The organism is Gemmatimonadota bacterium (assembly GCA_009841265.1).
GTDB lineage: Bacteria > JAAXHH01 > JAAXHH01 > JAAXHH01 > JAAXHH01 > JAAXHH01.
Map to the genome: position 1 here is coordinate 403700 of VXMB01000007.1, position 57671 is coordinate 461370.

Below are 57671 nucleotides of genomic sequence, written 5' to 3' on the forward strand. Positions count from 1 at the left end.
ACTACGCTGTGGCCCATCACCATGCCAACGACCCGGGGTACCAGGAATGGCGCGGCGAGGCCGAGCGCCTGGCCGAGGACAACGCGGAACTGCGTGCGAAGCTGGACGAGCTGGACCGACAGGTCGCCACGCTGGAAGGCACGCCGAGAGATCCCGAATACCTGCCGCCCGGCGTCACCCCGGCGATCGCCCTGGCCGCCGAAGTCGTGGCCACCGCCGATCCGAACCAACCCCGCATTACGGTGAATACGGGGGTGGCGAATGGCAATTACCATCGATTCGGCCAGATCCTGCAGACGCACCTGCCTGATTTCGACGTGATGCTCGAGACGACGGCGGGTTCGGAGGAGAACCTGAACAACCTGGTCCAGAACCAGGTCGACGCGATCCTCGTGCAGAGCGACATCCTGAACTCCTACCTGCGCAGGAACCCTGACGCGGAAGACCAACTGGTCGGGCTGCAGTCGACCCTGTACACCGAGTACGTGCAACTGATCGTCAACGAGGACGGCGGCATCGCGAGCGTCTCCGACCTCGAGCCGAACACCCATATCGTGTACGTCGGCCCCCGGGGTTCGGGGACGCACAGGGCCTGGGAGGGCTTCGTCCTGCAGGATCCGAGGTACGGGGAGTTCAATACGCGGTTCGCCAGCTACGAGGAAGCGTTGAGCCAGGTGGCGGGAGATGCCAATTCGGTCATGCTGTTCGTCGCCGGCCTCAACTCGGAGCTGCTCAAGGAGGCGGACCGCCAGTACGGACTGCAGTTGAGCATGGTCGCCGTGGACGAGCACTATTTCAGCACGGCCGTGGACCAGTTCGGAAACACGATCTACGAGGTGGCGACGATCCCCCACGAGACCTATCCCGAGCTGCAGGAAGGCTGGCTCTTCGGCTATTTCGACAGCAGCGTCGAGACGCTCACGGTGGACGCCATCCTGATCCTGTCCAAGCAGTGGGTGGATACCTACGGCAGCAAGCCGATGACCCTCTTCGAGGACGCCCTGTGGCGGTCCATCGACGACATCAAGCCCATCGTGGGCGAGGAGTAGCGCTAAGGCCCGATGAGCTTTCACATCATTCGTTCCGTAGCGAAGAAGCAGGCGAAAGAGGCGGCTGGTTTTTTTCGGAAGAAACCCGAGCGGGTCGACCAGGACCTGCCCCTGGGCGTCGCCATCGACCGGTTGGTCGACATTGATGCTGTCGCGTCGTCCACCTTTACCGGTCTCGTCCATTTCAACTTTCCCTCCTTTCCCATGGCCATCGAGGCGATCGGAAAGATCGACCTCGGCGAAGGGGCCATGGCCTACCGGTGCTATCTCCAGGATACCTCGGCGTTTCTCCAGGTGGTGTCGGACCACGGGGAGCCCGTGGAATGCCGCCTGTACGTGCTCGACCGGGATCTGTATCCCCATTCCGAGGAAGTCTGGGAACAGTGGCTGAACAGCACGGACGGCATCATAGGATCCCCGGAAGTGCTGCACGGCGACGGGGAGGAAAGAAGCTACCAGCGGGAATGGATGGACGGCGACGGGCAGTCTGCCCCGGTACAGGTCGACGAGCGGATCATCCGCGACGCGTACGGAGAGCAGGTCTTCGAGGAAACCCAGCAGGCCATGTCCTACTTCCGGGTGGCGAGCGGGGATCCCCACAACCCGGAAGATCCCGAGCGCGTGGACGAATTCCTGTTGATCAGCGCGGGCGACGGCGTTATAGAACTGTATCTGGGCGTGGCATTGATGCTCGAGGAAGTCACGGTTATTTAAACGCGAAAGGATGAAAAAATGATCTGGAAGTTTCTCTCCCGCGTCGGCAAGAAACAGGCCGGCAACGCCCTGGAGTCCTTCACCCAGGCCGTGGTGGCCTTCGACCCGGAAACCGCCTCCGAGGCGCAGATCTCCCTCATGGAAGAGGAACTCGATAAGCTCGGGAAGCGGGTCGGCAAGGCCGAGATGGACGTGAAGAAGGACCATGAAGAGACGCAGGCGCTGTTGACGCAGTACGACCGGTACCTGGCCGCCGCCGAACGGATCGAAGGCCAGCTCGAAGGGGCGGACGAGGCCCAGCGGCCCAAGCTGGAGGAGAGCCTGGAGAAGCTGGTCGCGGAACTGGAGCGTCTGAACCCGGAGATCGAACGGGAGCGCCAGGAGGACCAGGAAGCGGAGGCCTTCGCGACCGAGCTGCGCCAGGCCTACGATGTGGCAGCGGAGAAGCTCAAGAAGGCGCAGGTCCAGCTGAAACAGGCCCAGCGCCGCATGGAGCAGGCCCGTATGAAGAAGGAGCGGTCCCTCGAACGTGCCGAGGGCGTACGGCAGGCCGCGGGACTGAGCAGTTCAATGGGCGGTCTCGACACGGCCCTCAACGCCATGGACAAGGAGACGGAGAAGGCGGAGACGACCTCCCGTGCCGCGGAGCTGAAGATCGGCGCCTTCGGCCAGACCGAAATCAGCGATGATCCAAACATCGCGGCGGCCCTTGAAGCGGCCGACAAACCCGCGCTACCCGCTTCGTCGACGCGGGACCGGCTGGCGGCCCTGCGTTCCAGGAAGTCCTGAGACCGTCGCAGGATCTGAAATCAAAGGCTCACCCGATGCGAAAAGCGGACGGTGGGCCTTTCTCTTTAAATATGCCTTAGATAAGCCCACCGAACTCTCCCAGGAGGCAAACCATGCCGGGAATCCTGTCCTCCCTCCTTGCGGCCGTACACCGTTTCGGTCCCTACGTACTGGCCGTCAACATGATCCTCTATTTTATCGAGTTGCAGTATACCCAGACGCGCAGCAGCCTGGACGCCGGCGCCTGGGCGGGGTTCATCTGGATCGAACGGGTCATCGCCGGGTTCTTCACCCTGGAATACGTGCTGCGCATCAAGCTGGCGCCGCACAAGGGGAAGTACCTGCGCAGCGGGCTCGGGTTGATCGACCTGGTCAGCATCCTGCCCTTCTGGATCGGATTCTATCCCGGCCTGACCCAGGAGCAGCTCGGCCTGGTGCGCGGCGCGCGGACGCTCCGGCTGCTCAAGATGTTCCGGTACAGCCCCAAGCTGGCGGAGTTCGCCCGGTCCATGTATACCAATCGCGTCCGGGTCATTCCCATCTTCCTCATCACCATCATGTACCTGATGATCAGCTCTACCGTGATCTACGAGGTGGAACGCCGCGCCCAGCCGGAGGTATTCAATGTCTACGGCGACAGCATCTGGTGGGCCGTGGTGACCTCCACCACGGTGGGGTACGGGGACAAGTACCCGGTCACGCCCCTGGGACAGGGGGCCACCGTCCTGATGATGATGGTGGGCATCGGTATCGTGGGCATGATCTTCGGGTTTTTCGCGGACAGCTTCCACGACTCCCGGCAACCGCTGGAACCTACGTTAATGGAGGCGTACTGCCGGGGTGTTCACGAGGAGGGGAAGGAGGGCCGCACGGTGCAGGCCCTGCGGCAGACTCACCGCAGCAACCCGCAATTCCTGATCTTCGCCGATACGGTGGACCGGTATATCGGTTAGGCGGAAGGAGCAAACCAGGCGGAAGGCGCGAGTTAGGCGAAATGCGCGAACTAGAGGGATGATGTCTATTCCGACCCGGTCTCTGGATCCGTCTCTGGATCGGGTTCGGGATCGGGCTCGAACGTCCCGATGGATTCCTTGAGGGAAATCAGCCTCCGGAGCCGTCTCCGGTCCTTGGGCGTGAAACGATCCGTGTAGGCGTCGTAGATGGGTTGCTCGGGCGCGCCGTCGATGCGCGTGACGATCACGTACAGAAAGAGGTTGTCCACGTCCTCCGGGGCGTTCTTCCAGACGGGCGACAGCAGGGCGAAGTTCCAGACGGCCCGCTCGTCCGGCCCCAGGTCCTTGCCCTCCGTGTGCCGGATGTTGTAGTTGAAATCGTCGTCCAGGATCCACTTCCGGGGTTCCCTTCTCATGAGCGAACCGCGGAAGTACACCTTGGAGATCCGGTGTTCCGTCCGGTTGTGTATGGAGAGTTTCACGACGGACCGGCCGCGCTGCACGTAGTACTCGACCCCACGCACCCTCACGTCCTTGAGACTTTCCATGGCGGAATCCGTGTTCTCCTGCTTCTCCTCGAGGGCCTCGATGGCCTTGTTCACCCGCTCGTTCCACTCCGCGAAGATGTCCGTCGCGTCCATGCCGTCCAGCCGGCCGCGGATCCGGTTCTGTATGGCGTCTGACGCGTTCAGCGAGCTGATTACGTTGTCGCTGTAGAGGTACTCGAACGCATCCAGCACGTCGTCTAGTCTTTCCTGGTCGTCCTCGGCCAGGGTGGCCTTGACCTCGGCGATGGATGCGTCGAAGGTATCGACGTCCGTGCCATCTATGGTAGGACCGGACTTGCAGGCCATCGCGACCAGCGCGAGACCCGCGGTAAACAGACTCAGGCGCGTCATTGTTCGTCTCCTGCCGAACACGCTTCCGTAAGCTCTTGCGTTCATGTAAATACTATCCGGTTTTTGCTGAATGTACAAGATTAAACGTTCTCGGCCGCACGCAGTTCCTCTGCAGGTTTGCGCGCCACGAAATCGTGCAGTTCGCGCCTGGAGAGGACGGACGTGGCCGGTTTCTGCACGATGACGGCCGCCGCGTCGTTGGCGAGCACCCCCGCCTTTTCGAGGGGTAGCCCCAGCGCCGCGCCGATGGCCAGTCCCGCCCGTACCGTGTCTCCGCAGCCGACCTTGTCTACGGGTTGTACCCGATGCCCGGGCACGTGGAAGAACCCGCCCGATCCCACGCCGCAGAGTCCGTGCGCGCCGAGGGTGACTACCGTGTTCCGGCAGCCCAGCGCGTCGTGCAGTCGCCGGCAGTCGGTTTCCAGCCGGTCCATGGAGAACCCGCCGATGAGTTCGGTGGCCTCGGCGGCGTTCGGCGCGATGATGTCCACGCCGGAGAAGGCCTCCCGGTTTCCCGGTTTGAAATCGACCACGACCGGGATTTCATGGAGGCGGCATTCACGGATAATCTGGCCCGCGTTCTCCGTGGTAAAGACGCCCTTGTCGTAGTCGCTCAGGACCACCACGTCGGTTTCCGGCAGCGCGCGAAGCACTTCCTTCACCAGCGCGGCCGAGATCCTTTCGCCCACCCGGTCGGTGCTCTCGGAATCGCGGCGCAGCAGGTAGTCGTCGTCCAGGTACAGCCGGACCTTGGTCGTGGTGGCCCGGCCGCCGTCCCGGATCAGGCCGTGGCGGATGGACAAACCGTCGGCGAGCTCCCGGATCTTGAAGTAATGTTCGTCGTCGCCCGTCACGCCCGCGAGGGTGGTGCGCACGTCCAGGGAAGCCAGGTTGGCGGCCACGTTGCCCGCGCCGCCCAGCACCTTGATCGTCTCCTGTGCCTGGTAGGCCCGCTTTCCTGGCTTCTCCGAATCGATGGGCTTGCTGTCGCCGGTCCGGCAGAACTCGTAGACGTCGAGCATGACGTCCCCGACGACGAGGGCGCGCAGTTCCGGGAGACGATCGATGACCTCGAGCGCACTGCCGGGGTTGTAGTCCGGGTTCCGGTTCATGGGCTTTCCATTCCGACGCCCTTCATCGATGCGATGCGGGCGATGAGGCCGGCCTGGTCGAGGATGGCGAAACCTGCGCGTCGCGCCAGCGCGTGGTCGTCCGGTCCGATGTACCCCCAGGAAGCCAGCATCAGTTCGAGCTGGGGCTCACCGGCGTTACCGGGCTTACCGGCGTTGAAATGGGCGTCGAGTTCCACCAGGTTGCCTATGGAGTCGTCGACGAACCCGTACCGCTCCCGGCCGAACCGCGCCTTGATCGCCTCCAGGTTCTCGATCTTGGTGGCCCCGTGATCGCCCGCGTACACGTTTTCCGGCCGGACGGCCAGGCCGAAGTGGTGGCACAGGGTCACGGTGGCCTCCCGGTTCTTGTTGGTCAGGATCACGATCCCTTCGGCGTCCACCCCTTTCAATTCGTCCCAGACCGGCTGGTAGACCGTGTTGAGCGACGGCCACTGGACGGGATCGTGGACGACGAACCGCTTCCGGGCCGCGAAGAACCGGACCGTGCGTTCCTTCAGGGGAACGTCCGACGATTCGCGGATCGCCCGGTATTCCGCCGGATCCAGCCGGTGGTCGACGGGCAGGCCGGCGTTCTCGACACACCAGGCCATCAGGTTGATCGCGTCGCCGGCTGGCTGGACGTGGAACCGGTTGGTCACGAAGAGCGCCGCCGCGTTGCCGGGCAGATCGTCCGGAGAAGTGGCCAGTCCGCCCGTGACCGCATTGTAGGCCGTGATCGACATCTCCACGACGGAATTCAGCAGGACGCCGTCGAAATCGAAAATGAGCATGGACCCGTTGTCGGGGGCCTGCTGTAGACGCGTCACGGCCGCTGCACCCCCTGGGCTTCGACGTAGAGGGCGTACAGCGACTGACTGGCGGCCATGAACAGCCGGTTCTTCTTCACGCCGCCGAAGCACAGGTTGGCGCAGGGCTCCGGCAGGTGGATCATCCCAAGCCGGTCGCCTTCCGGGGAGAAGCAGACCACGCCGTTCGTGTCCGGTCCGCCCCAGCCGGAGGCGGCCCACAGATTGCCGTCCACGTCGGTCCGGACGCCGTCGGAGGAAGCTGGTTTCATGTCGGTGAATATGCGGGAGCTTGTGGCGCGGGTACCCGAAATGTCCAGTACCCGGATATGGGCGGGTCCGTCGGGGTCGTGGGAAGCGCCTGTATCTACAACGTATAGACGTGATTCGTCGGGCGAGAAGCAGAGCCCGTTGGGACGCATGAAGTCATCGGCGATGACGGTCGCGCCGCCCGTGAACGGGTCCAGTCGATACACGCGGGTGGGCTGTTCGAATTCGGCCTTGTGCCCTTCGTAGTTCATCAGGATGCCGTACCCCGGGTCGGTGAACCAGACCGAGCCGTCGGAGTGCACCGCCACGTCGTTCGGCGCGTTGAGCCGCTTGCCGTCGAACCGGTCGATCAGCACGGTGATCGTCCCGTCGTGATCCGTGCGCGTCACCCGCCGGGTGTCGTGCTCGCAGGAGATCAGCCGCCCCTCGCGGTCCCGCGTGTTGCCGTTGGTGTTGTTGGACGGCTTGCGGAAGACGGACACCGCGCCGGTCTCTTCGTCCCAGCGCAGCAAGCGGTTGTTGGGGATGTCGCTCCATACCAGGCATCGGGCGTCGCCGATCCATACGGGGCCTTCCGACCACCGCGTCCCGGTGAACAACCGCTCGATCCCCGCCGTGTGCAGCACGTAGGGTTTGAACCGGTCGTCGATGATCTCGACATCGGGATCGGGATAGCTCACGAGACCCCGGTCCCAATCCCTGCCATGGTCGTTCATATCCGCTCCGTGATGAGGCGTGTCGTATCCATCCGGTCGGCATCAATGCAACGGCTCAAGATATGGTGCAGACAGCCCGCGGACAAGCGAGAAATAGGCTGGCGTCCATGTCGCGGACGGCCCGTGGACAAGCGGGAAACAGGCTGGCGTCAGGTCCCGCGGGTGTCCCCGTAGAGGTCGATATGAACCCGCGGGCAGTACCGGAAGCCGCGGGATTTGCAGGCCTCGGCGACCCACGCGCCGCGGCTGCTCAACTCCCCGGCCGTCCGCCCCTGGGGCATGAGGAGCACCCGGTTCCGGTCCACGTCGTCCAGGTCCGCGAGTAGTGATTCGACTTCGTCCAGGTCTTCCTGGCGGTCGACCACGAACTTCAACTGATAGGGGTAGGCCGCCATGAACCGACCGAGGACGGGCAGGTTGATCCGCAGTTTTACGTGGTTCGGGGCATACTTCCCATCTTCTTCGATCCAGGGCGTTGAATTGGACAGCTTGGGGCTGAGGGAGGCCAGGTCGCAGCGCAGGTCGGCGTACACGGTGCCGGCCGTCTCGATGGTGACGTGATATCCCTCGTCGCAAAGTCTCTCGGTCAGTTCGGGCAGATCCTTCATGAGAAGCGGTTCGCCGCCCGTGATCACCGCGTGACGGGAGGGAAAACCGGCGATATCCACCATGATCTCGTCCACGGACCGCTCCACGCCTTCGGGCGACCACGACGTGTACGGCGTGTCGCACCAGCGGCACCGCAGGTTGCATCCCGAAGTACGGATGAAGACGGAGGGGACGCCGGTCAGCAGGCCCTCGCCCTGAATGGAATGAAAGATCTCGGAAATGTACATGGTCTGTATGCCGCGTCCTAACGCCGCCCCGTGCCTGTACGTCGCCCCGTGCTTGACACCCCTTTCTATCGGGAATATATAAAGCGTGGACCGGTTTTCAAAGTGCCGCGAAGGACCCGCGGCCGACTCGCGACGACACCGCGACGGGCGCATTGAAAGATCCGCGGTAGCCCGCGACGGGACTGAGACGGTCCGCGACGGGCGCCATGCCCAAGTAAAGTATCGTACAAAGTAATAGTGACAGGAGTCAGCCGATGGAAGGCCCGAGGGGATTGAAGGCGACGGAGTTCGATTCGCTCTGCACCCTGATCAATACCGTCTTCCGCGGCGACGGCGTGGGACGCATGGAGGCGCAGTATCCGTTGCTTTTTACGCCGGAGAACTACGATGAACTATTCGTCATAGTCGACGAGGGCGTTGTGGTCTCCCATGTGGGCGCGTTGACGCGGGACATCTCTGTGCTCGGATGCCGGATGTCCACGATGAGCATCGGCGCGGTGGCGACCTATGAATCCCATCGGGGACGGGGACTGGCGACGCAGTTGATGGAGGAGGCGGTCCGGAAGGCCGTCGCACAGGACGCCGTGCTCATGCCCATATCGGGAGGCAGGGGGCTTTATACGCGCCTCGGTGCGAAGCGCATCGGGCAGTACGCCCTTTATACCGTTCCCCGGGACACGCTGCCCATCGGCGATGGCCCGGGTGATGGCCCGGGCGCGGGCGAAACGGGCGCGGATGAAACGGCCGTGGGCGAAACGGACATCCAACGAGCGGGCCCCGAGGACCTGCACGAAATGACCCGGTTGTACGCGGAAGAGCCCAGCCGATACGTGCGATCGACGGCCGATCTGCGGATGGCGGTCGACGCCGCATGGATCTGCGACCGCGACGGGGAGACCGTGGCGATCCGCGAGGAAGGGCGTCTGATGGCCTACGCGGGCATCCAGAAACGCCGGCCCGACCGGGAAGACGAAGCCCGCAGGGCCAGGCTGGCCGAGATCGCGGGCTCGCGGTCCGCACTGTTGCGCGCGCTGCCTTGCCTGTACGACCGCTACGATGTGGATTACCTCGAAATCGTGACCACGGCGTCAGACATCGAACTGGCCTTCCTGCTCCGGCCCCACGGCGTGATCGCGGTGCCCCAGGGATTCACGGGTACGGTGCTTGTCCTTCAACCGGAACGGCTGCTGCAGGTATTCGAGGATTACATCGCGGATGTGCTGGGCCCGGACGTATTGACGTGGGACGCCGTAGCGGACTCGGTGGTATTTCGATGCGGAGGCAAGTACCATGCCGTCGCCACAAGCGACCTTGGCGCCCTCGTCTTCGGCGTGTTACCGCCCGATGAGGATCCCATCGAGACGATTCCGCCTGGCCTGCTCAGGACCGCGCTGGAGAGTGTATTCCCCGTCCAGCTACCATGGTACGGCTTCAATTTCGTCTGACGGGGCGCGCAGTACGGTGCGCGCTTATCTACTGCCCGCGTCGGGTGGTGCTCGACCATCGCCGGACCGCTTTTTCCGCGCCGCCCTCACCGCCGCCCTCACCGCCGCCCTCACCGCCAGCCCGGGGACCCATCACTCCAGCAGCTTCATCTTCAGGTGGGTAGGCGCGCTCCGAGAGAAGTACACCCGGTGCGTGGCCGTCTGGTAGTCCTCTTCTTTTGCTTCGTAGATACTCGGTACCCAGGTCTGGGGATTGCGGTCCACCATGGGGAACCAGCTGCTCTGCACCTGCACCATCATGCGGTGCCCCGCCTTGAAGGTGTGGGCGACGTCCTGCATGTCGAATACGATACGCGTGACGCTGCCCGGCCGCATGGGCTCGGGATGGGTGAAACTGTTTCGGTACCGGCCCCGCATGACCTCGCCCCGCACCATGAGCTGGAAACCTCCCATCTTCACATTCATGGGGTTCTCGCCCACGTAGCTCGCCGTATCGGGATATACGTCGATCAGCTTGACGACGAAATCCGCGTCCTCCCCCGTCGTGGTCACGTACAGGTTGGCGAACAGATCGCCCGTCACGGTGACGTCCTCCTCCAGCACATCGGACTCGAAGACCAGCACGTCGGTCCGTGTTGCGGCGAACCGCTGGTCCTGGATGAGGTACCGGTCGTCGCGGTTGATGACGACCTGGGAGGTGTGGGGCACGGGTTTCGCGGGATCGCTGACGTATTCGGCGTGGTCGTCCGCGCCCATCGGCCGGTCGAAGGACAGGCCGCCGCCGGGCGCCAGGTAGAGGTTCGCTTCGCGTGCCTCCCGGGGCGGCCAGCGGTCGAAGGCGTGCCACTCGTTCGAACCCGTGACGAAGATGCTGGCTTCAGGCAGCTGCGGATCGAGACCGTCCTTCAGATAGTGGTTGAAGATGGGCAGTTCGATGGCTTCCCGGTAGTGCGCCGCCGTGGGCTGTTCGAAATAGATGTCCTGGTACCGCAGGCCGCTGCCCCGCGCCCACCCGCCGTGCCACCACGGACCCATGACGAGGTGGTTCACGAGGCCCGGGTTGTTGTTTTCCACGGCGGCGTACGTCTTCAGCGGGCCGTACAGGTCCTGGGCGTCGAAGAACCCGCCCACCACGAGCACCGCCGGCTTCACGTCTTTCAGGTGGGGCAGCGGCGTGCGGGCCTGCCAGAATTCGTCGTAGTCCGGATGCTCCATCATGGCGTTCCAGATCTTGTTCTCCCCGTGCAGGTATTTCTCGTTTATGTTGGACAGGGGCCCGAGATCCAGGTACCACTGGTAGCCGTCCGGCGTGCCGTAATCGCGGAACCCCGTGGCCCGCCGGGTCGTGGGCGCGGGACGCGGCTGGCCGTAGAAGGACAGGAAACTGAAGCTGGCCTGCAGCTGGAACGCGCCGTTGTGGTGGCGGTCGTCGCCGATCCACCAGTCGGTCACCGGCGCCTGGGGCGAAACGATCTTCACGGCGGGATGGGCGTCGATCAGGGCGTGGGTGGCGTAGAAACCCGGCGCCGATATGCCCCAAACGCCCACGCGGCCGTTGTGATTGGGCACGTTTTCAAGCAGCCAGGAGACCGTATCGTAGGTATCGGTGCTCTCGTCGATGTCGGCGTCCGACGTCTTGTCCGGGTTATGAGGGCGCACGGCCTCGAATTCCCCTTCCGACATCATGCGGCCGCGCACGTCCTGGTAGACGATGATGTACCCGTCGCGTGCGAACAGCATGGACGGGCCGATCTGCGTCCTGTACGCCGCCCCGTAGGGCGCCACGCTGTAGGGCGTGCGCTGCAGCAGGATGGGATAGGTCCGTGCATCGTCCTTCGGCACGTAGATGGAAGTGAACAGCCTCGCCCCGTCGCGCATAGGCACGTAGCGCTCCATCTTGTCATAGTGCTCCACGATGTACCGTGCGTCGGCGTTGGACTGGCCGAGGACCGTTGCGGGCAGAAGGAGAAGGATCAGCATCCCGAAGAGTAAGACGGGACAGGGTACGGTTTTCATGAGGAAAACTCCTGCAGAAATCATGAAATCAGTTAAACTGGGACACCGGGAATATGGACGGTTTCGGCGGGAAGATCAAGGACGGCCCTTGTCCGTCAGCCGCTCGTAGGCGTCCACGACCTCGATGAAGGCGTCGTGGTCGCCGCCGTGGTCGGGGTGGTGGACCTGGGCCAGTTCCCGGTACCGCCGCTTGATGTCCTGGAAAGTCGCGTAGGGCGGCAAGCCGAGGAGGGACAGCAGTCCCGGGTCGTAGGCGTCGGCCATGGAAAGGCCGTGTTCCTTGAAATACTGGAAGTAAACGCGGTAGAAGAAGCCCTCGTAGACCTTCTTGATCTCCTCGTGATCCATATTCGCCAGCCGGTTCAGGGAATAGGCTACCCGGCCATCGTCCGCGGTCCGCGTGGAGAAGAATGCATCCCAGACCAGCGCCTGGTGTTCCTCCCGCGGGCGGGTCCTGAACCGGATGCGGCACTCGGTCTGCTTGAGCTGACGCAGCTTGCGTTTCAGCTGGGGAATGGTCATGGCGTGGTCCGGGAATGAACGCTGCGACAGGCGCGAAAGGGGTCAGGTGTGTGTTAATTCAACATGGACGGCAGGCTTTCGATCGACTCCGCCCGGGGCAGGGGATGATCCCAGGGCCATGCCACTTCCTGCCGCAGATACCAGGCCGCCTGGATCGCCGTCATACCGGCGGCTGCCGCGCCGCGCAGTTCGTCAAAGCCACCATCTCCGACGAAATATGCATCGGACGGCCGGACACCCATGCGCGCGCAGGCGAGATCGTAGATCTTCCTGTCCGGTTTCATCATTCCGACTTCACAGGAGAAAACGACTTCGTCCACGTGATCCCGAAGCGGACAGGCGTTCCATGCCAGCGCTTCCCAGGGCATGGCGTTGCTGATGATTCCGATGCCGAGCCCGCGGGCCCTGACGTTGTCCAGCATCTCCAACACTCCGGGATCCACTTCGGATATGACCCGGCTCTTCCACTGTTCGTACTCCCGGGCGATTTCGCCAAGTCTCCGGTCCGAGACCGGCGAGCCGACTTCATCCCGCATGTGCAGGAACTTGGCGAGGCAGTTCGAAAACTCGCCGGTCATCACACGCTCGCCGAAATCCTCCCACCACTGCACCACCCGGTCCCGCGAGGTGCGCAGTTTCACGTAGTTCGGGGATCTCGACTGGAAAGCGCTTTTTGTCTTCTCGGTGATCAGCGTTTCGAATAAATCGAAGAAAACGACTTTCATCGCACCTCGTTTTCAGGTGATCTATCAGGTGATCCCGAACTCCTGTATGGACTGGATGGCGGACATGTCGTGCACGCCGCTGTCGTCGAGGGACACGTTGGACTGCAGTTCCAGGACGGCGTCCCGGTGCAGCGCCTCGATGGTGGCGCATCCCGCCGTGGCCATGCCCGACTTGAGCATCTGTATGACGATGGGCAGTTTGTCGTAGACCGACCCCGCGTGGGGCACCTGGCCCACGATGCCTTCCTCGAAAAAGGTGCTGGCGAGCTGCGCGTAGCGCCGGTTGTTGAAGGCTTTCCGGCTGCCTTCCATCCAGTATTCCTTGACCAGGTCCCCGGCCGCGTTGCGGACCAGTTCGCCGTGGCTCTCGGTGAACCGCGCCAGGAGATTGCCCATCATGAGCGTGTCGGCGCCCAGCGACAGCGCGACGAGCATGTCCGCGGGACCCTGGATGCTGCCGTCCGCCACGAGGGGCAGATAGTCGCCCGAGTTCTCTGCCCACGCGTCGCGGGCCGCGGCGACTTCCTGTATGGAGGTGGCCTGGCCGCGGCCGGTGGCCTTCACCATCTGCGTCGTGCAGCCCGATGCGATGCCCATGCCGATCTTGACGGCGTCCGCGCCGCTGGCGGCCAGGTAGTCGAACCCCTCCCGCGTCACCACGTTCCCGGCGATCACCGGGATGTCGTAGTGGGACTTGATCCATTTCAAAGTCTCGCCCTGGTACTCGGTATGGCCGTCGGAGGCGTCGATGACGATCACGTCGGCCTGGTGCTCGACCAGTGCCTCCACCCGTTCCCTGTCCTCGGGATGGGTCGATACGGCGGCGCCGACCACGAGGCGCTTCTGGGCGTCTTCCGTGGAATGGGGATGGCGGATATGCTTGTCGAGGTCCCGCTTGAACACCACCGACACCAGCGTCCCTTCGGAGGAAACCATGGGCAGAAACCCGCGGCCGTACTCGATCATCCGCGTGTTCGCCGTCTTCAGGTCGTCCTCCTCGGCGCCGGTCTGCACGTCGGTCTTCATGCGGTCGCCCACCCGGAGACCATGATCGTACCGCTCGTCGAAGTCCTTGTCCGTGATCACGCCCACCAGCTTGCCGTGGAAGACGCCGGTATCCGTCACCGGGAAGGTGTGGTAGCCGGTATCGTTCATGATGCCGATCACCTCGCCGATGGACTGTTCCGGCGACAGCGTGACGATATCGGTCTGAAACCCGGCCTTGAACCGCTTCACCGCGTCGATCTTTCCGCACTGTTCCTCGATGGTCTGGCTCACGGCGAACACGCCCATGCCGCCCAGCTGGGCCATGGCGATGGCCATCTCCACGCTGGTGACCGCCTGCATGGCCGCGCTGAGGAAAGGCGTGCGCAGCGCCAGGTAGCCGTCCCCCTGCCGGCAGAGGCGCGTCTCCAGGGACGCGAGCTGGGCGTTCGCGTCGGCCTGCGTCAGGCGTGGCAGAAGGCGGTATTCCTTGAGACTGTGAGAAACGGTAGAGGCTATCTGCGCCATTTATGCCCTCCGAGGGAAACCGTTTGAGGATCCATTTCCCCGTTCGGAATCCCGGTACGGTGATCCGAGGTTGTGCTGATCCGTTTTCGCGTCAATCGACGGCTCGAGATTCGAGTCTATCAATATACATCATCCCGCCGATTTTGCCTTGACATAATACCGGCTCAGATATATTAGTCAAATTAATAATTTAAATACGCGCTATTACGTGGACAAATAAATGAACCTGTCCTACGATCAAGCCGTCGCCTTTCATGCCGTGGCACGTCACGGAAGCTTTTCTCTGGCGGCAAAAGCCCTCTTCCGGTCCCAGTCCGCCGTGAGCATCCAGGTGGCCAAGCTCGAGGGCGAAATCGGCCAGCCGCTCTTCCACCGGACGACCCGGCATCTCGCCCTCACCGAGGCCGGCAAGGTGCTGCTCAAGTACGTGAGCGAGATGGAAGGGCTGATGAAAGAGGCCGTGCAGGAACTGGAAGACCTGGACAGGCTCGAGGCCGGCCGTCTCGTGCTCTGCACGTCCGACACCACGGGTTGCTACCGCCTGCCGGCCATCCTCAAATCCTTCCAGGACCGCTATCCCGGCATCGACATTGTCGTGAAGAACGCCACGTCGCTGCGGACCATCCAGGCCGTGGTGGACGGCGAGGTGGATCTCGGCGTGGTCACGCTGGCCTACCTGCCCCGGGAGATCGAGACGATCCCGCTGTTCTCCCGCCACGACGTGCTGATCACGCCGCCGGACCATCCCCTGGCGAAGCGTCGGACGGTGCATCTCAAGGACATGGAGCAGTATCCGCTGATCCTGCTCGACCAGCACTGCGCCTCGCGGCGGCTGATCGACGATCTGTGCGAGAAATCGCGGGTACAGCTCGACGTCGCCATGGAGCTCAGTTCGATCGAGGTCATCAAGCACTTCGTGCGGATTGAAGCGGGCCTGTCCATCGTTCCCTCCATAGCCATCCAGGAGGAACTGGAAAACGGCACGCTCGCGCAGGTCACGATCGGGGATTTCCGAAACCGTCCCCGCCAGAAAATGGGGGCGATCTACCTCAAGGGGCGGTACCTTTCCAAGGCGGCCCGCAGCTTCCTGGAGGCCCTGCAGTCATACTTCAGGCCGGGACGCAGGAAGATCGAGGAGGGCCGGGGCAAGCCGGCGGCCTGATCGGGCGGACAGTTTCGGTGGCTCATCGGTAGCCCGATCGGGGTCGAAACCGGAAACTTCCCGTGCCCCACAGCGTCTAACCAATGTGAGTGCTCAGAAGCTAGAATTTAACGTACAGTATCTGCCACGCTTTGAAATTAACGAGGATGACAAGCGGTCGTACTGCGGGAAGGTCGGCTGATTTTGATCCAGACGGTTACGAACGATCTGTTGTTGTTGATTCAGCCACACCTGGCCCCTCTACTCGCCATTTGCGGAATCCTGATAATCTGCTACGGGCTTTTTCGATTGGCACGCTCCCCACGCCGTGGCGGCGGCAGCGCGACCATTTTCTTCGTGGGTACGACCGACGCACTACGGAACATGGACCAGCGCACGGCGGCCGAGATCATCGTACGCCAACAGACCGGAGACCGTTTGAAGGAAGTAGAACGAGGCGGGGCGTGCAAGTAGATAGGACCTGGAGGCGGCGGAAGGAAACTCGCCCCAATCATCCGATTCACCTGGTGGGGTATTGAGGATAAGAGTAAATTCGATATAGGTTTACAAGAAGTCACATTCTGGAGGTGCAACATGTCTCATCCCGGCACCCAACGTATCACCGTCTTTGCAGTCATGGCGACCTTCGTTCTGCTTACCGTAGTCGGATGCGCCGCCCGCAAGCCAGCCCTGGTGGAATCCAAGGATCTGGTCGCGGTGACGGTCATGCCGGCCGGCCCCAACAACTGGCGGTACACCATCGAGACGAAAAACGCCGAGTACCTTACGAGCGTGGAGTTCATCTCCCCGGACCTGGAGAGCTGCAAGGTGCTCGCACTGCCCGAGGAAATCAAAATCACACAGCAGACCACGCCCGATGGCATCAAAGTAAACCTGTGGGGAAGCATCTATGGCGAACGGTACACCCAGTTCCGCAGCCTGCAGCTGGTTCTGACCAGCGATCAGCCTAGAAGTCGGGGTGAGATAGACATCCGCGTTACCGATTTTCGAGGAAACACCACGACGATTGAATCTATTGCGGGGCCGGTCGCCGCCAGGATAGGCACGCCACGATACGCATGGCAACGTGCCTGGCGGTCTTACGAGGTTATGCCCCAGCATTTCGGCCGGTTTCCGGATAACCTCGGGGGCATCAGTTTTATAGGGAATTGATGCTTGCTGTCGGTGACGGGAGTATCAACCCACTTCCAGTACACTAACCCCTGGCAGCACCTTGCCTTCCAGCAGTTCAAGCGAAGCACCGCCACCGGTTGATACGTGGCTCATGCGCCCGGCTAGACCGAGGGCGTTGACGGCCGCGGCCGTATCACCGCCGCCGATGATGGACACGGCTCCCCGGCCGGTTGCCTCCGCGATTGCTTGGGCGACCTCTTGTGTGCCCTCCGCGAACGCCTCGATCTCGAAGACGCCCATGGGGCCGTTCCACAGTATGGTACCCGCTTCGCCAATGGTCTCGACAAATTGACGTCGGGTTACCGGCCCGATATCGAGGCCCATCGAACCGTCGGGGACCTGGTCGACATGAAGCGCAGTCTCACCGGAGTCGATTGAGTCGGCGACAACATGGTCCACGGGCAGCAGGATCGGTTTGCCCAGGTCGGCGGATCGGTCCAGGATCTCCGACGCGAAACCCAGTCGATCATCCTCCAGCAGGCTCCTTCCAATGGCCTCGCCCCGGCTGGCGAGAAAGGTATAGGCCATGCCGCCCCCGATGATCAGGGCGTCGGCGATCTCGATGAACCGGCGTGTCGCCCCGATCTTGTCCGACACCTTGGCCCCGCCGAGCATAACAACCAGCTTCCCTTTCGGGTTTTCGATCGCTCCGGAGAGGTAGTCCAGTTCCTTCTGCATGAGGAATCCGGCCGCGCGTTCGGGCAGCAGTCGCGCAACGCCTTCGGTGGATGCGTGGGCGCGGTGGGCCGTTCCGAAGGCGTCGTTCACGTAGGCGTCCCCCAGCGCAGCCAGTTCGCGGGCGAAGTCCGGATCGTTCCGGGTCTCCCCGTCGTTAAACCGGACGTTCTCCAGCAGGAGGCATTCGCCGTTCGCCAGGTCTGCTGCGGCACGTTCCGCGACCGGTCCAACCGTCTCTCGCACGTAGCCTATCGGTTGGCTCAGGAGTCCGGACAACCGGTCCGCCACCAGCCGTAACCGCAGGTTCTCCGTAATCCCATTTGGCCGTCCCAGATGGGTCATCAGGATGGCCCGGCCACCATGGTCCAGGATATGCCGCAGCGTGGGGAGCGACGCCCGGATGCGCGTGTCGTCGGTGATGCTGCCCACTTCGTCGAGCGGCACGTTGTAATCCACGCGCACGAGTACGCGCTGGCCGCGCAGTTCGAGATCGGTGAGGGAGCGGACGCTCATGGACAGGACCCATCAAAGGCCTTGCTGGGCGGGCAATAGCGTGAGATCGTGGAGTGTATGTTCACGGTCATTTTCTCGGTGGAACGGTGCATTTTCTACTTTACTTAGTTGATCGCACAGGTTATATACAGGGTTTCAACCGGAATTTGGTACAAGTGCGAATAACGGACTATCCTCTCTTTTTCCTCCTTCAAGAAACCGTGTCTGTTATTGCGAATCAACGGTATTCCAGTACTCCGGTTTGAATTGAGAAACTGGAAATCGCGTTCCCGTATTCGATTTTCGCAACCGAAAGGATGCGGAAAAGGGGCGATCTTTATATGAAAAAACCCCGGGGTCTCTACGATCCGGCCTATGAGCACGACGCGTGCGGTGTGGGTGTCGTGGCGAATCTGAGCGGCGAGAAGTCGTACGCCATCATTCGTAACGCCATCCGTGTGCTGGTCAACCTGGAGCATCGGGGCGCCTGCGGATGCGATCCCCACACCGGTGACGGCGCGGGACTGCTATTCCAGCTTCCCCATGACTTCTTCAAGCGGCAATGCAGGCTCTCCGGAATTTCATTGCCGGAAGCCGGCCAGTACGCCGTGGGCATGGTGTTCCTGCCCAGAGGCGCCGAACACCGCCGGTGGTGCGAGCGGGCGATCGAGAAGACCGTCTGGGAGGAAGACCAGGTGTTCCTGGGGTGGCGCGACGTGCCGGTGGATTTCAGCCAGGCCGGGGAACTGGCGACCCAGGTGTCCCCGCTGATCCGGCAGTTCTTCATCGGAAGCGGCGACCAGGTGTCCGATCAGGACCGCTTCGAGCGCAAGCTGTACGTCATCCGCAAGGTCATCGAAAACGCCGTCGACGCGAAGCTTCCAGAGGACAACCGCGACGACTTCTATATCGCCAGCCTTTCGAGCAAGACCATCGTCTACAAGGGACTGCTTCGGGCCGATCAGCTGGATTCCTTCTACCGCGACCTGTCCGACGAGTCCATCGTCACGTCCCTGGCCCTGGTTCATTCCAGGTATAGCACGAACACGCTGGGGTCGTGGCGTCTTGCCCATCCCTACCGGCTGCTCTGCCACAACGGCGAAATCAACACGATCCGCGGGAACCAGAACTGGATGCGCGCCCGGGAGGCGCTCTTCGCGTCTCCGCTGTTCGGCGACGACATGGCCAAGCTGAGCCCGATCATCCGCGAAGGCGCCAGCGATACGGCGGGGTTCGACAACGCGCTGGAACTGCTGGTCTCCACGGGACGGTCGCTGCCCCACGCCCTCATGATGATGATCCCGGAAGCCTGGGAAAACCATGAGTCGATGTCGGACGAGAAGAAGGCCTTCTACGAATACCACGCCTGCCTCATGGAACCGTGGGACGGTCCGGCCCTCATCGCGGCGTGCGACGGGGACCGCATCTGCACGACCCTGGACCGCAACGGACTGCGGCCCTTCCGGTACGTGGTGACGAAGGATGATTTCGTCGTCGGCGCGTCGGAAGCCGGGGTGCTGGATATCCCGCCCGAACGGATCCTTACGCGCGGACGGCTGCAGCCCGGACGCCTGTTCCTTATCGACACGATCCGCGGCCGCATCGTCACCGACAACGAGATCAAGCACGAGATCAGTTCGCGCAAGCCCTATCGCGCCTGGCTGGACGAGCACATGGAGAACCTGGACGACCTGCCGGAGCCGGACGACGTACCCGCGCTCGACCTGGCGACGCTGGAAGAACGGCAGCGGGCCTTCGGATACACCAGCGAGGAACTGAAGATCCTCATCGGCCCCATGGCGGCCCATGGGTACGAACCCGTGGGGTCCATGGGCAACGACGCGCCGATCGCCGTCCTGTCCAACAAGCCGCAACTGCTGTTCCACTACTTCAAGCAGCTGTTCGCCCAGGTCACTAATCCTCCCCTGGACGCCATCCGCGAAGAGCTGGTCACGTCCGTGGATACTTCGATCGGGCCCGAGCAGGACCTCTTCGCCGAAACGCCCGATCACTGCCGGCAACTCCGGATTCCCCGCCCCGTGCTGTCCAACGGGGAACTCGCCCGCATCCGGGAACTCGACTTTCCCGGGCTGAAATCGGAGACGCTTCCTGCGGTGTTCCGGCGGTCGACCGGCACTCTTGAGGAAGCCGTGGACGAGCTCTGCCACGAGGCGGGCCGGGCCATCCGGGAACGGGGCGCGACGCTGCTCATCCTTTCGGACCGGAAAGTCGGACCGGACTGGATCCAGATCCCAAGCCTGATCGCCACCGCCGCCGTGCATCATTATCTCATACGGGAAGGACTGCGGACCAGCGCGGCCATCGTCGTGGAATCGGGCGAGCCGCGGGAGGTCATGCACTTCTGCCTGCTCATCGGTTATGGGGCCAATGCCATTAATCCCTACCTGACCCTCGAAACGGTCGAGTGGATGAGCATCGACGGCCTGATCGAACCGCCAGCCGGCGCGGCCAGCCCGCTCGGCGCGGCCGGCTCGGTCAGCCCGGCAGGTGCGGCCGGCGCGGACAAGGCGCGGGAGAACCTGATCAACGCCCTGTGCAAGGGCGTCCTGAAGACCATGTCCAAGATGGGCATCTCCACCATCAAGTCCTACCACGGCGCGCAGATCTTCGAGGCCATCGGCCTGAAGCAGTCGGTCATCGACAAGTACTTCACGTGGACCGCGTCCCGCATCGAGGGCATAGGGCTGCCCGAGATCGAAGCGGAGTACCGCCAGCATCACCACCACGGCTATCCCGAACGTCCTGTGGCGAACGGACATACGCTGGACGTGGGGGGCTACTACCAGTGGCGGAGCGACGGCGAGCACCATCTCTTCAACCCCCAGACCATCGCGCTTCTGCAGACGTCGACGCGCACCGGCGACTATGAACTCTTCCGCCAGTACACGGACCAGATCGACGACCAGACGCGTCTGCTGGGGACGCTGCGCGGCCTGTTCGACTACAAGCAGGCGCAGCCTCCGGTGCCCATCGAGGAGGTGGAGCCGGCATCGGAGATCGTCAAGCGCTTCTCCACCGGTGCCATGTCCTACGGCTCCATCAGCAAGGAGGCCCACGAGACGCTGGCCATCGCCATGAACCGCATCGGCGGCCGGAGCAATTCGGGCGAGGGCGGCGAGGACCCGGAACGCTACTATCCCGACGAGAACGGCGACTGGCGGAACAGCGCCATCAAGCAAGTGGCCTCGGGCCGGTTCGGGGTGACGAGCAACTACCTGGTCAACGCCACGGACCTGCAGATCAAGATGGCCCAGGGCGCGAAGCCCGGGGAAGGCGGTCAGCTGCCGGGCCACAAGGTCTTCGAAGAGATCGCGCGCGTGCGGAAGTCGACCCCCGGCGTGGGGCTCATCTCGCCGCCGCCCCATCACGACATCTACTCCATTGAGGACCTGGCCCAGCTGATCCACGACCTGAAGAGCGCCAACGACCGGGCCCGCATCCACGTCAAACTCGTGGCCGAGGTGGGCGTGGGCACCGTGGCGGCCGGCGTGTCCAAGGGCAAGGCCGACGTGGTCCTCATCAGCGGGTACGACGGCGGCACGGGCGCCTCGCCGGAATCCTCCATGAAGCACGCGGGCGTGCCCTGGGAACTGGGCGTGGCCGAGACCCAGCAGGTCCTGGTCCAGAACGACCTTCGGGGCCGCATTGTCGTACAGACCGACGGCCAGCTCAAGACGGGCCGCGACGTGGTCATCGCCTGCATGCTGGGCGCCGAGGAGTTCGGTTTCGCCACGGCCGCCCTGGTGGTGAGCGGCTGCATCATGCTCCGCAAGTGCCACCTGAACACCTGCTCCGTGGGCGTGGCGACGCAGGACGAGGAGCTGCGCAAGCGCTTCACGGGCAAGCCCGAGCACGTCATCAACTTCATGATGTTCATCGCCGAGCAGATGCGCGAGCAGATGGCCCAGTTGGGCTTCCGGACGGTGAACGAGATGGTGGGACGCACCGACTGCCTCGATACGCGCAAGGCCATCGACCACTGGAAGGCGAAGGGCCTGGACTTCACCCGCATGCTCGCGCCCGTGGAGGCGCCCGACCGCGTGGCCCGCTACTGCTGCCAGAGCCAGGACCACGGCCTGGAGAAGAAGCTCGACCAGCGGCTCATCGAACTGTCGACCGAGGCCCTGGAGGACCGCCAGCCTGTCGCGCTGCGGCACGCGATCCACAACATCGACCGGACGGCGGGCGCCATGCTCAGCGCGGAAGTGTCCCGCAGGCACGGCGAGGAAGGCCTTCCGGAGAACACGATCCGGGCCAGGCTGCACGGGTCGGCCGGCCAGAGTTTCGGCGCTTTCCTTGCGCCGGGCATCACCTTCCTCCTGGAAGGCGAATCCAACGACTACACGGGCAAGGGACTGTCCGGCGGCATCATGGCCGTTTTCCCGCCCGAGAACGCGAGCTTCGTGCCCACCGAGAACGTGATCATCGGCAACGTGGCCCTCTATGGCGCCACCGGAGGGCAGGCCTACTTCCGCGGCCGGGCCGGGGAACGGTTCGCCGTGCGGAACAGCGGCGCCGAGACCGTGGTCGAAGGCGTCGGCGACCACGGATGCGAATACATGACCGGCGGCCGCGTGGTCGTCATCGGTCCGGTGGGTCGCAACTTCGCCGCGGGCATGAGCGGCGGCGTAGCCTACGTCCTTGATGAAAAGGGCGTCTTCCCCGGACTGTGCAACCAGGAGATGGTGGATCTGGAACCGCTGATCGAGGAAGAGGACGTCGCCGAGGTGCGGCGGCTGATCGAGGCCCACGTTCGGTATACCGGCAGCGACCGGGGCGAGGACGTGCTGGCCCGGTGGTCCGAACTCCGGGACGCCTTCGTCAAGGTCATGCCCGTCGACTACCGCCGCGCACTCAAGGAAATGGCGGAACGGGCTGCGCAGGAAGCCGAGACCAACGGACATCCTGCCGAGACAGTGCCTGAAGCCGTCCCCGTAGGCGTGAACGGCGGCAAGGGATAACTTTCAACAGACGGATTTATGGGTAAAACAACCGGCTTCATGGAGTACGAGCGGGGGACGGCAGGTTATCGTGACCCCCTCAAACGCGTCGGCGACTGGGAAGAGTTCATCCTGCCCATGGCAGAAGATTCGCTGCGGGAGCAGGGCGCCCGCTGCATGGACTGCGGCATTCCCTTCTGCCACACCGGGGTTCCGATGGGCAAGGGACCCGGCGCGTCGGGCTGCCCCCTGAACAACCTCATTCCCGACTGGAACGACCTGGTCTACCGGAACCACTGGAAGGAAGCCCTCCAGCAGTTGCACAAGACCAACAATTTCCCCGAGTTCACCGGGCGGGTCTGCCCCGCGCCCTGCGAGGGCTCCTGCGTACTCGGTATCAACGCCGATCCGGTGACCATCAAGAGCATCGAGTGCGCCATCGTCGACCGCGGTTTCGAGGAAGGCTGGATCCAGCCCGATCCGCCGCCGAAGCGGACCGGCAAGAAGGTGGCCGTCATCGGATCCGGGCCCGCCGGCCTGGCCTGCGCCGCCCAGCTCAACCGCGCCGGCCACCACGTGACGGTCTACGAACGGGCCGACCGACCGGGCGGACTACTCATGTACGGCATCCCGAACATGAAGCTCGACAAGGAGAAGGTCGTCCAGCGCCGCCTCAACCAGATGACGGCCGAGGGCGTCGAGTTCGTGACCGGCGTCGAGATCGGCAGGGACGTGCCCGCGGCGGACCTGGGCAGCGAAAACGACGCCGTGGTGATCTGCACCGGCGCCACCAAACCCAACGACTTCGTGCGCAACGCGCCGGGCCGCGGCCTGGACGGCGTCCATTTCGCCATGGACTTCCTCCACGCGAACACGAAGAGCCTGCTGGACTCGGGTCACAAGGACGGGAACTACATCTCGGCCAAGGACAAGCACGTGATCGTATTGGGCGGCGGCGATACAGGCACCGACTGTGTGGGTACGGCAATCCGCCACGGCTGCAGGACGATGAACCAGTTCGACGTGATCCCCAAACCGCCTCCCGAACGCGCGCCGGGCAACCCCTGGCCCCAGTGGCCGGTGGTCTACAAGCTCGACTACGGCCAGGAAGAAGGCAAGGCCCTCTTCGGCGCCGATCCCCGGCGCTACGACACCAGCACCGTGGAGTTCATCGACGACGGCCAGGGCCGGGTCAAGGCCCTGCGCACCATCGACCTCGACTGGTCGGTCCCCAGCAACGGAGCGCCCTTCAGCCCGAAGAAGGGCACGGAGCAGGAGTGGCCCGCCGACCTCGTCCTTCTGGCGATGGGCTTCTCCGGTCCCGAGGATCCGGTGATCGAGCAGCTCGAAGTGGAACGGGACGCCCGGTCAAACGCCCAGGCCGAATACGGGAAGTACGCCACGAGCGTAGAGAACGTCTTCGCGGCCGGGGACGCCCGCCGCGGCCAAAGCCTGGTGGTCTGGGCTATCCACGAAGGCCGGGGCGCCGCCCGGGAAGTGGACCGCTACCTCATGGGGAGCACGGACCTGCCTTAGGCGGACCTGCCGTAGGACCCATTGTCACGCCGACTTCCTCGACCTCTCCTGCAGATCGTAAAGCGACGCGACCTCGTCTTCATAGCGCGGAATGGGGAAATCCGCCATGGTGAAGCGGGCCTGTGAAGCCCGTTCGCCGCGGACCAGCCGGCTGTGCGCCTCGACCTTGTCCGACATGACCCCGCAGTGGATGGGGAAGGCGTCGGCCGCGCGGTAGCTGAGGATGAGCGTCTTACGCGGCCGGTCCGACGAGTTGATGGCCGAAGCGTGAGGCGTCATGGCGCTCATGAAGATCGCCGTGCCCCCGGTGCCTTCCGGCAGCACGGCCTCGGAATCGTCCACTTCCTCCGTGACCTTGCCCCGGAAGAACCCCTCGGTGCTGTGGCTCATCAACGATTTCGTGTGGCGCCGGGGAATGACCTTCAGGCAGCCGTTCTCCTCGGAGGTGTCGTCGAGGTAGAAGAGGATGGACACCGAATCGCGGTTGGTCAGGGGGTAGTAGGACAGGTCCTGGTGCCACTCCACGATGGACCCGATGTTCTGGGGTTTCATGTTGATCTTACTGTAGTGGAAGAGCAGGTTCGGGCCGAACAGCTGTTCGACGCAGTCCAGCAGGGCGGTCGATTCCGAGAAATCCCGGAAGGGCTGATAGTAAGTGCACGGTTCGTAGATACGCCGCACCAGCATACCGTCCGGTTCCTGGTTCGGTTCCATCTCCATGCGCGCGGCGTCGTGATTCGCCTTCGTGTTACTTTCCGATACCCGGTCTATTTCCGACTTCAAGGCTGCGAGGTCCTCACCTGATATGAAATCCGGGTAGACGACGTATCCCTCGCGGTTGTAATGATCGATTTGATCCGGGGTGAACATGCTTAGCCTCCGGGGCGCTTCGTGAGGTTCTGGCTGGTCGATTATGGGGAGGAAGGTAGGCGGATAGGGGAGGAGCGTCAAGGCCGAAACGGCTCACGGCACCAGCCACCCCGGCATATTCGGGATGCCCGCAATTCGGCGCACCATCTGCCGGCGCGAGATGACCAAGGTCGCGCGGGAGCGCTCCTCGGTAACCGACGTATCAATCTCCCTGGCGGCCCGCAGACCCGACTCGAGGGCGCCCTGCATCCAACCCCTACTCCCCGAGGCGTGCTCGCCGGCGAAGTGAATGGGGCCCTCGGGCGATGCCAGTTCAGGGTGCTCCGAGAACGGAGGATTGTAATTGGCGAAGGCCGCCCCGATCCAGGGCTGATGCTCCCATGCGAAGTGGGTTCCGTGTTCCGCAACCTCGCGCGTGCCGGGGAACAGGTTATTGAAGCGACCGATGAAACCGGGCACGATGGCGCCGGGTGAGGTCGCCGCGATCCTGCGTGCCAGTTCTCCGAACATGTAGGACATCAGAACACCCCGAGGCCCCTCCTGGTTCCAGGTGGGATGCCAGAACTCCGAATACCCCTCCGCGAAAGTCAACCCCCATCCGTTCAAGCCGTCGTCCTCCCAGATTCGCTGCGCATACTGGACGTAAACCCGGGTGACGTCCTGGTAGGAGGTGGCTTCGAAGGCCGCTTGCTTCGATGCCGAGAGGACGGGGTCGAACTCGATCTTGTCGATGACCGGGAGGGGGACCGTGCAGATGAGTTTGCGACCCCGCAGTTCCTTCGCGGCGGGTCCGTAGGTGGCCGCCACCCCGCTCTCGTCCCGGACTACTTTCGTCACCGGCAAGCCGGTCCGCACGCGGTCTCCGAGCGCTTCGGCGAAGGCCATCGGCAAGGCATCGATCCCGGCCGGAATCTTGAGCCACGCGTCCCGACCCCCACTGAGGAACACGGCCGGTGTCTGCCGCTGGCGGACCCCCTGATCGGAAACGACGAGGTACTCACCCTCCTGGGTATAGAAGGGCGATGTCTCGATGCCGAAATGGTCGATGTAACCGAGCGTCAGATCGTGTGAGGGCGGGATGCGGGCCGGACCGGTCTCGGCGATGAGCCCGTCGTCGAAGGGCTCGCGTAGCGTCTGTGCACGGCCCCCGACTATGTTTGATGCTTCCAGGACCTGGACATCGTGCCCCGCCCGGACCAACTCGTACGCGGCGACCAGCCCGGACAAGCCGGCGCCCACCACGATCACGTCGACGCTGTCTTCAGGTGGTGGCGTCGGCGTCGGTTCGGGCGGCGCCTCGGTCGGGTCACTGTCATCCGGACCCGTGACGTTGTCCGAGCAGCCGGAGCCCAGGAACAAAGGGACTAGGGCGGTGCTGCTTCGGGCGATAAAGTTACGGCGGCTGAGCGTTGTCTTTTTCTTGTTGGCCGTCATCTTGTCGTCAGTCATCGGTATTTGGTCACCATTTGGCGAAGATTCATGATAGATGATCAGCCGTCGGCGGACAGTAGGTGTTAAGTCCGCGCGGCACGGATTGGCCCGGTCGTGCGTTGGCTTTTAACGCTGGTTTTGGGCATCATCCATACCAATGCGCTGTGAAAGCGCTGTGAAAGCTGACTGTGGAGTTTAAACGATTGATTCGGTATACTTCAATATTAAAAGTAAAATCTCCACAATAAAGTCTCGGCCGAGGATGCCTGCACAGCGGGTCTTGGACAGCGTGGTGATGTAATGCGTGGCGTCAAGCGTATCAAGTTTAGTTCAGCAGGTGAAAGGCGGTATGAGACCGGCATGAAAGTGTTCGAAGTGGTCGATGAATCGCTAACCTGATGACAATTTATGACAAATATCGTACATTCCAATGAGAAACAACCGATGAGAAAATTGGATAACTTGAGCCGATTTCACAAATCCAGGATGAGTTAAAAGAAGAGACAAGACAGGATGCAGTCCGCTTTTGCAAAATACGATCGAAAAGAAGATATTCGTAATTGCCGGACCGAATGGGGCGGGGAAGACCACGTTTGCCACCGAATTCTTGCCCAATGAGGCTGATTGCCCGATCTTCGTTAATGCCGATTTCATCGCACTGGGTCTGAACTCCATTCGTCCTGATCGAACAACCTTTCAAGCTGGCCGGTTGATGTTGACGCTGATCAATGAATATGCTCAAAAAGGTGAGAGTTTTGCTTTTGAGACTACACTGAGCGGACGTAATTATGCCCGAAGGATTCCTCGCTGGCGGCAACAAGGATATCTGGTAAAGCTGTTCTTCTTGGGCCTACCCGACCCTGAAACCGCAATCGCGCGCGTTGCGCAACGGGTGTCCGAAGGCGGGCATGGCGTACCCGAGGTCGATATCCGCCGACGGTTCGACTCCGGCTGGAGCAACTTCGTGCACATTTATAGGGATCTTGTTGATGAGTGGGCTTTATATGACAATTCAGGCGAGGTGCCGAAACTGTTGGAAGAGGTGAGTCAGAGGTGAATTCAGACAGTCGACTGGCAAACAGCAGACCACGTGATCCGGACTTTGTCGGTGCCGAGGCCGCCATACACAGGGCCGCCAAACGCGCACGCGAACGAGCCGAGGCCTTCGCCAGGACCGCTGCAGTAGCGGAGCAAACCGTGGCGGAATCCGGTGTAATGTATGCAGCAGGGCTTTATCTCAACACGAGAAACAGGACTCTTGACCTGATGAGCAAAGACTCCGTCCTGAACATACTCCGTACGCACAAGGCAACCCTCGTGAAGCTATACGGTGTTACCGAGCTCGCCCTTTTCGGTCCCATCGCCCGCGACCAGGCAACTGACGGTAGCGACATCGGTGTTGTGGTTGGTTTCGACTCGCCCGCGACATCGGAGCGTTATCATGGTGTCCAGTTCTACCTGGAAGACCTGCTGGGTTATCCGGTCGATCTGGTAACAGACAAAGCGTTGCGGGCGGAGATACGACCGTATGTTGAACGGGAAATGGTCGATGTCTGAAACCCACAACGAAGCACGTTATTGTCGGCGCCATATTCAGGATATGATCGACTACTGCCAGAAAGTACTTTCTAATACGGAAGGACTGGACCATGAGGCGTTCAGTACCGACACGCTCGTCTACGATGCCACATTGCGCAATCTGGAACTGATCGGCGAGGCGGCAATTCATATTCCAGGCGATTTGCGTGATGCGCACCCCGAAATATACTGGCGCCGCTTCATAGCAACACGTAACCGCCTGGTTCACGGTTACTGGGGTATAGACGACGACGTGATCTGGGACGTCATCCGGACGGACGTACCAAGACTCCTGCCCGAACTGCGGAACCTGTTGAACGAGGTGAATAAGGAATCCGGGTAGCGGATTTAACCTTTAGTGTTCCGGCCGGTTATTCGCATCCTCCATGAATCAATCTTCTGCAGGTTTCCGTTCCTCGATCCATAATTAGTGAAGTGTTGGTCTGCGCGATATCAGTTCTGGATGACCAATAGACACCTTGCCATAATTGCTTCCAGCCCTCCTACCGTACTTCTCCAACCGTCTCCCGTATCGAAAGTCCTTCGCCCATGCCATTTGTATCCAATGCCCGCATGTACGCCGTCAGCCCAGAAGCCGAGGCGGCGTGGAAGGATCTCATCGCCCACGTCGCCGAGGATGCTGGTACGGCATTCGATTACGTCGCTTACCCGGCGCCGCAGCCGCTCGAGGACCTATGGTGCCGCAACGACCTTGGGTGCGTGCAGATGTGCGGTTACCCGATCGCGCTCGACCTCGCCGATGTCGTGCCCCTGGCATCGCCCATTTCCGACGCGTCCTGGGCCGGAGGCAAAGCGCTCTCCCGGACCGACCTGATCGTGCGCGACGATGCGACATATCGCACGCTGTCCGACACCTTTGGCGGGACCGTGGGCTGGACGGTCGCACACTCGCAGTCGGGCTTCAATGCATTGCGCTATCATCTTCTGCCCTATCGCAGCGAGGATCGTCCGCGCCTCTATCGCCGCTCCGTCGGCCATCTCGTCACGGCGCGGCAGATCCTCGACAGTGTGGCGGACGGGAGTATCGACATCGGACCGCTGGACGCCTACTGGCACATGTTGGTCAGGAAGTACCTGCCTGGGCTTACAGAGAAAGTCCGCATACTTGAATCGACCGAGACCGTACCGATGCCGGCATTCGTCACCGTTCCGGCGATGCCCCAACACACGGTCGATCGCCTTCGCGAAGCCTTTGCAGCAGCCCATACGCGGCCCTGGTTCGCCCCGTTCCGGGCATCGCTACTGATCGAAGGATTTGAGCTAGTGACGCGCGGCGCGTTTCTTCGTACTTTGGAATGGGCGCGGACCGCCGAAGCCGCGGGTTACCTGGAACCCGCGTAACGCCATCGACCGCCGGCCACGTAAACCAGCCACCGATCAACCACGAGCAACCCACCATGAGCTACCCATTCAATCTCGGTACCTGGTCCCGCAGAATCACGACGGACTCGGATACCGCCCAGTGCTGGTTCGACCGCGGGTTGAACTGGACTTACGGCTTCAATCACGAAGAGGCGGTGGACTGCTTCAGGCGTGCGGCCGACGCGGACCCCGCCTGCGCGATGGCCTGGTGGGGGATCGCCTATGCGAACGGACCCCACTACAACCGGGCCTGGATCCGATTCACCGAAGCCGAGATCGCCCGGGTCCTGCCGGTTTGCCACGACGCGGTGACGACCGCGGTCTCGCTCGCCGGTGACGGTACGCCGGCCGAGCAGGCCCTCATCGAGGCGCTGGCAAAACGTTACCTGAATGGCGACGAGCGCGACACCGGGGTGCTGGACGCCTGGCACCGGGATTTCGCCGACGCGATGCGCGACACCAGCCAGGCGCATGAGGATGATCCGGACATCGCCGCCTTCTATTTCGACGCGGCGCTGAATTGTACGCCTCGTCAGCTCTGGGATCTACAGACCGGCCAACCGAATCCGCGCGGCCACACGGCCGAGGTGTTGCCGGTGATGAAGTCCTGGATGGATCGGATCGCGCGTGACGGGCCCGTCCATCCGGGGATCTGCCACCTGTACATCCATATGCTGGAAATGTCGCCCATGCCGGAGCAAGGGCTCAACGCGGCCGACCTGTTGCGCGGGCTGCTGCCCGACGCCGGCCACCTGGAGCACATGTCGGCGCACGTCTACGTCCTCTGCGGCGACTGGGCGCAGTCGGTGGTCCAGAGCGAACGGGCGGTCGCCGCCGACGACAAGTACCTCGACTACGCCGGAGACCAGAACTTCTACACCACCATGCGGTGTCACGATCTCCATCTCTACATGTACGTGGCCATGTTTCTGGGGCAATACGGTAAAGCCACCCATGCCGCCGACAGGATCCGCGCCATGGCCACACCCGAACTGATCGCCGGGAGCGCGCCGTTCATGGCCTCCATCCTCGACGGCTACTCCGCCATGACCATCCACGTTTTGGTTCGCTTCGGCCGCTGGCACGACCTGGTCACATCGCCCGAACCGGAGGAGCGTACGCTGCGTCCCATCGCAACCGCCATGCACGCCTACGGGCAGGGCGTGGCGCACGCCGCCCTCGGTCAGATCGAAGAGGCCGAAGCCGCCCGCCAAGCGTTCGACCGGGCGGCGGCCGCGATCCCTGAGGACGCGATCTTTCTCAGCAACACGGTGCGCGACATGCTCCGCATTGGCGAGGCCATGCTCGACGGCGAGCTGGAATACCGCAAGGGGAACTACAGCCGAGCGTTCGACAGCCTTCGTCTCGCCGTCTCGCGGGACGACGCGCTCAACTACACCGAGCCCTGGGCCTGGATGCATCCCCCGCGTCACGCCCTCGGCGCGCTGCTCGCCGAACAGGGCGAATTCAATGAAGCCGAAGCTGTGTATCGCGCCGACCTCGGTTATGACGGAAGCCTGCCCCGATGCTGCCAGCATCCCGACAACGTGTGGGCGCTCCAGGGGCTGGTGGAATGCGTCGAACACGCAGGAGACGCCAACGAGCTTCGGTTCCTGAGACAGCGGCTGGCGTTCGCCAAGGCCCGCGCCGACATCCCCATTGAAACGTCCTGCTTCTGCCGGTAGGTGGCGGCAAAGGTGAGAGGGGTGAGTGGACCGGGTCTCTATTCTGATTCTGCGGAAATTACGATATTGAGTGATTTTACTCAATACAGTAAACGGGAGAGTACTGGCTGTTGGCCGTAAGGCCGAAATCCCGGGTGCCGGCAGTTCTCTCCTACAGTCGTTATGGACCTATAATCTCGCAAAGTCCTTCTATGATCCTATCCAATTCGTCACCGGTTGCATGGCCCAACTTGCTACCGATTCTCTGTGTTGAAAGGGTTCGGACCTGGCCGATCTTAACCCACGACTGTTTTGGAAGATCTGCCGAATCGAGCGAAAGGGTCAGCGGGAAACCGGCACGTTGAGGCTGACTCGTAATCGCCATGGCGATCACCGTACCGGATCGTTGATTAAAAATCTCGTGGCTCAAGATTAGAACAGGCCGTCGTCCAGCTTGCTCCCGGCCACGTGTGGGACTCAAATTCGCCCAGCGGATTTCACCCCTCAATATTCGGGCCAATTATCCGCATCCTCCTCTATTCCTTCTTCAGCCAGTTCCCGTTCCTCTACCGGGTCCAGTTTCGCACATTCCCGCGCCAGCCTTCCCCGCTTGAGACGATCCAGCTTCTCCGACACGGCTTCCTCAATCGCCTGACTTCTGTTTTTATATGACTGCTGCATGATTAGATAGTCGAGTTGCTTAACGATTTCCTCGTCCAGCGTTATCGCAATTTTGGATTTCATAACTTAATCCTCCTGGTATGATAATATGTCATACCTTCTGATTGTCAAGTGCGATACCAGGTTTTATTCGGATGACGTTAGGATTTTGCAGACGACCCAGTTGTGTCAACTTCCGCGGGTCTGACGATAAGGTGTGATTGACGATGAGGTGTGAATATGGAATGCTTGCCCAGGGTACCGAATTCGGCGTAGGTTTAAGTAGGAAGTCGACCCGTCGAGTTCGGAGCCTGACACCATGCGCATCTGGGACCTTCCCCCCGAAATCCTGTGCCGACAGCACCTCCTGGGTGAGCACCGGGAGTTGCACGGGCTATGGAACGTCATAACGCTGGGGAAAACAGGATACCGGAAGCATCCGGAGACGAAACGTTGGGTCGGTCGGCTCGCGGCGCTGTACGACCGGCACGAAGCTCTAGTCGCGGAGATGCAACGGCGGGGTTACCGGCACAATACACCGCTGGATGGTACGCTTGCCGATGGTCTGAACGAGCAGGATGTTCTGATCGACAGCCTGGATGAACAGATCCAGATGTTGACCGAGAAGCCTTGTCTGTGCCCGATTGCGCCCTGGCCATAGGGTCAACCGTCGCTTCAATACGCCCCTTTACTCGTTCTCCGTTTCGTTTTGCGTCCTGAAAGCAAGTTGTGGTGTCTACCCGAACTCCCAATCCTCGTTATCCAACGCCCTTCGTACTGCTTCAGCCATACCCCTGGGCCGAATGGCAAAAGCTTCCAAGGCGGACTCGTCGACGACGACTGTTTCATTTCGGAGGCTTTCGACGAGTTTTCGTCCGATTCGCGCGTAGACGGGTGTGAACAGGCCGAGCCACAGGCTGGAGAGGCGGGGTGAAAGGACAGGTACGGAGATCAGCATGCGCTTCAATCCGCGTTGCCGGGCGTATTCCGCCATGAGATCCCGGTAGGAGGCGCGGTCCGGTCCACCGATTTCGAAAACCTGGCAGCGGTTGAAGACCGCGCCGGAAACGTGGAGTGCGCCGACCAGGTAGTCGAGTACGTCATCGATGGCAATGGGCTGACACTGGGTATGAACCCATTTCGGTGTCAACATCACCGGGAGTTTCTCTACAAGGGCGCGGATCAATTCAAATGAAAGACTACCGGAGCCGATGATGATGGATGCCCTGAATTCGATCGTCGGCACGCCGGAGTTTCGAAGGATTTCCCCGACTTCCCGCCTGCTTTCCAGGTGGCCGGACAGTGGCTGTCCATTACCCAGGCCGCCAAGGTAAACGATACGCCCTACCCCGGCCGCGCGCGCCGCCGCCGCAAAGTTCGTCGCGGCCTTTCGATCTTCCAGTGCGAAGTCACCGCCGGACGCCATGGAATGGACCAGGTAGTAGGCCGTCGATACGCCTCGCAGGGCATCCGGCAGTGTTGCCGGCCGCAGCAGGTCGCCGCCTGCTACATCGACATCGTTCGCTGCCAACGAGGACAACGCATCCGGGCGTCGAACGAGACAACGCACCCGGTGTGATCCGTTTACCAGACGCCGAATCAGCCGGCTCCCGATGTACCCCGTGGCTCCGGTAATGAGGATGGTTTCCGGCTGCGATGAATGTGTTGGCTGGGATCCGGTCATGAACCCTCGGTCCGGATACGCGATCAGCAGGCCTTCAGAACCCGCGCCAACCGGGTATGGCGGCCGCCTGCCGAATCCAATCCGCCATCCGCTCCTCGTCGAACTCGCCCTCGTATAGGTCGATCCAGCGCGAGTCCTTGTCCTTGCCGGAGCCGGGCGGAACGGGTCTCAATGCCGCGCCTTGTAAGAACGTCACCTTCACGTAGCGGGTGAATACGTGGTAACTCAGGAACCAGCCCTGGTCCTCGATACCGTAGAAGGGCGAGTTCCACCGCACGGCCTTGCGCACGCCGGGCACGATGCGGACGATGAGTTCGTCGAGGTGGCATCCCACGTCGCACTTCCAACCCGGCATGGCCGCGATGTAGGCTTGCACGGGAGCGTCGCCGTCGGCCTTGGCGATCTGCGGATTGCCACCTGAGAGAAGAACCGGTTTCGATCCAGCCTCATTCGAAGTGGCCCTTTTCGCGTCGGTCTTCGCTACCCCTTTCGGGTCAGCTCCTCTCTCGCCAGCCTTCGTCGGTTTCCCGGCCGTCTTGCCTTCCATGATGTTCACTCCAGTCCGCGCCTTTTGGCCGTGCGCGGCACCAGGGTCGGCACTTGGTGCTTTAACGTCGTGGCGCCACCGGCTCCTGGCGTCGCTGGCGGATCCTGTTCCGAAATGAAACAGGAGACGGAAGCGGCGTCAAGCGGACTTCCCGGCCGGGCTTAAAAACCAACAATCATGCATGATCACGCGACAGGCACAGGGCGTCCGCCCGGTCGTTATACTGCATTGGCACAGGAAAGATCGCCCGCCAGGCCTGAGCGTCCGACTTCCCGTGGTTTTGCGTTGACACCGATAGAACGCGGTGGGTAATTGGATGGACGAGCGTGGATGAGTGCGGACGAGCGTGGAAGGACAAGGACGGCCTGCGGGTAGTCCAGGACAAAAGCTATTAGACACGAAGGGTGACATGATGGATTTCGAATGGATCACCATTGCACTGGGTGACATCACATGGCTCGCCGTGGCGTTCGCGCTGGGTCTGCTTTCCCGGGCCGTAGGGCTGCCGCCCCTGGTTGGATTCCTCGCTGCGGGATTCGTGCTCAACCTGTTCGGCATCGCCAGCGGGGATGTGCTCCGGAAGCTGGCCGATCTCGGAATAACGCTGCTGTTGTTCGTCGTCGGCCTGAAGCTCAACTTGCGGACCCTGGCGCGACCCCAGGTATGGGCCGTCACCGGCCTGCACATGGCACTGGCTGTGCTGATCCTGGGAACGATCGTCCTTTTGCTTGCCATGCTAAATGCGCCTTCCTTTTCCGATATCGGGATTTACCCGTCGTTGCTGATCGCCTTCGCACTGAGTTTTTCCAGTACGGTCTTCGTCGTGAAGGTCCTGGAGGACAAGGGGGAGACGGCGGCCTTGCATGGCCGCATCGCAGTCGGCATTCTCATCGTTCAGGACCTGGCTGCCGTGGCTTTTATCGCGATCTCGGTGGGCATGTGGCCATCCTTTTGGGCGTTGCTCGTTCTGCTCCTCATACCGGCGCGTCCGCTGCTGTTGATTGTTCTGCAGAAAGTCGGCCATGGCGAGCTCCTGGTGCTGAGCGGACTGCTCCTGGCCCTGGGCGGCGCGGAAGTATTTGAACTGGTCGGACTGAAGGGCGACCTGGGCGCACTCGCCCTCGGTGCGCTGATCGCCAACCATGCGAAAGCCAATGAAATGGCGAAGACCATGATCGGATTCAAGGACCTGTTCCTGCTCGCCTTCTTTTTGTCCATAGGGCTTTCAGGTCCGCTGACGCTGGACGCGGTGCTCATCGGCGCAGCCATAACGCCGCTTGTTTTCCTGAAGTCGGCCCTGTTCTTCGGCCTTTTGACGGCGTTCAAGCTGCGTGCGCGCACCTCGCTGCTCGCGACGCTGAACCTGACCAACTTCAGCGAGTTCGGACTCATTGTGGCGGCCATCGGGGTAGCCAATGGCTGGATCGACGGCCTATGGCTGATCGTCATCGCGATCTCCCTGGCGCTGTCCTGTGTCATCTCCGCGGCGCTGAATGTCGCCGCCCACCAGATCTATGCCCGGCACCGGGCGTTGTGGGATCGCCTTCAAAAGTCCGAGCGTCTTCCCGACGACCAGCCGCTCGATACCGGTGGAGCAACGATCGCCATCATTGGCATGGGCCGCGTGGGCACCGCGGCCTATGACAACATGCATCAGGAATTCGGAGACACCGTCGTAGGCGTAGACCTCGATCAGGTCAAGGTGGAACGGCAGCAGTCGAGTGGCCGCCACGTACTGCTCGGAGATCCTACTGACGCGGACTTCTGGGACCGCGTTCAGGCCGCCCACACCCTCGAACTGGTCCTGCTGGCGTTGCCGAACCTGGCGTCCAATCTCGCCGTACTCGACCAGCTCAAGGCTTCCTCGTCCTACTGCCGGGTCGCCGCCACGGCAAGATTCCCCGATGAGATCGCTGTGCTCAAAGAGGCCGGCGCGTCGAGCGTGTACAACCTCTACGCGGAGGCCGGCTCGGGATTCGCTGCGCACGTGGCGGCGCAGACGCCGAATGCGGGTACGTAATTAAGAAGAGCGGTATGCTGCGAACTTCCCGGCCACGAAACTACATGGTGAAATCAGTTTGTATTTTGAACTTCGTGTGGTAAATTTGGCCGATCTGCGCCCGGTAGCATCCATGATTCACTTGGGATGTTTCCAGTCATTCAGTCAAATCCGCTAAGGGAATTCACATATGCTTTGCGACCATCGTACCAGTGGCAAATCAGCTTCACCCTCCTCCGCCGGTAACGGTATTGCACGATACACAAAAAAGGCCATCCTAGGGAATCCGATCCGCCTCTTCTGCTTACTCGCGCTTCTTGTGGTGACCTCCTGTGGCAAGGATAGTCCCACCGGACCGGCCGGACCAGCCAACGTAGTCGTGACACCCAACACAGTTACCCTGACCGCGATTGGCCAGACTGTGCAGCTCGATGCGCAGGTGCAGTACGAGGCCGGCGCGACATCGTCTGGACACACGGTGGTCTGGGCAAGCCGGAATCCATCCGTGGCATCCGTGACCAGCGGAGGGCTCGTCACCGCGCTAGGCAACGGCACGGCCGATATAACGGCCACCGCGGGACAGAAACAGGGCAAGTCCACGATCAACGTAACCCAGGCGGCGCGAACGATTACGGTTGAGCCGTCGTCGGTAACGCTGACCATGGCCGACGAAACCGCGTCGCTTAAGGCATCGGTGCTGGACGAAAACGGCCAGGCCGTCGATGGCGCGGTAGTGAAATGGTCGATCAGTGACGAATCGGTGGCTACGGTAAGCGACGACGGTCTGGTCACGGCCGTAAGAAACGGCAGCGCGGTCGTTACGGCCATCTCCGGTGAGATTTCGGCCAGTGTGACGGTTACGGTATCCATCGATGTCAGCAATCGTACCACGCTGATCGATTTCTACCACGCGATGGACGGTGCGAACTGGAATGAGCGCGATAACTGGTTGAGTGAAGAACCCCTGAACGAATGGCACGGCATAACGACCGACGCCAACGGTAGGGTGATCCGGCTGGAACTGCGCTCGAACAACCTGTCGGGCACGTTGCCTGAAAACCTGGTCAATCTGTCGCTGTTGCGGGAACTGGATTTAGCGGGCAACCAGGTATCGGGCGCCATCCCGGTCATTCTTTCTCAACTCGAGGAGCTTAGGATTATCGACCTGGGCGCCAATAATATGTCGGGATCCGTTCCGGATGAGCTCGCGTTGCTTGACCATCTGGAAATACTGAACCTCGGAAACAACAGCCTGTCCGATTCGGTCCCCGTGGAACTGGGTCAGATGACCACCCTGACACGGTTGGACATTGGCGGCAACGACCTGACCGGTCCGATCCCGCCGGAACTGGGTCAGCTCACCAATCTTGAGCACCTGGAACTGAACAACAACGAACTCATCGGATCGATCCCTGCCGAAATAGGACAGCTCTCGCAATTGGAATTTCTGCACCTGGACACGAACAAACTGACCGGTCCGATCCCGCCGGAACTGGGCGATTTGGAAAGCCTGGAGTTCCTGAACCTTTGGCGGAACCAGTTGTCAGGTGAGATTCCGGTTGAATTGACGCAACTGGAAAACCTGGAACGCTTGGATCTCGATGAGAACAGGTTGTCCGGAACGATTCCCGCCGATCTGGGTCAGTTCCACAAACTTGAGGTGCTGTACCTCAACTCCAACAATCTTACCGGCGAGATCCCGGCGGTCTTGGGCGATCAACCCAGGCTGCGTCTGCTGAGTCTCTATGGAAACCAGCTTACGGGACCAATTCCAGTAGAACTGAGCCAACTTGCCAATCTCGAATTCCTCTACCTTCATAACAACGATCTGTCTGGTCCCATTCCATCCGAATTCGGACGGCTCCAGGATCTCGAAGCGCTGTACCTCTACGGAAATGAGTTGTCCGGCGCTGTTCCACCCGAACTGGGCCTTCTCGACGACCTCGAAGTGCTCTATCTCCACGAAAACAAACTGACCGGCACGATACCCGCGACATTTTCGGGTCTTTCGGACGTCAGGACGTTTTACCATCACGACAACGACGGTCTTTGTTTGCCGAGCACACCGGCCTTGCTGAACTGGGTCGATGGCCTGGATCAATGGATGGGGTCGCGGTGCGACGAAGCCGGTTTCACCGAGGGACTGCTCATGGTTGGCGAAGGCGCTGACCGGCTGTACAGGCTGAATCCCAATACGGGGGAAGCCAAACCCGTGGGAGAAGCCGTCCGGTTCGGCGTAGACGAGTACCAGCCTTACGGCCTGACCGTGCATAACGGCATGTTGTACATGACGGGCGGATGGAACGCGGCGCTGTACACGCTGGATCCCGGTACGGGCGTGGCCACGCGGGTCGGCGACGCCGTGGAATTCGGAGTCGGTGAATCCCAGCCCATGGGCCTGGCGTCCCACAACGGCACGCTGTACATGGCCGGTGGGACGAATGCCAGGCTTTACGAACTGAATGCCGTGACGGGAGTAGCCACCCCGGTCGGTAACATCGTGGAGTTTGGCGTAGACGAAGACCATCCGTTCGGCCTCGCGTCCCACGATGGCGGCCTGTTCATGGTCGGCTACAATACGGCCAGACTTTATGGGTTGAATCCTGACTCGGGGATCGCGTCACCCGTTGGCGACGCGGTTGACTTCGGAGTCGGCGAGGATCTGCCGACCGGGCTGACCTCACACCGAGGCGTGTTGTACATGACCGGTGGATGGACGGCCAAACTGTACACCCTGGATGCGGGAACCGGGGTCGCATCGACAATCGGGAATGACGATGAGGATGTCAATCAGTTCGGTGTCGATGAAGACGCTCCGACGGGGCTGGCGTCGCTGGAGCGGGAAGTGTCGGCGCGAAGAACGGTGCCCGTGGTGAGGGTGATTAAGCAGTAACACAGGCGTCCGCAAACGGATCAAGAGGACTGGACGTTGGAGAGAAAGTGGATCTGGTGGGCAGGCGGCGCTGTGCTGGCAGTGCTCGTTTCTTTCATCTCTGTCATGTACTGGTTCGATCCGGCGCGGCGCACGACCGAGCCTGGATTTTCCGGATTGAGCAGAACCGTTACCGGAAATACGCTCTTCTCGCAAAGCGATCCGCCGGTGCGGATGACATTCGACGAGCGATTCCGGCACATCGGAGGGCAGAAGTTCGTGCTCTACGGCACCGCCGACGTCGAGCAACATTTCTTTGTCGAAGAACATCCGGACGGAACCCTGAAGAGCTTTGTCTGGATCCAGTTCGAAGGCTTCCTGCCCGATAACGACTACACCTACGACTATTCCGATTCTCCGTTGCGATTGCGGATCGGGGCGTTCGATTTCTATACCGACACCGCGGCCGGTACATCGAATCGATTAATGCGCCTCGGCTGGCCGGGGACCGACGGCTATCTCGCCCGGAAGTTCGCGGCGGACAAAGGCTATACCATGCCGGACAACTACGCCTACGCGCGGCTCGTTCACATACCGGACGACATGAGCCGCAAGGAACTGCTGATCATCTTCATGGAAGACCTGTCACCAACGGGCTGGACCGGCGAGTCATTGCGCGAGGGTGGGGAGCACGAAGGGCGTTGGCCCGAGGTCGAGGCTGCTCATCTTGACAGGATCAAGCGGGTGATGTCGTTGTATCGGCCCGGGTAACGTTGCAGTTGGACAAGTGTTGAGTTCTGGGCCTTTGGGCATTTAAGTAAGCGTTCGAAGGCGATTTAATTCGTAATGATCCCATGAAGGACCAGACCGTGCGTTCACTGAGTCTTCAGGGCTTGCCTGACAAGAGAAGGCAGAAGGTCCTCGTGCCGGATTGGCCGGACCCGGAAGGGCCGTCGGGCAACGAAGTAAAGACCAGAACGATTTACACGGGCGTGACGAACGGAACGGAACGCAATCAGCTGATTGGCGGAAATTACGCGCCCGACGATGCCGATCTGCCCACCGGGGGCAACGGCTACCAGAATGTGGGAAAAGTCATCGAGGTCGGGCCGGACGTCTGCGAACTGAAGATAGGCGACGTGCTGTTTATGAGCGCGGTCCACGCCGAGTATGCCGTGATGCCGGAAGACGGCCTGCTCCTGAGGCTGCCCGATTCAATGGATCTTACAGAGGCCGCCCTGCTAGGCATATGCAGTGTCGCGATGCGTACCTGTCGCAACGCGGAACTATGCGTGGGCGAACGCGCGTTGATCGTGGGTGCGGGTATCCTCGGGCAAGTCGCCGTGCAGGTCGCCGCCGGCATGGGCGCGCGCGCTACGATCTGCGACATCGATGGGGGGCGGCTGGCGATCGCGAAAGAGATCGGCGCGGCGGAAACCGTGCTCGATGTTTCGGGGGAGAAATGGAATCAGAAAGTCGGTGAGGCCGCATTTGACGTCGTGATCGACTTTGCCGGCGTTCCGGGTATGGAAGACCAGCTGATCTCCGCGTTGCGTCCGCAAGGCAGGATGTTGTTCATCGCCGGCCGGGACAAAGTGACCTATACCTTCAATCTGGGACAGGGCCGTGAGGTCCGGATCAGGCAGAACAGTCATTTTGATCGAGACGACCTTCACAATACGTGCCGCCTGATCGCCAGGGGGTTGATCAAGATTGGGCCGCTGATCCGCGATGTCGTCCCGGTCAGCGAAGCCAAAAAGATCTACGACACCTTGCGGGACGCCCCGGATCAGCTGATGGGAACGGTGTTTGCCTGGTAGGTGGGCGGATAACCGACAGTTCGCGACTTCCGGTCGCTTGTGTCCTTTGGCATGAACTACGCTGGAATTGGCGCGGGGACTTTCAAAGGAGGAACTCCTCGGGTTGGATTCGAACCAACAACCTAGTGGTTAACAGCCACCCGCTCTGCCATTGAGCTACCGAGGAAAATGGCGTTTACAACAGCAACGGAATATAGAGCGCAGACGCCTTTGTGTCAAGTGGTTTGTGGTTAATCATCCGCGTCCAGAATCTCGCGTAACATCGCCTCACTGAAGGTTCCCCGAGCTACCTCTGCCACGGGTCCGGTCAGCGTCAATTTGAACTTCTCGTCCACATCGACTAGCAGTGCCCCGCCTGGTGATTCCACGCTAACGGGAGACGTCACCAGCCCTAGACGCACCGCCGCGCTTGCAGCCGCGCAAGCAGAAGATCCGGATGAAGGTGTTTCGCCGACACCGCGTTCCCAGATCAGGATGCGAATCTTGCTGGGACCGGTGGGTTCGGCTAGTTGAACGTTTATTCGATTGGGGAAGATCGGGTGGGTCTCTAGCGCTGGACACAGCCTAAGCAGGTCGTCGCGACTCCACTGCCGGTCCTGGGAACGAAACACCACGCAATGAGAATTGCCGACGTTCACGCCGGTGAAAGTCAGCGTTTCCCCGGCGGTCCTGATCGGTTGCTCGATCAGCTCGTCGACTTCGAGGGTACACGGCAACGCTTCCGGTCTGAACGTTGCCCGGCCCATGTGCACGGTCGCGCCGCATACCGGACCGGAGGCATCTTCTGCACCGCATTGGTCATGCTGCGTCTCGACGCGTACCGTGCCGCCCCGTGTCTCCACCGTGAACGACTTCTTGCGCGTCCTGCCCGTGGCGTGCAGGTACAGCGCGAAAATCCGCAGTCCGTTGCCCGAGGTTTCTGCCTCGCTTCCGTCGGGGTTCCAGATCCGCAGGCCGAAGTCCGCCGAACCGGAATCCTCAAGGCTCAGGATGCCATCGCTTCCGATGCCCTTCTCACGATCACATATCCGGGCGATGCGACCGGGCGTCAACTGGAAGTTCAGCTCCCGGGGATCCAATACGATGTATTCATTGCCGAGTCCATGACCCTTGAAGTAGCTGTTCGCCATTGAAGTAGCTGTTCGCCATGCTCCGACCGAATCAGAAACTGTACATCATGTTCAGACTGACGCCGACCATCGAAAGCTCGTCGGTCGAAATGCCATACATGACGTCGAATCCCCGGCCCACGGACGAGGCGTGGCTCCGGAGCTGCGTCCACATTTCTTCGTCGTCGAATTCGCTGAACTTTGACCAGCGAACCTTTGCCCCGATCCCCAGGTTACCGCTGAGGGCGTAATCCACGCCCACGACCGCCTGGTAGGCGGCCAGGAGATCGTTCATCTTGTGCCGGCCGATGGTCGTGGTCCCGGCGAGCCGCGCTTTACGTTCCGGATGGAGGAAGGTCGAGATCGCGGCCGGGTCGTCATTGCGCTTGAATCGTCCGTAGTAGTCGAGCGAAGTGCTGGAAAGCCCCACGCCGACCCCGATGTAGGGTGTGTAAGGCGAATTGCTCTTGAACTCGTAATACACATTGGCAAAGATGCTGTGCGAAAGCAGATCTTCCAATCCGCCGTCGATGATTTCGAGTTCCTGTTGCTGCTTCTCCTGGGTCACGGCATCCAGGATCTGACCGTCGCCCTCGCCGCGTGTATAGGTCGTGGTCCGGTAGAGGTATTCACCCTCGAACCGCAGGCTATTCCAGACATAGCCCAGGGCCAGCACGCTCTGCACGCCATCGCCCGCTCCGACTTCGTGCGTCCACTCCGCGGGTGGCGGCGCGCTCGCGCATTCATCCGGGCGCGTCTCGGCGAGCCCCGGATTGGACAGCTTGTCGCAACGGGTCCCCCAGTCATTGTCCCTGGCATGGACGGTCAGGCCTGGGGCCACCGCGAAACCCAGGTTGGTCCGCAGGTACCAGCCGTCCTGCGACAAGGCCTGCGCCGATGCCGAAGTGGAGGTCTGCGCGGATACCGGCGTGGTTACCTGAGCGGATGCGCGTCCGGTGATAGCCGCTACGACCAGGCACAGGGTCAGAACCCCGATTCTGTGTATCATGATGCGGTCTCCTTTTGATTCGGGGAGAGGATCCCCGGATGAAGACATGCTCTCCGGTTGAGGAGGCGCTCTTCTGCAGAAGTAGTGCGCTCTGGTTGAAGCGGCGTGCTCCAGTCCGGTCGCGAAGTACGCAGTAGTCCCACCGTTACGCCGCGGTCGGCGCATCCAGGCCGCTTCCCGTTTCCTCGACCACGAGATCCACCACAGCCCGCAGGGCTTCCGCTTCCGTGTCCCCTTCGAGGCGGCGCAACCGGTAGTGGTCAATCTGGCGGTCCGATCCGGTACCGTACCGGATGAGGTCGAGAATGTGGCGCAGTTGGTCCTCGCACTCCATGGCGCGCGCGTCTTCGGACAGTGTTTCGACCAGGGCTTCGGCGTACTCGTCGATATCGAGCCGGCCCGACCCTTCAGTGTCCCCCAGGAACGCGACCACGCCGTACCGCTGGGCGAGCCAGCAGTTCTCCTTGATCAGTTCCGTCGGCGGTTCCGTCGGCAGCCGGCCTTCCATGTCCAGGCGAAGCAGGTACCGAACGAGACAGGTGTATAGCGCCACGACACACATGGCGTCGTCCACGGTCTGGCAGATGTCGCAGATGCGCAGTTCCAGGGTGGGAAATGCCCGGGAGGGCCGGATGTCCCACCAAAGCTCGCTGCTGTCCTTGATGAACTCCATCCGCTGGTAGTCTTCGACCAGTTTCTCGAATTCCTCCCAGGAGTGCAGCGGTCCGGGCAGTCCCGTGCGCGGCATGCTGCCGAAGAGGGTCAGGCGGTAGGACTTGAAGCCGGTCTCCCGCCCGCTGCTGAAGGGCGAGGAAGCGGAGAGGGCGTGGAGCAGGGGCAGATAGCGGCGCATGGCCGTCATCACCCGGACGCGGCTGCCGCCGTCCCCGAATCCCGCGTGGATGTGCATCCCGCCCACGAGCAGTTCCCGGACGGCCTGCTGGTAGGTCATGGCGAACTGTTCGTAGCGGCGTCCTGCCGTGACGACCTGGCTGTGCCAGGCCGCGAAGGGATGGGTGGAGGCCGCCAGCACCGCGGCGCCGTGCTGCGCGGCCGCGTCGATGACGAGGCGTCGGGTCTCGATGAGGGCCGAATGGACGTCCGCCACGGACGTGCAGACCCGGGTGGTGGTCTCGATCTGGGACCGGAGGAACTCGGCTACGACCTTGTGTTCCCCGCGATTCTTCTCACATTCTTCGAAGATGCGCGGGTCGGGATCGGGCAACAGGTCGCGCGTATCCGGGTCGACCAGGAAGAACTCTTCCTCGACGCCGAGTGTGATGGAGAGGGGATCTGTGGTGCTGCCTTGTGCCATGGTGCCTCCCGGGCTGGATTCCGGGGAGATTTTACATGGCGGGCAAGACATAGTCAACCGGTATCGAGTAACGCGTTCCTGGCCTCTTGCCAGTTCAATGTGGCGTCCGCGGGGTCGTGCAGACGACGCAGTCTATCAAGTTGACACTTTATAACTTATGGGCTAATTTGGTTAAGCCCAATTGGTCTCACGGACTACCCAATGTCAAAAAAGACTTCCAATAAACGTTCCACTAACGATAAATGCTCTACGAGGAAAGATCGGGCCCAACTGGTTGAGCAAAACGCCAGAAGAACGCCTCGCTGAAGTTCAACGTCTGCGCCGTCAAGTATATGGAGACAAAGTCGACGGCCCCATACAACACGTTGCTCGGATCGTCAGGCGATCCTCACGTGGCGTAGTTGTTATTCGAAGTTTACCGTCACAGTCCTCGACATCAGACGCGACAAGCTTGTTAAGACCAACTCATCAAGAACAAGCGGGCAACTGGAAGGCAAAGGGACCTGGCGGATCTGGAGACGCTTGAAGGTGAATAACGTAATCCAATAAAGGAAACCACCATGCGACGTTTATTCTTCCTGCTGGCGATGCCCTGTATGCTGGCGATGCCCTTTCTGATAGCCGGCAAAGCTCAAGCCCAGGTTTCACTTGAAATCGAGGGGCATGCGTCTTTCGCCCTGGAAGAACTGAGCAGGCTGGCGGACGGACAGGGGGTCGGCGGTCTAGTGACGGTTGTCTATCCGGTCCGGCCTTCGAGTATGTTCAATATCATCGGCAAGGCAGGCTTCAATCAATACGGCACCAAGTCTGGCGAGGTTGAGCGACGCGAAATCGTGAGAATCGTCGACTCGGTGTACCAGGGCATTCCGATCACCGCGGGCGCCAGGTTGTATTACGATCAGGACCGGTTATTCTACACCGAAGGACATCTGGGTCTGGAAATCAAGCGGGGTGACCTGGACCCATTCGACGATAAAGACCAGACTTTAACGATCCATCCAGTGCTGGCCATAGGCGCCGGATTCTCCGTCTCCCCGAGACTGGCCCTGGTCGCATCGCTCGGCTTGAGCACGGATCTGTGGAGATATGCGAATCTGGGGGTCACGTATCGTTTAAGGGAATGATTGACCGGCGAGATTATGGCACGCTGATGCGGTAGCGTGCCGCCGACTTAAAAAACGCGGGACTCACCTCGAGCCCCGCGTTTCTGTTTTTAAAAGCTAATGAACATCGGCCAGACCTGGGCTCTCCCTCAGTTCACCACCTCGTAATCCGCGTCGATGGCGCCGTCTTCCTTCTTCTTCTTCTGCGCCTGCGGATCGCCCTCCGGCTGAGCACCCGGCGGCGGACCCTGCGGACCGTCCTGCGGACCCTCGGGACCGGCCGCGCCCGCCTGCGCGGCCTGGGCGGCGGCCTGTTCGGCCTGGGCCTGCTGGTAGAGGACTTCCGCGAGCTTCTGGGAAGCCTGGGTCAGCTTCTCGGTGCCCGCCTTGATGGCCGCCGGATCGCTGCCCTCCAGTGCCGTCTTCAACTCGGCCAGGGCCGAATCGATGGCGCCGCGGTCCTCTGCGGAGAGCTTGTCGCCGTGTTCTTCCAGCGACTTCTCCGTCGAGTACACGAGCTGGTCGGCCTGGTTGCGGGCTTCCACCTCTTCCTTCTTCTTCGAATCCTCGTCGGCGTGCGCCTCGGCGTCCTTGACCATCTTGTCGATCTCGGCATCCGACAGGCCGCTGGACGCCTCAATGCGGATCTGCTGCTCCTTGCCCGTGCCCATGTCCTTGGCCGAGACGTGGAGGATGCCGTTCGCGTCGATGTCGAAGGTCACCTCGATCTGGGGCAGGCCCCGGGGCGCCGGCGGGATGCCGTCCAGGTGGAACTTGCCCAGCGTCCGGTTGTAGAGGGCCATGTCGCGCTCGCCCTGAAGGACGTGCACCTCCACCGACGGCTGGTTGTCCGCCGCGGTAGAGAAGACCTGGCTCTTCTTCGTGGGGATCGTCGTGTTCCGGTCGATGAGCCGCGTAAAGACGCCGCCCAGGGTCTCGATGCCGAGTGAAAGCGGCGTGACGTCGAGCAGGAGCACGTCCTTTACGTCGCCGGACAGCACCGCCCCCTGGATCGCCGCGCCGATTGCCACGACTTCGTCCGGGTTCACGCCCCGGTTGGGCTCCTTGCCGAAGAGTTCCTTGACGATTTCCTGCACCTTGGGCATGCGCGTCGAGCCGCCCACGAGCACCACTTCGTCGATGTCCGAGGCCGAGAGGCCCGCGTCGGATATCGCCTGCCGGCACGGCGCCACCACCCGCTGGATCAGCGGGTCCACGAGCTGTTCGAGCTGGGCCCGTGTCATGGTGCGGTTCAGGTGCTTGGGACCGGAGGCGTCCGCCGTGATGAAGGGCAGGGCCACTTCGGTCTGTCCCGCGGTCGACAACTCGCACTTGGCCTTCTCGGCCGCTTCCTTCAGCCGCTGCAGGGCCATGGCGTCGTTGCGGAGGTCGATGCCGGCCTCCTTCTGGAACTCGTCCGCCAGGAAGTCCACCAGGGCATCGTCCAGGTCGTCGCCGCCCAGGTGGGTGTCCCCGTTGGTCGCCATGACCTCGAAGACGCCGTCGCCGATTTCGAGGATCGAAATGTCGAAGGTGCCGCCGCCGAGATCGAAGACCGCGATCTTCTCGTTGCTCTTCTTGTCGAGCCCGTAGGCCAGCGACGCGGCCGTCGGCTCGTTGATGATGCGCTTGACGTCCAGGCCCGCGATGCGGCCGGCGTCCTTGGTCGCCTGGCGCTGGCTGTCGTTGAAATAGGCCGGCACGGTGATCACGGCCTCCGTGACGGTCTCGCCCAGGTAGTCCTCGGCGGTCTGCTTCATCTTCTGCAGGACCGCCGCGGAGATCTCCGGGGGCGAGTACGTCTTGTCGCTGATCTGTATGCTGACCTGGCCGTTCGACCCCGCCACCACGCTGTAGGGCATGCGGGTGCGCTCGTCGGGCACCTCTTCGAAGCGGCGACCCATGAACCGCTTGACGGAGTAGACCGTCGCGTCCGGGTTGGTCACCGCCTGCCGCTTGGCCGTCGCGCCGACAAGCCGCTCGCCGTCCTTCGAAAAGCCCACGACGGAGGAAGTGGTCCGGCTGCCTTCCGCGTTCGGCACCACGGTCGGTTCGCCGCCCTCCACCACCGCCACGCAGGAGTTGGTCGTGCCCAGGTCGATTCCAATGATCTTGCCCATGTGTTATGCTCCTTAGAAACGGGTAAAGCCCGCCTCCTCATGGAGACGAGCCGTGCCCGCTAGCTTGATGAGGCGGGTGCTCCCGCCCCGTGTTTTACCGGTCCCGCTTGGACCCGCCTGGACCCGTCCAGTCCCCCGGTTGGAGGACCGGCCGGGTTCGCCCGGATCTCAACCAACGTTGATCGGAATCTGCCTGGGCTGCGACTCCTTCGACTTCCGCAGCGTGAGGGTCATGACGCCGTCCTTGTACGTGGCGTCGATCGATTCGGTATCCACCGCGTCCGGCACCGGAAACGCGTGCTCGAACTTTCCGCGGGGCTGCTGCTCCGCGTCGCCGTTGAGACCGAAGGGACTCTTGCGCTCGCCGCTTACGGTGAGCACGCCCTTCTCCAGGCTGATCGACACGTCCTCCGAAGCCACGCCCGGTAGGTCGACCGCGACCAGAAAGGCGTCCTCGGTCTCGTGGGTGTCCACGCGAGGCGACCAGCGGGACGGGAATCCGGACCGCAGCGGGAACGGCCGAAACATGCCGTCGAGTTCGGTCCGCAGGTTATGCAGGTTCGCCAGTGGGAAAATGGTCGTCGCTCTCATGATGCTCCTCCTTTTTTAAGTTACCAACTGACCTCTTCACAATCTCTTCACAATCTCTTTGCCGCCTTTCGGAACCGAATGGCCATCCCCGGCGTACATTAGTTTAGAAACGCGGGTGATGCGGCAGTTCCGTCATCTGCAACTTAGATAGCGCAAAGACCGTGCCAGTTCGAAAGGATGCATCCGAAAGAAGGTAAGGGAAGCACCGTAAGTCGTTGAATTCGAGCTGTTTAGTTTGAATAAAAAAAACGCAAGATTTGTACGATAAAAACCGACTAATCTGATGTAAGAGCAAATAGATATGCCAAATTGGCAGAACATGACAAATTGGCATATCGCGACTGCCAACAATAAAACGCGCAACAGGGCTGGCAGGGAGGTGATACGGTATGAAACTTACCACGAAGATCCAGGTCAGAGATGACGAGTCGCTCGACCTGTACCTGAAAGAGATCGGCGATACGGAACTGCTCACGCCCGAGGATGAGGAGGAACTGGCCCGCCGCATCCGGGATGGCGACGAGAAAGCGCTGGAGACCATGATTCACGCGAACCTGCGTTTCGTCGTCGTGGTGGCCAAGCAGTACCAGAACCAGGGCCTCGCCCTTTCCGATCTGATCAGCGAGGGGAACATCGGCCTGATGAAAGCCGCGCGCCGATTCGACGAGAAGAAGGGGTTCAAGTTCATCTCCTACGCGGTCTGGTGGATCCGTCAGGCGATCCTCCACGCGCTGGCCGAGCAGGCCCGGCTGATCCGGCTGCCCGTCAACAAGATCGAGGAACTGCGCCGGATCGAACGTACCATCAAGAAGCGTGAAGCCGAAATGGCCCAGGCCGGGGACGCCTCGGGTGACGGCGGCGACGAGGGCGAAGAGCGGAGTTACGGCAAGGGCCGTCATCCCGCCCTGCCGGAATGGGCGAGCACGCCGCTTTCGCTGGACGCGCCGGTCGGCGACCAGGATGCCTATACCCTGATGGACCGGCTCCGGGACCAGGACAGCAAGATGCCGGACGATGCACTGCAGGAAGAGTTGCTGCGGACGGAGGTGAGGCGTGCGGTATCGAACCTGACCGATCGCGAGAGCGAGGTGTTGAACCTGTACTTCGGCCTGAACTCGGACCGGGCGTACACACTTGAAGAGATCGGGGTTCGATTCGGCCTGACGCGGGAACGGATCCGCCAGATCAAGCAGAAGGCCATCAACAAGCTGCGCCATACCCGCCACGGCAGCCGCCTGGCCGCCTACGCGGACTAAATGGAGCTACAAAGGAGTTAAGAAGGAGTTAAGCAGGAAGGGTCCGGTGGGCTTGGTTTATGGCCGACCGGGCTGGCCGGGCCGACCGGCGACAGACATAGCGGCCGACTGCAAAGAAACTGCGGCGTCGCGTGAACTCTTGAACGGACCTGACATGATCCGTCTGCCATTGCCCCGGCGGGAGTTTACCGGCGCCGTTTTTATGGTCTAATTTAGATGTTAAGTCTTAGAATCAGTTCTGTTGATCACTATATCTAAGTCAGTGAACTTAGAAGACAGCAATTCGGCAGCTTTTATCGCGTCTTCTGTAAACCAGTTTTTTGTCAGAGCGTATGTTTTACCATCTACCGGAAACAACTCACCATCATCAATAAAGTACCGTCTCGGTCTGTCTTCTGATATGGAAAGTAGTTTGTCCCTGTACTCATCCGGACCAACGATGCTATCAATCACATAGAATGGATTTGGCTTGAACTGTTCAATGGAAGAAATGACGTCTCCGATTGGCTTTCCTTTTAAAATGACGTATTTCGTTACATGATGTATCATTTTGCGACTGCTTAGGTTTGATATCTGATCTCCTTCTGTCGTTACCTCAAAACGTGCAGTATCCCTCGATCTCTTTCTGATCTCCCGCTCCTTCATCGTTTTCTCGCGAATTTTCACCTGATATTCCTCTGCTTCCGGCAATGGGATGACCGTTTGGATTTCGAGGAATGTACCATCCTTGCTCTCATACGGTTTCATACGTACGCAACGAATATCCAACCCAAAATCATTTAACCACATTACAGATGTACAAAGTTCCTTTGAGAACTCCGCAGAGGCGAGCACGATTCTCACATCCTGGGCGAACTCTTCTTCGCGTTGATCATCCCACCCCAGAAAATCCAACAAGCCCTCTTCCGGATTAGTCTCGTTGCCATTCTTCTGTAAGTAAGTTCCGTAAATTTCCACAAGCTTATCGAAGGTTAACGTCGAAATCATAGCTGCATATCTCAAAGCCTGTAGTTCCATGTATCCGCCATCCGTTGTAATTTTAATCTCAATTACAACCAAACTGGCGTCTTTATCGATACCCAACAGGTCAATCCGTTTTTTGCTGTCCTCCCAGTCTCTGAATTCCTCGGATACAATTAGAGTATCTGGAGAAATCGCATTGATCTGCGATTTAAGCATTTTCTGCAAATCAATTTCCTTAAGGTTCTGATCTTTGAATGTAGTCTCGTCAAATTTCACGAGTTGTTTATCTTGAATTCTGTAAATTGGCATGGAAACCTTTATGGTGCGAACTCGAAACCGTTCGGCAGTTTCGCGTCATCGCTCTTGGTTCAAAAAGCAATCTGAATTACGAATACAGTGCGGTCTTTACTGTTTTTTCTCCCGCTCCATGTACATGTCGAAGTCCATCTTCTCGTACCATCCGCCTTCGACGAAACGCAACATGGGTGCGAAGAGATCGGGGCCGTAGTATCCCCTGACGGGCAGGAGGGCACGACCTTCCGAGGTGAGAAACCACGTGGTTGGATAGCTGCTCACCCGGAACACAAGGGCCACCTGGTATTCCGTCAGGGTCTGGCCTTCGATGATCAGCGGTTGGGAGGATTCCGCATTCAGCTTCACCGGGATGAAGGATTTGCTCAGTAGCTTCAGGACGGCCTCGTCGCGGTAAGTTTTCTCGTTCATCCTTCTGCAATTTGGACACCAGTCGGTGTAGAAGTTGACGATGATGAGCTTGCCGGAGTCCTTGGCCAGCGCCAGGGCCTTGTCGAGCCGTTGCCAGTCGGGTTCGGCCGGCTTTTTCTCATTTACTTCACCAGCCGTGGCGACTGGAACGCCAATGGTCGGGCCGGCACAGATCGCCATGCAGAATATGGCCACGAGGAAGGCCGCAAAAGCGGTACCTGGTCGTCGTCCTGTGCGTCTTTTTACGGACCGCGTTTCGATTACTACTGATTGCTTGGACGGCATGGATTGGAATCCCGGATGGGTAAGTCATCGGTCATCTTGGATTCTGATATTCCTAATTGCTTAACCTACCATCTTCACTCCGAAAGTCAAGCCGAAACCCCCGCGCCGCCCCGTATAGATAGGCCTTGTCATCCCCTTCCCCTTCCTCCATATTGTAGGGATTCGGTAGACTTCAATAAGTGCAGAACGTCATTCAGTTGCAGCATAATCAACGCACTTCCGATACCCCGGTGCATCCGGCATTTTCGGTGCATGGCGGTTTCTGCGGGACGACCTTCATGACGATGCTCGAAACAACCTATCGGCAGGCCTTCGACCGGTCGGCCGCGCTGTATGAGCGTGCGCTCGAGCGGTTCCCCAACGGGGTGACCCACGACGGCCGGTTCATGCGCCCCTTCCCGGTGTACATCGACCGTGCCGAGGGATCGCGCAAGTGGTCGGTGGAGGGCCGGGAGATCATCGACTACTGGATGGGGCACGGATCCCTGATCCTGGGCCACAGTCATCCCGTGATCGTACAGGCAATCGCGGAGCAGGCGGCCCGGGGGACGCACTACGGGGCGTGTCACGAACTCGAGATCGAATGGGCGGACCTGATCCGGCAGCTCATGCCCTCCGCGGAGACGGTCCGTTTCGTTTCTTCCGGCACGGAGGCGACGCTCATGGCCATCCGGCTGGCGCGGACCTTTACGGGCCGGCGCAAGGTCATCAAGTTCCGGGGCCATTACCACGGCTGGCACGACCAGGTGCTGGACGGGGTCGGACCGGGGAACCAACAGCCCATGCCGGGCGTGTTGCGGGAGGTGTTCGATACGCTGATCAGCCTGCCGGAGGTCAACCTGGACCGCGTGGCGGACGTCCTCAGGCGCGATAACGACGTCGCTTGTCTCATCCTGGAACCGACGGGCGCCATGTTCGGCGGTGTCGAACTGTCCGACGACATCGTCCCGGGCCTGCGGGAGCTCACCGAGCGGCACGGCGTGATCTTCGTCATGGACGAGGTGGTCACGGGGTTCCGGTGCGCGCCGGGTGGGGCACAGGAGTACTACGGGGTCCGGCCGGACCTGAGCACGCTGGCCAAGATCGTAGCCGCGGGCCTGAACGGCGGCGCCCTGGTGGGTCGCGCGGACATCATGGAGTTGCTGGAGCTTCGGGACGACGCGGAGTGGCAGACCGACAAGAAGATGCTGCACTACGGGACCTTCAACGCGAACCCCCTTTCCGCAGCCGCGGGTATCGCCATGCTCAGGCGAATCGCCGATGGCCGTGACATCGCCGTGGCCAACGAACGGGCGGCGGAGCTGCGAAAGCGCATGTCGGAGGTGCTGGCCGCCAACGGGCTGGATGGCTGGCGGGTCTACGGCTCCTTCTCCGGGTTCAAGATCCTGTCGGCGGGAACGGCCACCGCGGACCGCCGGGGCGACGCGGACCTGCTGCACGTCATACGCCAGGCTTTGCTCCTGAACGGCGTGGACTGCATGGGGGTCGACGGGCTTACGTCTTCGGTCCATACCACTGAGGACGTGGAACGCACGGCCGAGGCCTTTGACGGCGCGATTTCGCTGCTTAGACGGGACGGGATAATCCCTTGACAGCATGGGGGTCGGCGCGTAGGTTGCGCCGGTGTTGAGCAAGCCGTTTCCATCCAATGAATCGAACAAGGAGAACAGACATCATGGCGACTGAAAGAGCCGGTGCGGCTACCTTTCAAGGCAATGGTTTGACCCTGGTGGGCGACGAGGTGAAGGTGGGAGACGCGGCGCCGGACTTTTCCGTGCTGGCCGACGACCTTTCGACCGTCACGCTGGCGAATTACGCAGGCAAGGTGAAAGTCATCTGCCTCGTGCCGTCCCTCGATACCCCGGTCTGCGACACCGAAATCCGCCGCTTCAACCAGGAAGCCTCAGGGCTGGGCGACAACATCGCGGTGCTGGCGGTCAGCGCGGACCTGCCCTTCGCCCAGAAGCGCTGGTGCGGCGATGCGGGCGCCGACAACGTGACGGCGCTGTCCGACCACCGCGACACTTCCCTGGGCGTGGCCTACGGCGCCGTGATCAAGGAACTGCGCCTGCTTTCGCGCGCCGTCTTCGTCATCGACGCTTCCAACACCGTGCGGTACGTGGAGTACGTGACGGAAATCACCGAGGAACCGGATTACGACGCCGCCCTGGCGGCCGCCCGCGCCGCCGTCTGAGTACGGAACAGTCAGCGCGATCCGGCCAGACCGACCGGTAAACTGCGATCCTATCCTAAGAAGCGGCCGGGGATGATACGCCACCCCGGCCGTTTTCTCATTTCCAGACGAGGTACGAATTCATGGCAGAACTCACCTATCACGCCCACGCCAGTTACTCGCTGTCGGACGGCCGCCACGACCTGCTGTTCGATCCCTTCATCACGGGCAATCCACTGGCGACGATTTCAGCGGACGCCCTGAATCCCGACTACATCCTGCTGACCCACGGGCACGGCGACCATATCGGCGACGCGGTGCCCATCGCCCGGCGCAGCGGGGCGACGATCATCGCCTCCTACGAACTGGCCAATTACTGCGAAGCCCAGGGCGCCGAGACGCACGACCTGGGGATCGGCGGTTCGTACACCTTTCCCTTCGGGCGGGTCAAGCTCACGCAGGCGACCCACAGTTCGTCGATCACCACGGACGACGGGACCATCGTGTACCTGGGCAATCCGGCGGGAATCATCGTGCTTTTCGACGGGAAGACGATCTACAACACGGGCGACACGGGGCTCTTCGGCGACATGGCCCTGATCGGCCGCCTGGAGAAGCCGGATGTGGTGATCATGCCCATCGGGGACAACTACACCATGGGGATCGACGACGCCGTGGAGGCGGTGAGGATGATCGGCGCCGGAACCGTGATCCCCGTCCACTACAACACCTTCCCGGTGATCGAGCAGGATCCGAACGAGTTCGTCGACAAGGTAAGCGACCTGGCCCGCTGCGTCGTGCTGAAGCCGGGCGAGTCGGTCCAGTTGTAGGTTGTCTCAGTCCATCCGCCGTAACCGCACGGCCATCATGGGCGGTGTTTCCCTGAAGTTCGCCCAGGACAACTCGCGGTCGGCTTCCACGCTTTCGTCGAAGGCGCGTTCCTCCAGGCCGTCCAGCACGAACCCCGCTTCGAAGCACGAGGCCAGCAGTGCGGACAGGGGCCGGTGAAAGATCAAGTTGGGCACGGGCTGACCCACGATAGCCAGTCCCTCGAAGGGCTGCGGCGTCAGATAACGGTCGATCTTGATTCCGACTTTCTGGATCATTCTCCCTTCCTGGTCTACCTGTTCCGCATACCGAACGGCGTACGGCGCCTGGAAGCACGGGTGCGTGAGGCTGAAGACGAAAACGCCGGCAGGTTTGAGAAGGCCGTGCACGGCGCCGAACATCGGTCCGACCTCGGCCATGTCCATAACGGCCATGTTGGATACCGCCGCATCGAAACAATTCGTCCCCAGTCCAACCAACTCCTTCGTATCCGTCACGTCAATCACGCGGTAGTCGATTTCGCCCGCGGTTTCGTTTTCTGATGCGCCGGTCCCATGGCCTTCCGAACGATTCCGCGCCTTTTCGATCATCCCGGCGCTTCCGTCGATCGCCGTGACCCGTGCGCCCAGCCCGGCGAGAAAACGCGAGAAGTTCCCGTTCCCGCAAGCAATGTCCAGCACTTCGTCCCCGGCTTCAACGGCCAGCAGCCGATCCATGGCGGGCCGCACCAGCAGGTTGTGGAAATCGTTGCTGTGTTCGCCCATGTAGTCGTCCCAGAACCCGGCGTTCAGGTTCCATCTACTCTGCGCGTCTTCGGCCAGTTCCGGCCAGTCTGACGTGGGCATGTCGGCTCCTTTCTACGGTCACGCGCTGATTAACGCACGGCCCGCTACTCGAACACCCGCATGGGCGGATCTTCCACCGGCAGGCCGTGTTCCGCCGCCCATGCGCGCAAGGGCACGTCGTCGCCCTCCCAGGGCTGGCAGAAGAGCTGCGCCGTGATGGGATCCATGGTTTCGAGTATCGTGTCAGGCGGCGTGGGATGCTGCTGGGCCCACCAGCGGTAAGCGTAGCTGATGAGCAGGGCCTTGGTGGTATCGCGGGTGAAGTTGACGGCGGGCGTGTGATAGGTGCTGGTGCTGAAGAGGTAGGCGTCGCCCGCCTCGAGCGCCGGCTCGATGAACTCCGGCGGGTCGAGAGCGCCCTTCTTGAAGCGCAGGGCCTCGTTCAGCCTGTGGCTGCCGGGGACGAGCATGGTCACCCCCGCGTCGGGCGAGGGAAAGTCCGTCAGGCAGTAACCCACGCGGATTGCCACAGTGCCCCGGATGGGGTGGTCGGGCGTGAAGTTGTTCAGGTCGCGGTGCCAGTTGCGGAACGAGCGGCCATCGCCATCGGGATAGAGGGGCTCGTCGGAGGCGGCCTGGGGGTACTTGTAAATGAGATGTCCCCGCATGAGGTGAATGTTGTAGGATAGCAGCTGGACGACCAGGGGTACCGTGCAGCCGTTGGTGGTGAGTTCTACCAGGGCGTCGTCCAGGGCGAGATCGATGTAGCGGTTGGCGTAATAGTTGTGTATCGGGCCCGCCGTCTCCATGAACCGGTCGCCGACGGCCACGACCCGGTTCCTCAGATCGTCGTCCAGGGCGTTCTTGACGATCAGGTAGCCGTGTTCCCGGAAGTGTTCCCGCTGCTCGGAGGTAAGGGGTGTGAACTCCATGTTGTATCCTTGGAAGATGTCGGAGGAAGTCGGATGTATACCGGCGGCATGGGCAAATATAGAAACCCGCACGCGGCCCGTCAATATCCTGCGTCCCGCGACGCTCCACACCGGGCTGCTCTACTTCGATCAACGCCGGGTGTTTTTTTTCACATTCCTTCGCAGTTTACAAGGATTTAACCTCCGGGAAATATCCCTGTAACAGATGGGGATTATATTGGAAGCTCAGTATTACATGAACGTTTCCAATCCATCACAACAGGGAGGTTTTCCGTATGTCCCTTAGCGGCATATTACGTATCACCGCGTGTCTGGCGCTTGCTGTACCCGGCGCGGCCATCGCGCAGGAAGAGGCGGCGGCTCCGGCGGCCGTGCTGAACTCCGGAGATACCGCCTGGATGCTCGTCAGCTGCGCCCTGGTGCTGCTCATGCTGCCCGGCCTGGCCATGTTCTACGGCGGGCTCACGCGCACCCGGAACGTGCTGGGCACCATGATGCACAGTTTCGCGGCCATGGGCATCATGGGCGTGCAGTGGACGATCTTCGGATTCGCCCTGGCCTTCGGCGCGAGCTCGATCATACCGGGCGTCCTCGGCTGGAGCTCTGACTACTTCCTGCTGGGCGGCGTCGATCCCGGAACCCTGTGGGACGGGACGAACATCCCCACGTACCTGTTCGCCATGTTCCAGGGCATGTTCGCCATCATCACCCCTGCCCTGATCGCCGGGGCCATTGCCGAACGTGTGAAGTTCGGCGCCTACTGCCTGCTGATCCTGCTCTGGGGTTTCGTGGTGTACGAACCCCTGTGCTACATGGTGTGGAACGCGGACGGCATGCTCTTCAAGGACGGCGCCATTGACTTCGCCGGCGGCACGGTGGTGCACATATCTTCCGGCGTGGCGGGCCTGGTGGCCGCCATGGTGCTCGGTCCCCGTCTCGGTTATCCATCCCGGGCCATGAAGCCCAACAACTTGACCATGACTCTCATCGGCGCGGGCCTGCTCTGGATCGGCTGGTTCGGCTTCAACGCCGGTTCCGCCGTGTCCGCGGGTGAAACGGCCGTCCAGGCCCTGACGGTGACCCAGATCTCCGCCGCAGCGGGGGCCGTGGGCTGGATCGTCACGGAACTGATCCACCACGGCAGGGCCTCGAGCCTCGGTATCGTATCCGGCATCCTGGCCGGCCTCGTCGCCATTACGCCGGCGGCGGGCAGCGTGACTCCGGCCTGGGCCCTGGTGTTCGGTTTCGGCGCCGCAGTGGTCTGCTTCCTGATGGTGCAGCTCAAGGGCAAGCTGGGTTACGACGATACGCTCGACGTCTTCGCCATCCACGGCATTGGCGGCATGTTCGGCGCCCTGCTCGTCGGCCTGGTCGCCACCGACGTCGGCGGCTGGTCGCAGTTCCTGATCCAGATCAAGGGCGTGGTCATTGCCATCGCGCTGTCGGCCGTCGGTACGGGCGTCCTCGTGTGGTTGATCGACCGGACGATCGGGCTCCGCGCCACGGACGAGGATCAGCTGGTCGGCCTGGACCACTCCCAGCACGGGGAGGACGGTTACGGACTGACTCACCTGTAGTCGACCACGCTGAGGTCACGGACCGGGA

General features: G+C 61.5%; 50 protein-coding genes and 1 tRNA gene (1 of these 51 cut by a window edge). 25 read left to right on the top strand and 26 right to left on the bottom strand.

From position 1 onward, the window contains the following. The 4 genes from F4X08_03515 to F4X08_03530 all read left to right on the top strand — a co-directional run. On the top strand, positions 1-1049 hold the 3' portion of the coding sequence (locus F4X08_03515) for a hypothetical protein (GenBank protein ID MYD24867.1). The gene continues 799 nt to the left of window position 1, outside the view; only the last 1049 of its 1848 coding nucleotides appear in the window; its start codon lies beyond the left edge, outside the window; its stop codon occupies positions 1047-1049. A gap of 12 nt (positions 1050-1061) precedes the next feature. Continuing rightward, the gene (locus F4X08_03520) at positions 1062-1763 is read left to right on the top strand and encodes a DUF2491 family protein (protein MYD24868.1); all 702 of its coding nucleotides are present in this window, start codon (positions 1062-1064) and stop codon (positions 1761-1763) included. An 18-nt stretch (positions 1764-1781) separates the two neighbouring features. Next, positions 1782-2552: a hypothetical protein gene (locus F4X08_03525; GenBank protein MYD24869.1), complete on the top strand. Its 771-nt coding sequence runs from the start codon at positions 1782-1784 to the stop codon at positions 2550-2552. 113 nt (positions 2553-2665) lie between these two features. Further along, complete coding sequence (locus tag F4X08_03530) at positions 2666-3505, top strand: ion transporter (GenBank protein MYD24870.1); 840 nt, start codon at positions 2666-2668, stop codon at positions 3503-3505. Positions 3506-3570: 65 nt separating this feature from the next. Here the strand turns inward: F4X08_03530 and F4X08_03535 are convergent, their stop codons facing one another. The 5 genes from F4X08_03535 to F4X08_03555 all read right to left on the bottom strand — a co-directional run bounded on the left by F4X08_03535 (position 3571) and on the right by F4X08_03555 (position 8144). Then, the gene (locus F4X08_03535) at positions 3571-4404 is read right to left on the bottom strand and encodes a hypothetical protein (protein MYD24871.1); all 834 of its coding nucleotides are present in this window, start codon (positions 4402-4404) and stop codon (positions 3571-3573) included. 80 nt (positions 4405-4484) lie between these two features. Next, the gene (locus tag F4X08_03540) at positions 4485-5516 is read right to left on the bottom strand and encodes a hypothetical protein (GenBank protein ID MYD24872.1); all 1032 of its coding nucleotides are present in this window, start codon (positions 5514-5516) and stop codon (positions 4485-4487) included. Then, entirely contained in the window at positions 5513-6343 is an 831-nt protein-coding gene (locus F4X08_03545) for a hypothetical protein (GenBank protein ID MYD24873.1), read from the bottom strand. The genes F4X08_03540 and F4X08_03545 overlap by 4 nt, the downstream gene beginning before the upstream one ends. Beyond that, complete coding sequence (locus tag F4X08_03550) at positions 6340-7308, bottom strand: SMP-30/gluconolactonase/LRE family protein (protein MYD24874.1); 969 nt, start codon at positions 7306-7308, stop codon at positions 6340-6342. Before F4X08_03550 ends, F4X08_03545 begins: the two co-directional genes overlap by 4 nt. Positions 7309-7457: 149 nt before the next feature. Next, positions 7458-8144 carry a 7-carboxy-7-deazaguanine synthase QueE gene (locus F4X08_03555; protein ID MYD24875.1) on the bottom strand — a complete coding sequence of 229 codons (687 nt, stop codon included), beginning with the start codon at positions 8142-8144 and terminating at the stop codon, positions 7458-7460. 254 nt (positions 8145-8398) lie between these two features. Here F4X08_03555 and F4X08_03560 point away from each other — a divergent pair, with 254 nt between their 5' ends. Beyond that, positions 8399-9589 carry a GNAT family N-acetyltransferase gene (locus tag F4X08_03560; protein MYD24876.1) on the top strand — a complete coding sequence of 397 codons (1191 nt, stop codon included), beginning with the start codon at positions 8399-8401 and terminating at the stop codon, positions 9587-9589. A 132-nt stretch (positions 9590-9721) separates the two neighbouring features. On the opposite strand, the gene F4X08_03565 is transcribed toward F4X08_03560, so the two are convergent. From F4X08_03565 to F4X08_03580, 4 genes are all read right to left on the bottom strand, one after another. Beyond that, positions 9722-11605 carry a CocE/NonD family hydrolase gene (locus F4X08_03565; protein ID MYD24877.1) on the bottom strand — a complete coding sequence of 628 codons (1884 nt, stop codon included), beginning with the start codon at positions 11603-11605 and terminating at the stop codon, positions 9722-9724. Positions 11606-11680: 75 nt separating this feature from the next. Further along, positions 11681-12127, bottom strand: a complete 447-nt coding sequence (locus F4X08_03570) for a J domain-containing protein (GenBank protein ID MYD24878.1) — start codon at positions 12125-12127, stop codon at positions 11681-11683. Between the two features lie 53 nt (positions 12128-12180). Continuing rightward, a complete protein-coding gene (locus F4X08_03575; protein MYD24879.1) occupies positions 12181-12852 on the bottom strand; it encodes an HAD-IA family hydrolase in 672 nt (223 codons plus the stop codon). Positions 12853-12876: 24 nt separating this feature from the next. Further along, positions 12877-14364 carry an IMP dehydrogenase gene (locus F4X08_03580; protein MYD24880.1) on the bottom strand — a complete coding sequence of 496 codons (1488 nt, stop codon included), beginning with the start codon at positions 14362-14364 and terminating at the stop codon, positions 12877-12879. 220 nt (positions 14365-14584) lie between these two features. On the opposite strand from F4X08_03580, the gene F4X08_03585 reads away from it, so the two are divergent. Further along, entirely contained in the window at positions 14585-15526 is a 942-nt protein-coding gene (locus F4X08_03585; protein ID MYD24881.1) for a LysR family transcriptional regulator, read from the top strand. 573 nt (positions 15527-16099) lie between these two features. After that, positions 16100-16678 (top strand): hypothetical protein, encoded by a 579-nt coding sequence (locus F4X08_03590; protein MYD24882.1) that lies wholly within the window; start codon positions 16100-16102, stop codon positions 16676-16678. A 24-nt stretch (positions 16679-16702) separates the two neighbouring features. On the opposite strand, the gene F4X08_03595 is transcribed toward F4X08_03590, so the two are convergent. Continuing rightward, entirely contained in the window at positions 16703-17890 is a 1188-nt protein-coding gene (locus F4X08_03595) for a phosphoglycerate kinase (protein ID MYD24883.1), read from the bottom strand. 296 nt (positions 17891-18186) lie between these two features. Here F4X08_03595 and gltB point away from each other — a divergent pair, with 296 nt between their 5' ends. Both gltB and F4X08_03605 read left to right on the top strand, forming a co-directional pair. Further along, positions 18187-22851 carry a glutamate synthase large subunit gene (gltB, locus tag F4X08_03600; protein ID MYD24884.1) on the top strand — a complete coding sequence of 1555 codons (4665 nt, stop codon included), beginning with the start codon at positions 18187-18189 and terminating at the stop codon, positions 22849-22851. Between the two features lie 18 nt (positions 22852-22869). Continuing rightward, the gene (locus F4X08_03605; GenBank protein ID MYD24885.1) at positions 22870-24366 is read left to right on the top strand and encodes a glutamate synthase subunit beta; all 1497 of its coding nucleotides are present in this window, start codon (positions 22870-22872) and stop codon (positions 24364-24366) included. Positions 24367-24390: 24 nt separating this feature from the next. On the opposite strand, the gene F4X08_03610 is transcribed toward F4X08_03605, so the two are convergent. Next, a complete protein-coding gene (locus F4X08_03610) occupies positions 24391-25236 on the bottom strand; it encodes a phytanoyl-CoA dioxygenase family protein (GenBank protein ID MYD24886.1) in 846 nt (281 codons plus the stop codon). Positions 25237-25329: 93 nt separating this feature from the next. Next, a complete protein-coding gene (locus tag F4X08_03615) occupies positions 25330-26685 on the bottom strand; it encodes an FAD-dependent oxidoreductase (GenBank protein MYD24887.1) in 1356 nt (451 codons plus the stop codon). Between the two features lie 508 nt (positions 26686-27193). Here F4X08_03615 and F4X08_03620 point away from each other — a divergent pair. The 5 genes from F4X08_03620 (at position 27194) to F4X08_03640 (ending at position 31313) form a co-directional block, all read left to right on the top strand. Continuing rightward, positions 27194-27724 carry an AAA family ATPase gene (locus tag F4X08_03620; GenBank protein MYD24888.1) on the top strand — a complete coding sequence of 177 codons (531 nt, stop codon included), beginning with the start codon at positions 27194-27196 and terminating at the stop codon, positions 27722-27724. 209 nt (positions 27725-27933) lie between these two features. Beyond that, entirely contained in the window at positions 27934-28224 is a 291-nt protein-coding gene (locus F4X08_03625; GenBank protein ID MYD24889.1) for a nucleotidyltransferase family protein, read from the top strand. Then, the gene (locus F4X08_03630) at positions 28217-28588 is read left to right on the top strand and encodes a DUF86 domain-containing protein (protein MYD24890.1); all 372 of its coding nucleotides are present in this window, start codon (positions 28217-28219) and stop codon (positions 28586-28588) included. The genes F4X08_03625 and F4X08_03630 overlap by 8 nt, the downstream gene beginning before the upstream one ends. A 206-nt stretch (positions 28589-28794) precedes the next feature. After that, a complete protein-coding gene (locus tag F4X08_03635; protein ID MYD24891.1) occupies positions 28795-29607 on the top strand; it encodes a phosphate/phosphite/phosphonate ABC transporter substrate-binding protein in 813 nt (270 codons plus the stop codon). 56 nt (positions 29608-29663) lie between these two features. Then, positions 29664-31313 carry a hypothetical protein gene (locus F4X08_03640; protein MYD24892.1) on the top strand — a complete coding sequence of 550 codons (1650 nt, stop codon included), beginning with the start codon at positions 29664-29666 and terminating at the stop codon, positions 31311-31313. A gap of 160 nt (positions 31314-31473) precedes the next feature. On the opposite strand, the gene F4X08_03645 is transcribed toward F4X08_03640, so the two are convergent. Continuing rightward, a complete protein-coding gene (locus F4X08_03645) occupies positions 31474-31812 on the bottom strand; it encodes a type II toxin-antitoxin system PemK/MazF family toxin (protein ID MYD24893.1) in 339 nt (112 codons plus the stop codon). After that, positions 31797-32036, bottom strand: a complete 240-nt coding sequence (locus tag F4X08_03650) for a ribbon-helix-helix protein, CopG family (protein MYD24894.1) — start codon at positions 32034-32036, stop codon at positions 31797-31799. The genes F4X08_03645 and F4X08_03650 overlap by 16 nt, the downstream gene beginning before the upstream one ends. 235 nt (positions 32037-32271) lie before the next feature. Between F4X08_03650 and F4X08_03655 the strand changes: the two genes are divergently transcribed. Further along, the gene (locus F4X08_03655; protein MYD24895.1) at positions 32272-32613 is read left to right on the top strand and encodes a pyrimidine dimer DNA glycosylase; all 342 of its coding nucleotides are present in this window, start codon (positions 32272-32274) and stop codon (positions 32611-32613) included. A gap of 75 nt (positions 32614-32688) precedes the next feature. Here the strand turns inward: F4X08_03655 and F4X08_03660 are convergent, their stop codons facing one another. Together F4X08_03660 and F4X08_03665 are read right to left on the bottom strand one after the other, a co-directional pair. Continuing rightward, positions 32689-33636, bottom strand: coding sequence for an NAD(P)H-binding protein (locus tag F4X08_03660; protein MYD24896.1), 948 nt, complete (start codon positions 33634-33636; stop codon positions 32689-32691). Positions 33637-33670: 34 nt separating this feature from the next. Beyond that, positions 33671-34183 (bottom strand): hypothetical protein, encoded by a 513-nt coding sequence (locus F4X08_03665; protein MYD24897.1) that lies wholly within the window; start codon positions 34181-34183, stop codon positions 33671-33673. A gap of 412 nt (positions 34184-34595) precedes the next feature. Here F4X08_03665 and F4X08_03670 point away from each other — a divergent pair, with 412 nt between their 5' ends. The 4 genes from F4X08_03670 (at position 34596) to F4X08_03685 (ending at position 40874) form a co-directional block, all read left to right on the top strand. Next, a complete protein-coding gene (locus F4X08_03670) occupies positions 34596-36203 on the top strand; it encodes a potassium transporter Kef (protein MYD24898.1) in 1608 nt (535 codons plus the stop codon). A gap of 169 nt (positions 36204-36372) precedes the next feature. Continuing rightward, complete coding sequence (locus tag F4X08_03675) at positions 36373-39075, top strand: hypothetical protein (protein MYD24899.1); 2703 nt, start codon at positions 36373-36375, stop codon at positions 39073-39075. A 36-nt stretch (positions 39076-39111) separates the two neighbouring features. After that, entirely contained in the window at positions 39112-39825 is a 714-nt protein-coding gene (locus F4X08_03680; protein ID MYD24900.1) for a hypothetical protein, read from the top strand. A gap of 83 nt (positions 39826-39908) precedes the next feature. Next, a complete protein-coding gene (locus tag F4X08_03685) occupies positions 39909-40874 on the top strand; it encodes a zinc-binding dehydrogenase (protein ID MYD24901.1) in 966 nt (321 codons plus the stop codon). Between the two features lie 94 nt (positions 40875-40968). Here the strand turns inward: F4X08_03685 and F4X08_03690 are convergent. The 4 genes from F4X08_03690 to F4X08_03705 all read right to left on the bottom strand — a co-directional run bounded on the left by F4X08_03690 (position 40969) and on the right by F4X08_03705 (position 44358). Next, a tRNA-Asn gene (locus F4X08_03690) sits at positions 40969-41040 on the bottom strand. A gap of 64 nt (positions 41041-41104) precedes the next feature. Further along, the gene (dapF, locus tag F4X08_03695; protein ID MYD24902.1) at positions 41105-42004 is read right to left on the bottom strand and encodes a diaminopimelate epimerase; all 900 of its coding nucleotides are present in this window, start codon (positions 42002-42004) and stop codon (positions 41105-41107) included. Between the two features lie 31 nt (positions 42005-42035). Then, complete coding sequence (locus tag F4X08_03700) at positions 42036-43157, bottom strand: outer membrane beta-barrel protein (GenBank protein ID MYD24903.1); 1122 nt, start codon at positions 43155-43157, stop codon at positions 42036-42038. Then, complete coding sequence (locus F4X08_03705; GenBank protein MYD24904.1) at positions 43138-44358, bottom strand: carboxylate-amine ligase; 1221 nt, start codon at positions 44356-44358, stop codon at positions 43138-43140. Before F4X08_03705 ends, F4X08_03700 begins: the two co-directional genes overlap by 20 nt. Positions 44359-44867: 509 nt before the next feature. Between F4X08_03705 and F4X08_03710 the strand changes: the two genes are divergently transcribed. Continuing rightward, complete coding sequence (locus F4X08_03710) at positions 44868-45431, top strand: hypothetical protein (GenBank protein MYD24905.1); 564 nt, start codon at positions 44868-44870, stop codon at positions 45429-45431. A 128-nt stretch (positions 45432-45559) separates the two neighbouring features. Here F4X08_03710 and dnaK read toward each other — a convergent pair whose 3' ends face one another. Continuing rightward, on the bottom strand, positions 45560-47530 hold the full coding sequence (dnaK, locus tag F4X08_03715; protein ID MYD24906.1) for a molecular chaperone DnaK: 1971 nt from the start codon (positions 47528-47530) through the stop codon (positions 45560-45562). Positions 47531-47698: 168 nt separating this feature from the next. Beyond that, positions 47699-48121: an Hsp20/alpha crystallin family protein gene (locus F4X08_03720; protein MYD24907.1), complete on the bottom strand. Its 423-nt coding sequence runs from the start codon at positions 48119-48121 to the stop codon at positions 47699-47701. A 389-nt stretch (positions 48122-48510) separates the two neighbouring features. On the opposite strand from F4X08_03720, the gene F4X08_03725 reads away from it, so the two are divergent. After that, positions 48511-49377, top strand: coding sequence for a sigma-70 family RNA polymerase sigma factor (locus F4X08_03725; GenBank protein MYD24908.1), 867 nt, complete (start codon positions 48511-48513; stop codon positions 49375-49377). A gap of 219 nt (positions 49378-49596) precedes the next feature. Here F4X08_03725 and F4X08_03730 read toward each other — a convergent pair whose 3' ends face one another. Together F4X08_03730 and F4X08_03735 are read right to left on the bottom strand one after the other, a co-directional pair. Beyond that, a complete protein-coding gene (locus tag F4X08_03730) occupies positions 49597-50649 on the bottom strand; it encodes a hypothetical protein (GenBank protein ID MYD24909.1) in 1053 nt (350 codons plus the stop codon). A 96-nt stretch (positions 50650-50745) separates the two neighbouring features. After that, entirely contained in the window at positions 50746-51348 is a 603-nt protein-coding gene (locus tag F4X08_03735; protein MYD24910.1) for a DUF255 domain-containing protein, read from the bottom strand. A 278-nt stretch (positions 51349-51626) separates the two neighbouring features. On the opposite strand from F4X08_03735, the gene F4X08_03740 reads away from it, so the two are divergent. The 3 genes from F4X08_03740 to F4X08_03750 all read left to right on the top strand — a co-directional run bounded on the left by F4X08_03740 (position 51627) and on the right by F4X08_03750 (position 54351). Then, positions 51627-52940: an aminotransferase class III-fold pyridoxal phosphate-dependent enzyme gene (locus F4X08_03740; protein MYD24911.1), complete on the top strand. Its 1314-nt coding sequence runs from the start codon at positions 51627-51629 to the stop codon at positions 52938-52940. Between the two features lie 83 nt (positions 52941-53023). Next, on the top strand, positions 53024-53542 hold the full coding sequence (locus tag F4X08_03745; protein MYD24912.1) for a thiol peroxidase: 519 nt from the start codon (positions 53024-53026) through the stop codon (positions 53540-53542). A gap of 122 nt (positions 53543-53664) precedes the next feature. Then, a complete protein-coding gene (locus F4X08_03750; protein ID MYD24913.1) occupies positions 53665-54351 on the top strand; it encodes a metal-dependent hydrolase in 687 nt (228 codons plus the stop codon). Between the two features lie 6 nt (positions 54352-54357). Here F4X08_03750 and F4X08_03755 read toward each other — a convergent pair whose 3' ends face one another. Then, positions 54358-55194, bottom strand: coding sequence for a class I SAM-dependent methyltransferase (locus tag F4X08_03755; GenBank protein ID MYD24914.1), 837 nt, complete (start codon positions 55192-55194; stop codon positions 54358-54360). Positions 55195-55238: 44 nt separating this feature from the next. Continuing rightward, positions 55239-56066 (bottom strand): hypothetical protein, encoded by an 828-nt coding sequence (locus F4X08_03760; protein ID MYD24915.1) that lies wholly within the window; start codon positions 56064-56066, stop codon positions 55239-55241. Between the two features lie 275 nt (positions 56067-56341). On the opposite strand from F4X08_03760, the gene F4X08_03765 reads away from it, so the two are divergent. Then, positions 56342-57643 carry an ammonium transporter gene (locus F4X08_03765; GenBank protein ID MYD24916.1) on the top strand — a complete coding sequence of 434 codons (1302 nt, stop codon included), beginning with the start codon at positions 56342-56344 and terminating at the stop codon, positions 57641-57643. The last annotated feature ends 28 nt before the right edge of the window (positions 57644-57671 follow it).

What these genes read in the sequence shown, in the direction of transcription:
- F4X08_03760 (MYD24915.1), bottom strand. Translation starts at nt 56,066, where the DNA reads ATGGAGTTCACACCCCTTACCTCCGAGCAGCGGGAACACTTCCGGGAA.
- F4X08_03745 (MYD24912.1), top strand. Translation starts at nt 53,024, where the DNA reads ATGGCGACTGAAAGAGCCGGTGCGGCTACCTTTCAAGGCAATGGTTTG.
- F4X08_03750 (MYD24913.1), top strand. Translation starts at nt 53,665, where the DNA reads ATGGCAGAACTCACCTATCACGCCCACGCCAGTTACTCGCTGTCGGAC.
- F4X08_03540 (MYD24872.1), bottom strand. Translation starts at nt 5,516, where the DNA reads ATGAACCGGAACCCGGACTACAACCCCGGCAGTGCGCTCGAGGTCATC.
- F4X08_03635 (MYD24891.1), top strand. Translation starts at nt 28,795, where the DNA reads ATGCCATTTGTATCCAATGCCCGCATGTACGCCGTCAGCCCAGAAGCC.
- F4X08_03725 (MYD24908.1), top strand. Translation starts at nt 48,511, where the DNA reads ATGAAACTTACCACGAAGATCCAGGTCAGAGATGACGAGTCGCTCGAC.
- F4X08_03520 (MYD24868.1), top strand. Translation starts at nt 1,062, where the DNA reads ATGAGCTTTCACATCATTCGTTCCGTAGCGAAGAAGCAGGCGAAAGAG.
- F4X08_03765 (MYD24916.1), top strand. Translation starts at nt 56,342, where the DNA reads ATGTCCCTTAGCGGCATATTACGTATCACCGCGTGTCTGGCGCTTGCT.
- F4X08_03755 (MYD24914.1), bottom strand. Translation starts at nt 55,194, where the DNA reads ATGCCCACGTCAGACTGGCCGGAACTGGCCGAAGACGCGCAGAGTAGA.
- F4X08_03710 (MYD24905.1), top strand. Translation starts at nt 44,868, where the DNA reads ATGCGACGTTTATTCTTCCTGCTGGCGATGCCCTGTATGCTGGCGATG.
- F4X08_03605 (MYD24885.1), top strand. Translation starts at nt 22,870, where the DNA reads ATGGGTAAAACAACCGGCTTCATGGAGTACGAGCGGGGGACGGCAGGT.
- F4X08_03530 (MYD24870.1), top strand. Translation starts at nt 2,666, where the DNA reads ATGCCGGGAATCCTGTCCTCCCTCCTTGCGGCCGTACACCGTTTCGGT.
- F4X08_03625 (MYD24889.1), top strand. Translation starts at nt 27,934, where the DNA reads ATGAGCAAAGACTCCGTCCTGAACATACTCCGTACGCACAAGGCAACC.
- F4X08_03580 (MYD24880.1), bottom strand. Translation starts at nt 14,364, where the DNA reads ATGGCGCAGATAGCCTCTACCGTTTCTCACAGTCTCAAGGAATACCGC.
- F4X08_03595 (MYD24883.1), bottom strand. Translation starts at nt 17,890, where the DNA reads ATGAGCGTCCGCTCCCTCACCGATCTCGAACTGCGCGGCCAGCGCGTA.
- F4X08_03555 (MYD24875.1), bottom strand. Translation starts at nt 8,144, where the DNA reads ATGTACATTTCCGAGATCTTTCATTCCATTCAGGGCGAGGGCCTGCTG.
- F4X08_03735 (MYD24910.1), bottom strand. Translation starts at nt 51,348, where the DNA reads ATGCCGTCCAAGCAATCAGTAGTAATCGAAACGCGGTCCGTAAAAAGA.
- F4X08_03550 (MYD24874.1), bottom strand. Translation starts at nt 7,308, where the DNA reads ATGAACGACCATGGCAGGGATTGGGACCGGGGTCTCGTGAGCTATCCC.
- F4X08_03720 (MYD24907.1), bottom strand. Translation starts at nt 48,121, where the DNA reads ATGAGAGCGACGACCATTTTCCCACTGGCGAACCTGCATAACCTGCGG.
- F4X08_03630 (MYD24890.1), top strand. Translation starts at nt 28,217, where the DNA reads ATGTCTGAAACCCACAACGAAGCACGTTATTGTCGGCGCCATATTCAG.
- F4X08_03650 (MYD24894.1), bottom strand. Translation starts at nt 32,036, where the DNA reads ATGAAATCCAAAATTGCGATAACGCTGGACGAGGAAATCGTTAAGCAA.
- F4X08_03615 (MYD24887.1), bottom strand. Translation starts at nt 26,685, where the DNA reads ATGACTGACGACAAGATGACGGCCAACAAGAAAAAGACAACGCTCAGC.
- F4X08_03610 (MYD24886.1), bottom strand. Translation starts at nt 25,236, where the DNA reads ATGTTCACCCCGGATCAAATCGATCATTACAACCGCGAGGGATACGTC.
- F4X08_03590 (MYD24882.1), top strand. Translation starts at nt 16,100, where the DNA reads ATGTCTCATCCCGGCACCCAACGTATCACCGTCTTTGCAGTCATGGCG.
- F4X08_03655 (MYD24895.1), top strand. Translation starts at nt 32,272, where the DNA reads ATGCGCATCTGGGACCTTCCCCCCGAAATCCTGTGCCGACAGCACCTC.
- F4X08_03565 (MYD24877.1), bottom strand. Translation starts at nt 11,605, where the DNA reads ATGAAAACCGTACCCTGTCCCGTCTTACTCTTCGGGATGCTGATCCTT.
- dnaK (MYD24906.1), bottom strand. Translation starts at nt 47,530, where the DNA reads ATGGGCAAGATCATTGGAATCGACCTGGGCACGACCAACTCCTGCGTG.
- F4X08_03670 (MYD24898.1), top strand. Translation starts at nt 34,596, where the DNA reads ATGGATTTCGAATGGATCACCATTGCACTGGGTGACATCACATGGCTC.
- F4X08_03535 (MYD24871.1), bottom strand. Translation starts at nt 4,404, where the DNA reads ATGACGCGCCTGAGTCTGTTTACCGCGGGTCTCGCGCTGGTCGCGATG.
- F4X08_03525 (MYD24869.1), top strand. Translation starts at nt 1,782, where the DNA reads ATGATCTGGAAGTTTCTCTCCCGCGTCGGCAAGAAACAGGCCGGCAAC.
- F4X08_03585 (MYD24881.1), top strand. Translation starts at nt 14,585, where the DNA reads ATGAACCTGTCCTACGATCAAGCCGTCGCCTTTCATGCCGTGGCACGT.
- F4X08_03685 (MYD24901.1), top strand. Translation starts at nt 39,909, where the DNA reads ATGAAGGACCAGACCGTGCGTTCACTGAGTCTTCAGGGCTTGCCTGAC.
- F4X08_03740 (MYD24911.1), top strand. Translation starts at nt 51,627, where the DNA reads ATGACGATGCTCGAAACAACCTATCGGCAGGCCTTCGACCGGTCGGCC.
- dapF (MYD24902.1), bottom strand. Translation starts at nt 42,004, where the DNA reads ATGGCGAACAGCTACTTCAAGGGTCATGGACTCGGCAATGAATACATC.
- F4X08_03640 (MYD24892.1), top strand. Translation starts at nt 29,664, where the DNA reads ATGAGCTACCCATTCAATCTCGGTACCTGGTCCCGCAGAATCACGACG.
- F4X08_03665 (MYD24897.1), bottom strand. Translation starts at nt 34,183, where the DNA reads ATGGAAGGCAAGACGGCCGGGAAACCGACGAAGGCTGGCGAGAGAGGA.
- F4X08_03570 (MYD24878.1), bottom strand. Translation starts at nt 12,127, where the DNA reads ATGACCATTCCCCAGCTGAAACGCAAGCTGCGTCAGCTCAAGCAGACC.
- F4X08_03705 (MYD24904.1), bottom strand. Translation starts at nt 44,358, where the DNA reads ATGTCTTGCCCGCCATGTAAAATCTCCCCGGAATCCAGCCCGGGAGGC.
- F4X08_03700 (MYD24903.1), bottom strand. Translation starts at nt 43,157, where the DNA reads ATGCGCCGACCGCGGCGTAACGGTGGGACTACTGCGTACTTCGCGACC.
- F4X08_03660 (MYD24896.1), bottom strand. Translation starts at nt 33,636, where the DNA reads ATGACCGGATCCCAGCCAACACATTCATCGCAGCCGGAAACCATCCTC.
- F4X08_03575 (MYD24879.1), bottom strand. Translation starts at nt 12,852, where the DNA reads ATGAAAGTCGTTTTCTTCGATTTATTCGAAACGCTGATCACCGAGAAG.
- gltB (MYD24884.1), top strand. Translation starts at nt 18,187, where the DNA reads ATGCGGAAAAGGGGCGATCTTTATATGAAAAAACCCCGGGGTCTCTAC.
- F4X08_03675 (MYD24899.1), top strand. Translation starts at nt 36,373, where the DNA reads ATGCTTTGCGACCATCGTACCAGTGGCAAATCAGCTTCACCCTCCTCC.
- F4X08_03560 (MYD24876.1), top strand. Translation starts at nt 8,399, where the DNA reads ATGGAAGGCCCGAGGGGATTGAAGGCGACGGAGTTCGATTCGCTCTGC.
- F4X08_03730 (MYD24909.1), bottom strand. Translation starts at nt 50,649, where the DNA reads ATGCCAATTTACAGAATTCAAGATAAACAACTCGTGAAATTTGACGAG.